Consider the following 57,184-nt stretch of genomic DNA (forward strand, 5'->3'; position numbering starts at 1 on the left):
AAAACACCGCCGGCTCCGGACCGTTTATGCTGAAGAGCTGGCAGAAAGGCCAGCAGCTGGTGCTGGTGCCAAACCCTCACTGGCAGGGTGAGAAGCCACACTTCAAGCGCGTCTCGGTTAAAATTATCGGTGAGAGCGCATCGCGTCGTCTGCAGCTTTCCCGCGGTGACCTGGACATTGCCGACTCACTTCCGGTCGATCAGCTTGCGGCCCTGAAGCAGGAAGGGAAAGTGGCCGTCGCCGAATATCCGTCTCTGCGCGTGACTTACCTCTATCTCAACAACAGCAAAGCGCCGCTCAATCAGGTCGATTTACGCCGCGCGGTCTCCTGGGCGACGGACTATCAGGGGATGGTGAAAGGCATTCTGAGCGGCAACGGCAAGCAGATGCGCGGCCCGATCCCGGAAGGCATGTGGGGCTTTGACGCCACGGCAATGCAGTACAGCTTTGACGAGGCCAAAGCCAAAGCGGCGCTGGAGAAGGTCAAAGATAAGCCCGCCAGCCTGACCTTCCTCTACTCGGACAACGATCCGAACTGGGAGCCTATCGCCCTCTCGACGCAGGCCAGCCTTGGCAAGATCGGCATTAACGTCAAGCTGGAAAAACTGGCCAACGCCACCATGCGCGACCGCGTCGGAAAAGGCGATTACGACATTGCCATCGGCAACTGGAGCCCGGACTTTGCCGACCCGTACATGTTCATGAACTACTGGTTCGAATCGGACAAGAAAGGGCTGCCGGGCAACCGCTCGTTCTATGAGAACAAAGAGGTCGATTCCCTGCTGCAGGCCGCGCTGAAAACCACCGACCAGGCTGAGCGCACCAAAGATTATCAGCAGGCGCAGAAGGTGGTTATCGACGAGGCGGCCTACGTTTATCTGTTCCAGAAGAACTACCAGCTGGCGATGAACAAAGAGGTCAAAGGCTTCACCTTTAATCCGATGCTCGAGCAGGTGTTTAACATCGCCACCATGAGCAAGTAACCGTTTCGCCGGGGGAAAGTGTATGACGTTCTGGAGCATCGTGCGCCAGCGCTGCTGGGGGTTACTCCTGGTGGTGGCCGGTGTCTGTATTATCACTTTTATTATTTCGCATCTGATCCCCGGCGATCCGGCCCGTCTGCTGGCCGGCGACCGCGCCAGCGACGACATCGTGCAGAACATTCGCCAGCAGCTGGGGCTGGATCAGCCACTGTACGTTCAGTTTGGCCGCTACGTGGACGCCCTGGCCCACGGTGATTTAGGCACCTCCATCCGGACCGGCCGTCCGGTTGCGGAAGACCTGAAGGCTTTTTTCCCCGCCACGCTGGAGCTGGCCTTTTGTTCCCTCCTGCTGGCGCTGGTCATCGGCGTGCCGCTGGGGATTTTGTCGGCGGTATACCGCAACCGCTGGCTGGATCACCTGGTGCGTTTAATGGCGATGACCGGGATCTCCACCCCGGCCTTCTGGCTTGGGCTGGGCGTCATTGTCCTGTTCTACGGGCACCTGCAGATCCTGCCGGGCGGCGGCAGGCTGGACGACTGGCTCGACCCACCTGCCCATGTCACCGGCTTTTATCTGCTGGATGCCCTGCTGGAAGGTAACGGAGAGGTCTTTTTCAATGCGCTGCAGCACCTGATTTTGCCCTCGCTGACGCTGGCGTTTGTGCATCTGGGCATCGTGGCGCGTCAGGTTCGTTCCGCGATGCTGGAGCAGCTTAGCGAAGACTACATTCGCACGGCCCGCGCCAGCGGCCTGCCCGGCTGGTATATCGTCCTGCGCTACGCCCTGCCGAATGCGATGATCCCGTCGATTACCGTGCTCGGGCTGGCGCTGGGCGACCTGCTGTACGGCGCCGTGCTGACCGAAACCGTCTTTGCCTGGCCGGGCATGGGGGCTTGGGTGGTAACGTCCATTCAGGCGCTCGATTTCCCTGCCGTGATGGGCTTTGCCGTCGTTGTTTCGCTGGCCTACGTGCTGGTTAATCTGGTGGTCGATCTGCTTTACCTGTGGATTGACCCGCGAATTGGGCGCGGAGGTGCCGAATGATGTTAACGCAGGAAACGCCCGTCCCGGTTAAACCCGTCAGACAACGCATCAACTGGCCAAAGCTGTTCTGGATGCTGCGTCAAAGCCCGCTCACGATCGTTGGCGGCGTCATTATGCTTGTGATGCTTTTCATTATGGTGGCCGCACCGTGGATCGTGCCGCACGACCCGAACGCGCTGGATCTGACCACGCGCCTGCAGGCGCCGTCTGCGCAGCACTGGTTTGGTACCGACGAGGTGGGCCGCGATCTGTTCAGCCGCGTGCTGACGGGCAGCCAGCAGTCGATTACCGCCGGGCTGGCGGTGGTGGTGATTGCGGGCGGCATTGGCTCGCTGCTGGGCTGTCTGTCCGGCGTGCTCGGCGGGCGCGGCGACGCCATCATCATGCGGGTGATGGACATTATGCTCTCGATACCTTCCCTGGTGCTGACCATGGCGCTGGCCGCCGCGCTCGGGCCGAGCCTGTTTAACGCCATGCTGGCGATTGCGATTGTCCGCATTCCGTTTTACGTCCGCCTGGCACGCGGCCAAACCCTGGTGGTGCGCCAGTTTACCTACGTGCAGGCCGCCCGCACCTTTGGCGCCTCCCGCTGGCATTTGATCCGCTGGCATATCCTGCGCAACGCCCTGCCGCCGCTGATTGTGCAGGCGTCTCTGGACATCGGCAGCGCCATCCTGATGGCCGCCACGCTGGGGTTTATTGGCCTGGGGGCGCAGCAGCCGACCGCCGAATGGGGCGCGATGGTGGCCGTCGGCCGTAACTACGTTCTGGACCAGTGGTGGTACTGCGCGTTTCCCGGTGCGGCGATTTTGATAACCGCCGTGGGCTTTAACCTGTTTGGCGACGGTATCCGCGATCTGCTGGATCCGAAATCGGGAGGGAAACAGTAATGACCGAACCGGTATTACGTATTGAAGACCTGCATCTGAGCTTCCCGATTTTTCGCGGCGAGGTCCACGCGCTGAACCACGTCTCGCTGGAGATCGGCAGGGGCGAAATTGTCGGCGTGGTGGGCGAGTCGGGATCGGGTAAGTCGGTGACCGCCATGCTTGCCATGCGTCTGCTGCCGGAGGGCAGCTACCGCATTCATCATGGTCAGGTTAAGTTACTCGGCGAAAACGTCCTGACGGCGTCCGAGAAGCAGCTTCGCCAGTGGCGCGGCGCAAAGGTCGCGATGATTTTTCAGGAGCCGATGACTGCCCTCAACCCGACGCGGCGAATTGGCAAACAGATGGTGGAGGTGATCCGCCAGCATCAGCCGCTTTCCCGGCATGAGGCACAGCAGAAGGCGATTACCCTGCTGGAAGAGATGCAAATCCCGGACGCGAAACAGGTCATGGCGCGCTATCCGTTTGAACTGTCCGGCGGGATGCGCCAGCGGGTGATGATCGCCCTTGCCTTCTCCTGCGAGCCGGAGCTGATTATCGCCGACGAACCGACCACCGCGCTGGACGTCACCGTCCAGCTGCAGGTGCTGCGCCTGCTGAAGCACAAGGCGCGGGCCAGCGGCACCTCGGTGCTGTTTATCAGCCACGATATGGCCGTGGTGTCCCAGCTCTGCGACAGAGTGTACGTGATGTATGCGGGCAGCGTGATCGAGAGCGGTGCCACGCAAACGCTGATCCATCAGCCTGTTCATCCCTATTCCATCGGCCTGCTGCAGTGCGCGCCGGAAAACGGCCAGCCGCGCGCCCCGCTTCCCGCCATCCCCGGCACGGTCCCCAACCTCAGCCAGCTTCCGCAGGGATGCGCGTTCCGCGAACGCTGCTTTGCCGCCGGGGCGAAATGCAGCGAAACGCCGCGCCTGCAGCCCCATGGCGCAGAAGGCCAACAGGCTGCCTGCTGGTATCCACAACGGGAGAAACACCATGTCTGATGTACTGCTGGAACTGGATAGCGTGCACGTGAACTTTGCGGCGCGCAAAAACTGGCTGGGTCGCGTGACGGAACAGGTCCATGCGCTCAACGGGCTCGACCTTGAAATCCGTCGGGGAGAGACGCTTGGCATTGTCGGGGAGTCCGGCTGCGGGAAAAGCACGCTGGCCCAGCTGCTGATGGGCATGCTTAAGCCCAGCACCGGTGCCTGCCAGCGGACGCACCACGCGGGCGGCATGCAGATGGTGTTTCAGGATCCGCTATCCTCGCTCGACCCGCGCCTGCCGGTCTGGCGCATCATCACCGAGCCGGTGTGGGTACAAAAGCGCAGCAGCGAGCGCGAGCGCCGTCAGCTGGCTGAAAACCTGGCGCTGCAGGTGGGCATTCGCCCGGAATATCTCGACCGGCTCCCGCACGCCTTCTCCGGCGGGCAGCGCCAGCGCATTGCCATCGCCCGGGCGCTCTCGTCCGATCCGGATATTATCGTGCTCGATGAACCCACCAGCGCGCTGGATATCTCCGTGCAGGCGCAGATCCTCAACCTGCTGGTGACCCTGCAACAGCAGCGTAATCTGACCTACGTGTTGATCTCACATAACGTCTCGGTGGTCAGGCACATGAGCGACCGCGTGGCGGTGATGTACCTTGGGCAGATTGTGGAGCTGGGTAGCGCCGCGCAGGTGCTTGGCGAGCCGCGCCATCCTTACACCCGTCTGCTGCTCGACTCTGTTCCCCGCACCGGTGAACCGCTGGATGAGACGCTGGCCTTACGCAAAACGGAGCTTCCCGGCAACCGCCGCCTGCCCGAAGGCTGTTTCTTCCGCGACCGTTGTCCGATGGCAACGCAGGGGTGTGAGCGTCCCCAGCCGTTACAGCCCTCTCACGAGGGCCGTGACGTCCGCTGCTGGCGCAGTGTGGGTTAAATTTGCGCCATCCCGCCGTCCACGAACAGCTCCGTGGCGTTAATAAAGCTGGCCGCGTCGGAGGCCAGAAACGCCACCGCTTTACCCACCTCATCCGGCGCGCCTAAACGGCCGAGCGGCACCTGAGCGGCCAGCGCGTCGTACAGCCCCTGACGATGTTCTTCCGGCACCAGATCGCCGAGACCAGGGGTTTTGATCGGACCCGGGCTCACCACGTTGACGCGGATCCCACGGCCCTGCAAATCCAGCGCCCAGGAGCGGGCAAAATTGCGCACGGCGGCTTTGCTGGCACTGTAGACGCTAAAGTTGGTCGTCCCCTTAATGGACACCGTCGAGCCGGTAAGAATAATCGAGGATCCGGCGGACAGCAGCGGCAGCGCCTTCTGTACCGTAAACAGCACCCCGCGGACGTTGGTGCCGAAAATCCGGTCAAACTGCTCTTCGGTTATCGCGCCCAGCGGCAGCATATCGCCGCCACCCGCATTGGCGAACAGAATATCGAGGCGGCCTTCTTCTTTGGCTATCCGGGCATAAACCTCGTCCAGGTCCGCCAGTTTTGACACATCAGCGCGAATGCCCACTGCCGTTGACGCGATTTCAGCCACCGCCGCGTCCAGCTCGGCCTGACGTCTTCCGGTGATGTACACCTTCGCGCCCTGGGCCGCCAGCTCCTGCGCCGTGGCAAGACCGATGCCGGTGCTGCCGCCGGTGACCAGTGCGATTTTTCCTGAGAGAGTCGTGTTCATGTCATTTACCTTTTGTTGGGTTTGCGTTGGACAAACTTTAGCCCTTGCGGGATTAGTGAAAAACCGGCAAGAATGAAAATGACTATTCACACACAGAAATAATCAGGGGAGCCTAATGGACCAGCTCATGGCGATGCGCGCTTTTACCCGGGTGGTGGAAACCGGCAGCTTTACCCGCGCGGCGGACTCTCTGAACATGCCCATCGCCACCCTAAGCAAGCTGGTCAAATCCCTTGAGGCGCATCTGGAGATACGTCTCCTGCACCGGACGACTCGCCGGGTGGTCGCGACGCCGGAAGGGATGGAATACTATGAAAAAGCGCTCAGGGTGCTGATTGATATCGAAGATATCGACACCTCGTTTCGCGTTTCCCGCGCGACGCCAAAAGGTCATTTGCGGGTTGACGTGGGCGGCTCCACCGCCCGGGACGTGCTCATCCCCCTGCTTCCGGAATTTATGCGGCGCTATCCGCATATCCGCATCGACCTTGGCGTGGCCGACCGGCCGGTCGATCTCATTAGCGGTAACGTAGACTGCGTCATCCGCGGCGGTCCGCTGGACGATTCGACCCTTATCGCACGCCATATTGGCAACGCTGAGATGGTGACCTGCGCGACGCCGGGCTACCTGAAAAATCATGGCGTCCCGGCCTATCCGCAGGAGCTGTGCAACGGCCACAAGCTTATCAGCTACCTTTCGCCCGTCACCGGGCGGGCATTTCCGTTTCGCTTCAGAAAAAACGGCGAGGCGCTGGAAATCAATATTCCGCATTATCTCGGCGTAAACGAAAGTAATGCTCACCTGGCGGCTGCCGCGGCGGGGCTGGGCATTGTGCAGACATTTGAGTATTCGGCAAACGCGTATTTACAGGCGGGTACACTGACGGCGATCCTGAGCGACTGGCGCCCCGCCGCCTATCCGTTTCATGTGGTTTACCCTCAGAACCGGCATCTGACGCACCGTCTTAAGGTGTTTATTGCGTGGCTGGCGGAGGTGTTTCCCGCCGCGCTGAAGGGGTAGCCGGGCGTAAACCCGGCTGTGGCTTAGTTAAGTTTATAGTCCAGCGTAATCTCAGCCTTCAGGAGCTGCGATACCGGACAGCCCGCTTTGGCTTTCTGAATAATACCGTCGAACTGCTGTGGGGCGATGCCCGGGACGGTCACCTTGCTTTTCAGGGCAACCTTCGTAATAGCAAAGCCGCCGTCAGTCTTATCCAGAGAGACGTCCGCAGTGGTATCAATAGCGTCAGCGGTATAGCCCGCTTCGCCGAGCATCAGCGACAGCGCCATCGAAAAACAGGCCGCATGTGCCGCGCCGATCAGCTCTTCCGGGTTGGTCCCCTTTTCACCCTCAAAGCGGGTATTGAAACCATAAGGCTGCTGATTGAGAACGCCGCTCTCGGTGGAAACCGTCCCTTTACCGCGCTTAATGTCGCCAGACCAGTGTGCCGAACCGTGCTTATGAATAGTCATTCTTGCTCTCCTTTTGGCTTACAAAGGGTTAAGTATAGAAGGCTGTCCGGATTCTGCGGGCAAGACAGACGAGTCTTAGTCACTGAGTAAATGGTGCGCCAGCGCGTCAAGGAACACCCGCAGCGCGGCAGGCTGGTATTCACGGGACTGATAAATGCCATGGATGGCAAGCGGTTTCGGCTCCAGGGCCGCCAGTACCGGCACCAGTAATCCCTGCTCCAGCGCGGCAGACGCTTCGCGCTCCGGCAGCATGGCGATGCCGCAGTGCTTAATCGCCGCGTCCATCAGCAGCGAAGAGATGCTGGCGCTCAGGTTACCGCTGACGGCCACGCTCAGGCTTTCGCCTTCCGGCGTCAGGAAGTGCCAGGACTGCCCGGCGAAAAAGCTGTAGTGCAGGCAGTTGTGCTGCGCTAATTCTTCGGGGCTGACGGGGGTACCGTGCTGCGCCAGATAGTCCGGCGAGGCGCAAAGCACCGAGCGACATTCCCCCAGCCGGCGGGCAATCATGCCGGGTTCAGGGTTATCCGTAATGCGCACGGCGACGTCGATGCGCTCTCCCACCAGGCTGACCGGGTGGTTATTCACGTCCAGCTCAATGCGCAGCTGTGGGTAGCGCGAGAGCAGACCGGGCAGTACCGGCGCAATCAGGTGCATGGCGGTAAAGTGCGCGCAGGCCACCCGCAGCGTGCCGGACGGGAGATCTTTCTCCGACTGGCCTTCAATTTCCTGCGAAATCTGCGAGAGCGTCCGCGTTTTTTGCAGCACCTTTTCCCCTGCCGCGGTCAGCGTCAGCTTGCGCGTGGAGCGGTTTACCAGCCGCGTTCCCGCCCACTTTTCCATTTGTTCAAGGTAGCGGCTCACCATCGGTCGGGAAATGCCCAGCGCGCGGGCCGCCGCGCTCAAGCTTCCCAGCTCGCATATCCGGTTGTAGACCTGAGCGGCGATAACGCGATCCATATAAGCTCCATTTGCTCGATTTATGAAACTAAGCATGTCCTGTTTCAGGAATTCTGGCAAATGCGAATATCCGTACAATAGAGACATTCCTGAACAACAGAGACAACAGCATGAAATTCACTCACCTTGCCCTGCTTTCCACGCTTTTCACTCCGGCTGTTTTTGCCGCGCCGTTGAGCATTGATACCTATAACCCGCAGGAGAAAGGCATTTTCGCGGTCTCCTCCACGCTGGTTTCCGGCCCGAAAGAGGCTGTGCTGTTTGACGCGCAGTTCAGCGTGAAGGATGGCGAAGCGCTGGTAGAGAAAATTCGTCAAAGCGGTAAGACCCTGAACAAGATTGTGATCACCTCCGGCGATCCGGATTTCTATTTTGGCCTGCAGCCGCTGGTCAAAGCCTTCCCGAACGCCAAAGTGGTGGCCACGCAGCACGTGGTTGACCACATCAAGGCCACCAAAGACGCCAAGCTCGCCTTCTGGGGTCCGCAGATGAAAGACGGCGCGCCAACGGAGCTGGTCGTCCCGCAGGTGCTCGCCTCCACCACGTTTATGGTGGACGGGGAAAAGATCGATATCGAAGAGCCTGACAGCTACGCGGCCTATGTGTGGATCCCGTCAGCGAAAACCATCCTCGGCGGCACCGGGGTAGCCTGGGGGATCCACGTCTGGACGGCTGACACCCAGACGGCGGCAAGCCGTAAGCAGTGGCAGGAAACGCTGGTAAATATGGCGGCGCACAAACCCGAGCGCGTAATCCCGGGTCACTATCTGGGTACCCCGCCAGCCGGAGCGGGTGCGATTGATTTTACCCGCGACTATCTGCAGCGCTTTGAAAAGGCCTTATCCGTTCATAAAGATTCTGCAGGCGTCATCAGCACCCTGAAAAAACAGTATCCGAATCTGGCCGAAGAGAGCTCGCTGGAATTAAGCGCTAAGGTGAATACCGGCGAAATGAAGTGGTAATGTAAACTCTGCTCCTGCTATATTTCGTGATAGCAGGAGCACCGTCATAATATCTTCTCAACGCCACTTCAATTTCCCCCCACATTTCAAAAGCACACAAAAGCATACACTTATGTCATTTTTATTTCTAAGATGAATCTGAGCCACAACCGGGAAAATATTTGCCATTCTGTTTATGAATTAAATTTTTTGCGAGCCGTACCATTAAACAGACAACGACACGGAGGCAGCATGTTTACTTATTACCCGGCTAATACCGCAGCAGCACAACCTGAACTCGTTAACGCGATTGCGCAGGGTCTTCACGCCGAGCATGGTGCTGTGACTGAAGATGACATTTTGATGGAACTGACCAGGTGGGTGGAATCCACAGATAATGACATCCTCAGTGACATCTACCAGCAGACCATTAACTACGTTGTCAGCGGGCAAAACGCACCTTTGTAAAAACCTGCTAAGCTGGATCAGCAACCTAAGGGGTTACATTTCGTTTGCGTAAGCAAACTAGTCCTTAAAACTATCAACAGGATTGAGGAGTTAACATGAAATCGAACCGTCAGGCACGCCATATTCTGGGACTGAACTACAAGCTTTCTAATCAGCGCAAAGTGGTGATTGAAGGCGACCATGAAACGCAGGTCACTCACGCCACCGGCAGAAAACGCCACGCGGGCAAGTAAGTTCCAGACTGAGATCCAGAACACCATCGGTAATCCCGATGGTGTTTTTGTTTATGTGTTGCGGTAATTAATATTTAGCTCCTTTATAATACCGCCTGACCGCATCCCATCGCACAGGCCAGAAAGATGACAAACAGCAGTGTCAGGGACGGATCTTCATAAAAAGAGTGAGTGACATGGACAACAAACTGAAAAAACATCGTTCCTTATACATCCCATACGCCGGACCGGTTTTACTTGAGTTTCCCCTGCTCAACAAAGGCAGCGCCTTCAGCATGGAAGAGCGCAGCAGCTTTAACCTGCTGGGCTTACTGCCCGAAGTGGTTGAAACCATTGAAGAACAGGCAGAGCGCGCGTGGATCCAGTACCAGGGTTTCAAAACCGAAATCGACAAACACATCTACCTGCGTAACATTCAGGACACCAACGAAACCCTCTTCTATCGCCTGGTGCAAAACCATCTCGAAGAGATGATGCCGGTGATCTACACCCCAACGGTAGGTGCGGCGTGCGAGCGTTTCTCAGAGATCTACCGACGCTCCCGCGGGGTATTCATCTCTTATCAGAACCGTCACAACATGGACGATATTCTGCAGAACGTGCCGAACCACAATATCAAAGTGATTGTGGTGACCGACGGCGAACGTATTCTCGGCCTCGGCGACCAGGGCATTGGCGGGATGGGGATCCCCATCGGTAAGCTCTCTCTTTACACCGCCTGTGGCGGCATCAGCCCGGCGTATACCCTGCCGGTGGTGCTGGACGTTGGCACCAACAACCAACAGTTGCTCAACGATCCGCTCTATATGGGCTGGCGCCACCCGCGCATTACCGACGATGAGTACTATCAGTTTGTCGACGATTTCATTCAGGCCGTGAAGCACCGCTGGCCGGACGTTCTGCTGCAGTTTGAAGACTTCGCGCAGAAAAACGCGATGCCGCTGCTGAACCGCTATCGCGATGAGATCTGCTCCTTTAACGATGACATCCAGGGCACCGCATCCGTGACCGTGGGTACACTTATCGCCGCCAGCCGCGCAGCCGGCAGCCAGCTGAGCTACCAGAAAATCGTCTTCCTGGGCGCAGGCTCTGCGGGCTGCGGTATTGCCGAGCAGATTATCGCCCAGACGCAGCGTGAAGGGTTAAGCGAAGAGCTGGCCCGCTCCCGCGTCTTTATGGTTGACCGTTTCGGCCTGCTGACCGACGGTATGCCAAACCTGCTGCCGTTCCAGACCAAGCTGGTGCAGAAGCGCGAAAACCTGAAAAACTGGGATACCGACAACGAAGTCCTTTCCCTGCTGGACGTAGTGCGCAACGTGAAGCCGGATATTCTGATCGGCGTTTCCGGGCAAACCGGTCTCTTTACCGAAGAGATCATTCGCGAGATGCACAAGCACTGTGAGCGCCCTATCGTGATGCCGCTGTCTAACCCGACTTCCCGCGTGGAAGCGACGCCGCAGGACATCATCGCCTGGACCGAAGGTAACGCGCTGGTCGCGACTGGCAGTCCGTTCGATCCGGTGGTGTGGAAGGATAAAACCTATCCGATTGCCCAGTGCAACAACTCGTACATCTTCCCGGGCATTGGTCTGGGGGTGATCGCATCCGGCGCGTCCCGCATTACCGACGAAATGCTGATGTCGGCGAGCGAAACCCTTGCGGGTTACTCTCCGCTGGTCAATGACGGAGAAGGGCTGGTGCTGCCGGAACTGAAAGACATTCACAAGGTGTCCCGCGCCATCGCGTTTGCGGTAGGTAAAATGGCGCAGCAGCAGGGCGTGGCGGTGAAAACCTCTGCCGACGCGCTGCAGCAGGCCATCGACGACAACTTCTGGAAGCCTGAATACCGTAGCTATCGCCGTACGTCGATTTAATCCGCACCACCCTAACCCTCTCCCCACCGGAGAGGGTCAGGGTGAGGGCACCAGACCGCACCATCGAATACCCACTAGCCAAACCCCTTTTCCCCCGCTACACTCCCTTCATCCATCAACCCACTGAATATATAAGGAGGCCAATTATGCTGTACTGTGAAATTTTCAATGTTTCACATACATTTGGTGATCGCACCAGCTCAAGCGTTATCGGTATCGTGCTGCGATAACTTCTGCTTGAGCGAAGACACCAACCCCTGAAATCCCTTCTCTCGGGCTTACTGAGTTATCGTCAGCGATGTTTGACGAGGCATAAACATGCCTGTAACTCTTGGGTAAGCAACAATGAGCACTTTACTCACTGCACAATCTTTACGCGTTGATACGGCGTTTGGCACGCTCTTCGACTCACTCTCCTTTACGCTGAAAAAAGGCGACCGCATTGGCCTGCTGGGCGACAACGGCTGCGGCAAAAGTACGCTGCTGAAGGTGCTGGACGGCACGGATTCCCCTGCCGCCGGAACGGTAGCACTGGCCGGGCACTGCCTGATGGCGCGCGTGGAGCAACATCTCCCGGACGCTATTTTTCCGCTGACCATGCTGGATGCCGTCCTGGCCCAGTTGCCCTCAACTGAACGGGAGAGTCTGCGCTGGAAAGCCGAAACGCTGCTGGCAAGCATGGGCTTCACGCCGCAGGATATGATGCTGCATTCCGCCACGCTGAGCGGCGGGCAACACACCCGCCTGCTGCTGGCGCGGGCGCTGATTCACGAGCCGGATCTACTCCTGCTGGATGAACCCAGCAACCACCTGGACCTGCCGACCATGCTCTGGCTGGAACACTTCCTACAGAACTGGTCGGGCAGCTTTGTGCTGGTCTCGCATGACAGACAGCTGCTGGATGCCGTCACCAACGGCAGCTGGATCCTGCGCGATAAAACGCTGCACTACTTCGCCCTTCCCTGCACGGCCGCCCGCAAGGCGCTTGAAGCAAAGGATGAAAGCGATGCCCATCGCCACAAGGCCGAGCAAAAGGAGATCGATCGCGTGACCGCCAGCGCGAAGCGGCTGGCGACCTGGGGCAAGGTTTACGACAACGAAGACCTGGCCCGCAAAGCCAAGCAGATGGAAAAACAGGTCGAACGGCTGAAGGAGAGCCAGACGGCGCTCACGGCAGGCAGCCCGTGGACGTTAACCCTTCGCGGCGACGCGCTGCGGGCTGACCGTCTGCTGGAGATGGAAAATCTCAGCGTCCCGCCTGCGCCCGGGCTACCGCCGCTGTTTAACATCGACATGGCGCGGCTGAAAAGCGGCGATCGCGTGGCGATTGTCGGGCGTAACGGCTGCGGCAAATCGTCGCTGATGAGGCTTATCTGGCAACAATTTGCTGATGAGTCCGCAGACAGCGGGTTGAAAATCCATCCGCGCGTGTCGCCAGGCTATTACGACCAGACGCTTCATCAGCTGCCGGATGACGCCACGCTGCTCGACGCGCTGGAACCTTTCGCGCCGGATCCGCAGAACCGCAAAATGGCACTGATAAGCGCGGGTTTCCCGTGGGCGCGTCACGGGCAAACGGTCAGCACGCTCAGCGGTGGCGAGCGCTCGCGCCTGCTGTTCGTTGGCCTGACGCTCGCCCGCTATAGCCTGCTGATGCTGGATGAGCCGACCAACCACCTCGACATGGAAGGCAAAGAGGCGCTGGCGCACACTCTTCAGCAGTTCGAAGGCGGCGTCCTGCTGGTCAGCCACGATCGTCAGTTAATTAGCCAAAGCTGCAACCGTTTCTGGCTGATTGAAGAGGGAAAGCTGAGCGAGTGGCACGATGCAGAAGCGGTGTTTGAGCGTCTGCGTGAAAGCGCGGGGCTTATGACATCCGCTGCGCCCGCTGTCGCCGCGACGATTCAATCCTCGCCGTATGACGATCTGCTGGAGCGGCTGGTCGCGCTGGAAACGCTGCTGGAAGACGATCTGGCGCGTAAGCCGAAGCATCAAAAGCCGCAGCTACAGGCGCAATGGCGTAAAGAGATAGAGGAGATAGAAGCACAGCTGTAAGTCTGCGCCCGGCGAGCATTTCGCCGGGCCAGAATTTTCCCCCTTAATTATTAGAGGAACGCCGTATTCTTAATCTGAAATCGAATCAAATGATGACATTATGTTGCCGCAGCCTTGCATTACCAGGCTAATGTATTAATCCTTAAGAGGTACTATACCTGCTATGCAGATTCTTATCATGAACAAGGAGATACACATGAAGGCTGCTGTTGTCACTCAGGATCACCAGGTCAACGTTACCGAAAAAACCTTACGCCCGCTAAAGCATGGGGAAGCCCTGCTGAAGATGGAGTGCTGTGGCGTATGCCATACCGACCTCCACGTGAAGAACGGTGATTTCGGCGATAAAACCGGGGTTATCCTGGGCCATGAAGGGATTGGTATCGTAAAAGAAGTCGGCCCTGGCGTGAAGTCGCTGAAAGTCGGCGACCGCGCAAGCGTGGCCTGGTTCTTTGAAGGCTGTGGCCACTGCGAATACTGTAATACCGGCAACGAAACCCTGTGCCGTGACGTGAAAAACGCCGGTTACTCCGTCGACGGCGGGATGGCGGAAGAGTGCATCGTCACCGCAGATTACGCGGTAAAAGTGCCGGACGGTCTGGATTCGGCGGCGGCCAGCAGCATCACCTGCGCTGGCGTCACCACCTATAAAGCAGTGAAGGTGTCGGGTATTAAACCGGGCCAGTGGATTGCGATTTACGGTCTGGGCGGGCTGGGCAACCTCGCGCTGCAGTACGCCAAAAACGTCTTTAACGCCAAAGTCATCGCCCTTGACGTTAACGACGAACAGCTGAAGCTGGCGGCCAGCATGGGTGCGGATCTCACCATCAACTCCCGCAGCGAAGATGCCGCTAAAATTGTGCAGGAGAAAACCGGAGGCGCGCATGCCGCAGTCGTCACTGCCGTCGCAAAAGCCGCCTTCAACTCAGCCGTTGATGCCGTGCGTGCCGGTGGCCGCGTGGTCGCCGTTGGTCTGCCGCCGGAAGCCATGAGCCTCGACATTCCGCGCCTGGTGCTGGACGGCATTCAGGTGGTGGGTTCGCTCGTCGGTACCCGTCAGGATCTGCAGGAAGCCTTCCAGTTCGCCGCTGAAGGCAAGGTCGTGCCGAAAGTCACGATGCGCCCGATCGAGGACATCAACGCCATCTTTAAAGAGATGGAACAGGGCCAGATCCGCGGCCGTATGGTGATTGACCTGCGTTCATAATCACCCACCGTTCAATTACCGCTCCTGACAGGGGCGGTTTTTTTATAGCCATTTTCCGGCAATCCTTATCTTAATTCCTTTGTTCCCTTGTTTTCCCCCGCGCCCGATGATGAATCCGACGCTAACAAGAAGATAACAAAGGAATTCACCATGCAAACCCCATTTCGTCTGCCGCTGCTGACGGCGCTGATTCTGACGACAACCGCAGCCTGGTCCGCGGATGCGCCCGTCAAAGGCGGCACGCTGATTTATCTGGAGCAACAGGCGCACACCAACCTCTATCCGCCTGCCGGTGGCTTTTACCCGAACGGCGGCATTCTGAACCAGATCACCGACAAACTGACGTGGCAGAACCCAAAGACGCTGCAGGTGGAACCGTGGGTAGCCGAAAGCTGGACCACCAACGCCGATAAAACCGAATACACCTTTAAAATTCGCCCCGGCATCACCTTCTCCGACGGCACGCCGCTGGACGCCAACGCCGTAGCAAAAAACTTTGATACCTACGGCTTAGGTAACAAGGCGCAGCGACTGCCGGTGTCAGAAGTGATCAATAACTACGATCGTAGCGAAGTCATCGACCCGCTGACCGTGAAGTTCTACTTCAAAAAACCGTCGCCTGGGTTCCTGCAGGGCACCGCCACAATCGGGTCGGGCCTGGTCTCGCTCAGCACGCTGAAGCGCAACTTTGAAGAGCTGGGTGACGCCCGGCATATCATTGGCTCTGGCCCGTTTGTGGTGAAGGACGAGAAGCTGGGTCGCGAAGTGACGCTGGAAGCGCGTAAGGACTACCAGTGGGGGCCCAAAAATCTGGCGCAGCAGGGGCCAGCCAATCTTGACGGCATCAAGTTTATCGTGACTCAGGAAGACAGCGTGCGCGTCGGCGCCCTGCTGGCCGGTCAGGCGCATTTTATTCGTCAGGTGCAGGCGTATGACGAAAAGCAGGCGACAGACCAGGGCTATAAAATCTACGCCGCCCCGACGCGCGGGGTGAATGACAGCATCAGCTTCCGCCCGGATAACCCGCTGGTCTCTGATATTCGCGTACGCCAGGCGCTGCTGCATGCCACCAATGCAAAGCAGGTGGTCGAGACCCTCTTCTCGGCCAACTATCCGCAGGCGAAGTCGGTGATTGCCGATTCCGCCGCTGGCTTTGTCGATCTCAGCGATAAATTGACCTTTGACCCGGCAAAAGCCAACCAGCTGCTGGACGAGGCGGGCTGGAAAGCGGGTGGCGACGGGATCCGCGCCAAAGACGGCCAGCGGCTGGCGCTGACGGTGTATGAATCCCTGCCGCAGCCACAAAATAAAGAGGTGCTGCAGCTGGTTGCCCAGCAGTGGCGACAGGTGGGCGTGGCGCTGAGCGTTAAAGCCGGTGACGCAGGCAGCCGCACGCTGGATAACCTTGATCCGCTGAAAACCCCGTTAACCGTCTCCGAAGTTGGCCGCGCCGATCCGGACGTGGTGAAAAGCATGTTCTACCCCGCTAACCGCGACGCGCTGCTGCAAAAAGGCGGCTCCAGCGACAAGGTCAAAAGCTTCCGTGACGACAAGCTGAATGAACTGCTGGTGAACATTTCTGCTGAAGTCGATCCGAAAAAACGCCTGCAGCTGACCGGCGATGCCCAGCGCTACCTGCTGGATAACGCCTACGTCATTCCAATTTTCGAAGAGCCGCAGGTCTTTGCCGGTGCGCCGTGGCTGAAAGGCGTCAATTTTGAAGCGGTCGGCCGCCCGTCGTTCTACGGCGCGTGGATTGAGAAACACTGAGGAGCTGACGATGCGCCACGCACTTCTTCAACGCTTTGGGCACGGGCTGCTGGTACTGTGGGCCGCCTTTACCCTCTCGTTCGTGTTGCTCCAGGTGCTACCGGGCGACGCGGTGCTGATTAAATTTCAGAACCCGGACCTGGGCTTGAGCCCGGCGCAAATCGAGGAGATGCGCGTGGCCTATGGCGCGGACAGCCCGCTGTGGCAGCAATACGGCCATACGCTGCTGGCGATGCTGCGCGGGGATTTCGGCTATTCGTTACAGGCAGGGGTGCCGGTCAGCGAGCTGATTGCCAGCAATCTGCCGGAAACCCTGAGCCTCGCCCTGCCCGCGTTTGTACTCGCAGTCCTGCTGGCGTTTGCGCTGGCCTTTGCGTCGCGCCTGCCGGGTCTGCGCTGGCTGAGTAATACCCTGCAGTCGCTGCCGGTCCTGTTTATCTCTTTACCGACGTTCTGGCTGGGGATTGCCCTCATCCAGCTCTTTTCTTTCCAGCTGCGGCTGATTCCGGTGATTAACCCGACGCCACTGCAGGGGCTGATCCTGCCGATTGTGACCGTCGCGATCCCGATTTCCGCCCCGCTGGCGCAAATTCTGATGCGCAGCCTGGACCAGGTGGCGACGCAGCCGTTTGTCGCCGTCGCCCGGGCCAAAGGGCTGAGTGAAACCGCCGTCCTGTGGCGTCACGTTACCGGCAACGCCCTGCTGCCGGTCCTGAATATTGCCGGATTGCTGCTGGGCGAGCTGATTGCCGGGGCGCTGATCACGGAAACCGTTTTTGGCCGCAGCGGGCTCGGGCAGCTGACCCAGCAGGCGGTGAATAACCAGGATATCGCCGTGCTTCAGGCGGTCGTGATGATTTCCGCCCTCGGTTTTGTCCTGATCAATCTGCTGGTGGATCTGCTGATGCCTCTGTTGGATCCCCGCCTGCAAACCGTTACCGGAGGTGCATCATGAGTCTGGTCGATTACGCTGCCGCCGCGCGAAAACGCGTTCCAGCGTGGCAGGGAGTGGAATGGCAGCCCGGACTGTGGCTGGCATGGGCGGTGATTATTCTCGCCGTTTTTGCCGCCGTGGCGCCCGGCCTGTTAACCCACTACAGCCCGATTGAGGGCATCGCCGGCGCACAGCGCCTGGCGCCTCAGGCGGGCCACTGGCTCGGCACCGATCAGCTTGGCCGCGATGTTTACACCCGTATTGTCTACGGTGCGTCCCACTCCCTGAGCGCGGCGCTCGCTGCCGTCACGATGGGGCTGGTGGTGGGCACCGGTCTGGGGGTCATCGCCGGGGCGTTCGCCGGACGCGTCGAGTCTCTGCTGATGCGTTTTGTCGACGTGCTGTTGTCCATCCCGTCTCTGCTGCTCTCGCTGACGGTCATTATTCTGCTCGGGTTTGGCACCGTTAACGCCGCGATTGCCGTGGGCGTTGCCTCCATTGCCAGCTTCGCCCGCCTCGCGCGCGGTGAAGTCGTGCGCATCCGCCACACGGATTATGTCGAGGCGGCGTTTGGCAGCGGCGGGACGTTTTTCGCCGTGCTGTGGCGACACATCCTGCCCAACGCGTTAACCGCCGTCCTCGCCTTTGCCACGCTGCAGTTTGGTCAGGCCATCCTGGCGCTCTCCACGCTGAGTTTTCTCGGTTACGGCACCCCACCGCCCGTGCCGGAATGGGGCTTATTGATTGCCGAAGGCCGTAACTATCTCTCTACCGCCTGGTGGTTAACCACCTTCCCCGGCGTCGTCGTCATCGCCGTGGTGCTGGCCACCAATCGTATCAGCCAACAGTTCAGCGGAGGTCGCTAATGACCGTTCTCTCAGTGGAAAATTTGACGATCAGCTACCGCACCGCACGCCAGTGGAGAGAGGTGGTGCATAACGTCAGCTTCACGCTCGGGCGAGGGGAAATGCTGGCGTTTGTCGGTGAATCCGGATCCGGCAAAACGACCACGGCACAGGCAATCATTGGCCTGCTGGCGGATAACGCCCGGCGCGATGCGGGAAAAATCGTGCTCAACGGCGAGGAGATTAGCCGGTGGTCAGCGAAGCGTCTCGATACCCTTCGCGGGGCGCGAATCAGCCTGGTTCCGCAGGATCCGGGTAATTCACTCAACCCGGTGAAGACGATCGGCGCGCAGGTCGGGGAAATTATTCAGCTACACCAGAAAGTGACCCGCGCCGAGCGCGACGAGCAGGTGCTCACCCTGCTGACAAAGGTCGGCCTGAGCCACCCCGAACAGCGCATGACGCAGTATCCCCATCAGCTCTCCGGCGGGATGAAACAGCGCGTGTTGATTGCCATCGCCATTGCCCTGCGCCCGGACGTGATCGTTGCTGATGAGCCCACCAGCGCGCTGGATGTGACGGTGCAAAAACGCATTCTCGATCTGCTGGATATCCTGCGGCGGGAATCGGGCACTGCCGTTCTGTTTGTCACCCACGATCTGGCCCTGGCCGCCCAGCGCGCGGACAGGCTGCTGGTTTTTCGCGATGGCGAAATTCAGGAGCAAGGCAGCACCGTCGATATTGTCCGTACGCCGCAGCACGCCTACACCCGTCAGCTGCTGAGCGATCTCCAGGGCCAGCGCCTGACCATTGCCCCGGTATCAGGTCTTCCGCTCGCGTCACCGGCCATTCGCGCCCGCGCCATCAGCAAACGATTCTCGTTGGGCAAAGGTCATCAGCTTCAGGCGCTGGATCGGGTGACGTTTGACGTCAGGCGCGGCAGTACGCATGCGCTGGTCGGTGAATCCGGCTCCGGGAAGACCACCCTCGCCCGTATTTTGCTGGGTTTTGAACAGGCCGACAGCGGACAGGTCATTATTGATGATATTGATGCCACCACGCTCAGCCGCGAGGCCCGTCGTCAGCTGCGCCAGAAGATCCAGTTTGTCTACCAGAACCCGTTTGCCTCTCTCGACCCGCGTCAGACGCTGTTTGACATCATCGAAGAGCCCCTGAAGAACTTTTCTCGCCTCGGTAAGGCGGAGCGAAAGGTTCGGGTGGAGACCGTGGCCCAGCGGGTTGCCCTGCCCGTCGAACTCCTGGGCCGCACCGCCAGGGAACTTTCAGGCGGACAGCGTCAGCGCGTGGCCATCGCCCGGGCGCTGATCCTCGAGCCGACCATTCTGGTGCTGGACGAAGCCACCTCGGCGCTGGACGTCACCGTGCAGGCGCAGATTCTGGCTCTGCTTCAGCAGTTGCAGCAGCAGCTGGGATTAACCTACCTGTTCATCACGCACGATCTGTCTACCGTCCGCCGGATCGCCCACAGCGTCACGGTGCTGCGCAGCGGTCAGGTGGTCGAACAGGGCGACGTCGGAACCTTATTCGCATCTCCGCAGAACGATTATACCCGCGAGCTGATTGACGCCATTCCCCATTTTTCACCCGCTACGGAGGAGTTCGCATGACGCGAAAACGCCTGGGATTTTTCACCCGCCTGCTTGACGACGCCACGCCGAAGGAGCGCTATCGTCTGGCAACTGAACAGATCCGCCACGCCGAACGCCACGGTTTCGACAGCGCCTGGATTGCCCAGCACCACTTTCACGAAACTGAAGGCGGACTGCCTTCGCCGCTGCTGTTTCTGGCACACGTAGCCGCACATACCGAAACCATCCGCCTGGGTACGGCCATCATTACCCTGCCGATGGAAAACCCGCTGCGCGTGGCGGAAGACGCCGCGGTTCTGGATTTACTCGCCGATGGACGTCTCGAAGTCGGTTTTGGTTCGGGCGGCACGCCGACCTCTTTCCTGCCGTTCGGACTGACGTTTGAACAGCGCGGCGCGGCCTTTGCCGACCATCTGCATGTGATCCAGAGCGCCTGGCGCGGGGATTCGCTCACCCATCCGGATAACCACCTTTACCCGCCTGCGCCACAGCTTGCCGACCGTATCTGGATTGCCACCTTTTCGGTCGACGGTGCCGTTCGCGCCGCGCGGGCCGGACACGGTTTAATGCTCTCCCGCACGCAGCCGCGCCCGGCAGACCAGTTGGATTTAACGCTCGACGCGATCCAGAACCCTATTGTGGATGCCTACCTTGAGGCGCTGCCCGCGGGCATCGCACCGCGCATTCTGGCTTCCCGTACGGCATTCGTCGCCGACAGCGACGACTATGCGCTCAAGGTCGCCACACCGGGTCTGACGAAACAAGCCCAGCAGCATCGCGCCGCCGGGCACGCGGTTAAAGGTGACACCGTCACCGATTTTCGTCACCAGTTCGACGCCCATATCGGTTCGCCCGAGACGGTGCTGCGCTCGCTGCAGGCCGATTCCGTTCTCCGGCGCGCCACGGACATCTCATTCCAGGTCCATTCGGTCGAGCCCACCCATCGAGACACCCTGCGCTCCATCGAACTGATCGCTGAACATATTGCCCCCCATATACGTTGAGGAGATACCTATGTCATTAAGTCACGACATTCTCGCCGAGCTGGCGGAAATTAAACCCGGTTCCCCTCTGGCAGAGGCGCGCGCCACGCGGGACGCCGCCACGCGCCACGCACAGGGCAGCTACGAAATCTTATTTACCCAGCAGGATAGCGATTTTGCGCTGGACGAGCGCTTCGCCGTCGCGGCAAAAGTCGCCAGGTGGCACAACGCGGAGGCGCTGGCCGCGCACTATGCGGGGTTTGGTCTGGCCGACCCCACCTCTGAACGCCTGACCCCGGCGCTCAATTTCGCGCGCCTGCTGACCTTCTCCCCCGTCGAAGCCACGCCGACATCGTTAAGGGCGCTGACCCAGGCGGGATGGAGCAAGGAAGGCATCGTGACCCTGGCGCAGCTTATCGCGTTTGTCAGCTTCCAGAGCCGACTGATTGCCGGGCTGCGGCTGCTGAACGACAAACCCGTCGCCAAAAGCGAAGCGCCGGTGGCGGCAGGCGTCTGGCACACGACCGCAACCACGGCCACCGGGAAGGCGGCTCCCGTCGCGTTTACCCAGCAGGAGCTGGGATGGGAGCCATGGATAGCAGCAAAACCGCTGGCGGATTTTCGTGACGATGAGGTTGCCATCCTTGCAAAATTTGGCCATACCGATTCCGACTATTTCCGCCTGCTGGGGCGCAACCTGCCGGTGCTTGAACAGCGTACGCTAACGGATAAAGGGATTTTTTATACGCCGGGGGGATTGCCGCGCGCCGAGCGCGAGCTGGCGGCAACGGTCACCAGTAAAATTAACGGCTGCATCTACTGCGCATCTGTCCATGCGCGGAAAGCCAGCCAGCTGTCAAAGGATGACCCGGCGGTAGAGGCCCTGCTGGCCGTGCGTCCGGGACAATCCCTGAGCGAGGGGCAATCTGCGCGCTGGCAGGCGGAAATCGATTTTGCAGCGGCGCTGTCGGTTACCCCGCCTGCCGCCACGCCGCTGCACCTTGCCGCGCTGGAAAAAGAGGGGCTGGACACCTTAGCCCAGCTTGATCTGGTGCAGTCCGCCGCATTCTTCGCCTGGGCCAACCGCCTGATGCTGACCCTGGGTGAGCCCTGGCTTGCCTGAATTCAATCAGGCTAGCGCACGCGCGTTAGCCTGAGCCCGTCTGGCCCGCAGGTAACCGTAGATCAACAGCGCGCTCATGGCCGAGAACGAGAGTATCGCCGCAGGCAGCGTGACGTAGCGCCAGCTAAAGCCGAGGGTAATCATCATCCCGCCAAAGTACGCCCCGATCGCGCTGCCGAGATTAAACGCCATCTGCCCCCCTGCCGCCCCCAGCATTTCGCCACCCTTCGCATTTTGCAGAAGCAGGATCTGCAGCGGCGCAGAGAGCGCGAACAGCCCGGCACAGCAGATAAAGCCCATGATCAGCGAGGCCGTTTTGAGTTCACCACAGGCGAAAAGCAGCAGCAGCGAGGCGACAATCACCATGTCGGTGGTCGCCGCAATGCGCAGCGGGCTAAAACGCCCCGAGAGTTTGCCGCTCAACAGGTTGCCCAGCACCATGCCAAGCCCCATCAGCATCATGATGATCGTCATCACGCCTTCGGTGAAGCCTGAAACGTTGACCATAAACGGTTTAACGAAGCTGAACCACGCGAACACCCCGGCGTTGCCAAACATGGTGGCGGCAAAAATCAACCAGGGTTCTGGTTTTTTCAGAAAGTGGAACTGCTCGGTCAATTTGATTTCTGATGTGTCGTGGATGTCCGGCACCCAGAGCAGAACCGAGAGGATCACCAGCGCGTCGAACACCGCAATCAGGAAAAAGGTATAACGCCAGCTGAACTGGTGCCCCAGCCAGGTGCCGAGCGGGACGCCTACCAGGTTGGCCACGGTCATCCCGGCGATCATTCCCGCCACTGCGACCGTCACCTTCCCCGGCGGCGCAATTTTAGAGAGGATAATCGCCCCGACGCCGAAAATCGCGCCGTGCGGAAAACCGGAAATTAAGCGTCCCGTCGCCAGCCAGAAATATGATGTTGAAAAGGTAAACAGGGCGTTCCCAACCGCGCACAGGGCAACCAGAAACAGCAGCGTCGTTTTTAACGAGAACTTGCCTGAGAACATCGCCATAATCGGGGCGCCAATCACCACGCCGAAGGCATAAAACGAGATCATATTCCCGCCGGAGGGAATCGAAATACCGGTGTCATGCGCCAGCTCGGTTAACACGCCCATAATGCCAAATTCGGCCATGCCCAGGCCAAATGTGCCAAGCGCCAACGATAATATTGTCTTTTTCATACCTCAACCACGGGTTAATCACTCGCAGCGTGCATTATTGAATAATCTTGTATGGTGAGCCAGTTCAAACTGGCAGACTGACACGTTAATCCATTTATACAGCGCAGACTGTGAATATTGTCAGCCGATAATCGCGATGCCAAGGCGTTCCATAATTTGCGACACCTGATAACTGTCCAGCTTAACACCCTGTAGATCAGTGCCACGCACGTCCAGTTCACCCAGTTCCGAATTGGTTAAATCGCAGTGTGTGAAATTTGCTGCACGCCAGTCAAATGAAGAAAACTCGCCGCCTGACATATCCGAACCACTGAAAGTTGCCCCCAGGATCTGCGCGCCGTTCCAGCGGTTTTCCCACAACTCGCATTTTTCCAGAACCACCTTCGAAAAATTGGCATAGCTCAGGTTGCTTTTTGTTATATAAGCACTGCAAAACCAGGTACGCGTGGTGATCATGTTCATAAAACTGGCACCGCGAAAATCAGCCCCTTGCGCCCTGCATTCACGGATTTCGATGCCTAAGGCATTCGAATGCCTGAAATCTGCCATCGATAAATCGCAGCTTTTGAAAATAGCATCTTTAAGCTGCGCCCGAGTAAACTTAGCGCCCTGCTGGCTTTCCCGGTCATAGAACTGACAGCCGATAAACTCCGTGCTGGTTAAATCCGTGCCTGAAAAGTCGCAGTTACGAAAGATCGCATTCTCTATTTTCTCGCCGGTAAAACGAGTACGACCGATTTTTTCGCCCTCAAAAATCAATGCCATCACACCACCTGTTTATTCATACAGTACCATTCACCATTCTACCTCGTTGCCTGATGAAGAGAAACACGCTTATCAGACACACATATCAAAAATTCCCGCGAAGGTTGCAGGTCAGCATTACACTTCAAAGTGTTAGTTCCTTCTAAGCACATCACACGTTCCGGAGATGAGGATTATCATGGGAAACGCAAAACAGAATAAAACCAAAGCAGTGACCGTGACCAAAGCGAGTGTAGATAGCGTGGTTAAACCCGTGCTGAAGACGAAAGAGTACGAAAAAGAGCTTCGTCGCCTGCATGTGGAACTGGTTAAGCTCCAGCAGTGGGTCGTCGCCAAAGGACTCAAGGTGTGTATTGTTTTTGAAGGACGCGACGGTGCCGGTAAAGGCGGTACCATTAAAGCCATCACCGAGCGAGTCAGCCCTCGCGTGTTTCGCGTTGTTGCGCTCCCTGCCCCAACTGAAAAAGAAAAAAGCCAGCTCTACTTCCAGCGCTATGTACCGCACCTGCCTTCGGCAGGCGAGATCGTGATATTCGATCGCAGCTGGTATAACCGCGCGGGCGTTGAGCGGGTTATGGGGTTCTGCACGGAGGAACAGGTGGAGAAATTTTTGGATGGCGCACCGGTGATGGAAAAAGCGATGGTCGATGCCGGGATTATCCTGCTGAAGTACTGGCTGGAGGTGACGCCTAAAGAGCAAGAGCGTCGCCTGCGCGACCGTATTAACGATGGTCGTAAGATCTGGAAGCTATCGCCGATGGATATTAAATCCTTTAACCTGTGGGACGAGTATACCCTCGCGCGCGACGCTATGTTTGAAGCCACCGATACCGCCTGGGCGCCGTGGTTTGTGGCACGTTCAGAAGATAAAAAACGCGTGCGACTGAATATTATTTCGCACCTGCTTTCGCAGATCCCGTATAAAGAAATACACGTAGACAAGGTGGATTTACCGAAACGCAAAATCGGCAAAGTCAAACCCACAAAATACCCGTTCCGGTATGTGGAGGAGCGGTTTTGATTTGAAGAGTAGGCCCGCGCAAGCGCAGCGCCGCCGGGCAGAGCCGACGGCGCAGGGTTTACTTCAATCCTTCCGTACTTTCCTGTTTCGCTTCCAGACGCTCCACATCACGATACCAGCGCGGATGATGCTTCTGCGCCCAGCGGCGGCTCACCTTCCCTTCAATCATCCCCTTAATCGAGCCTTTCACCCAGAAGGCCATATACATATGGATCAGGATGGCGTGGATCAGGATGATGGCCGACGTGGCGTGGATAAGCAGCGCGTAACGCACCACCTGAATCGGGAAGTAGTGGGCAAAGTACGGACGCCAGATAATGACTCCGGTCACCAGCAGCACAAAAATCATGCTCATGATGGTCCAGAACATCATCTTCTGGCCGGCGTTGTATTTCCCCACCTTCGCCACTTTATGCTCGTTACCTTTCAGGACTTCAACAATCCCTTTCACCCACGGGATATCCTGCTTGTCCGGGATGTTGTGATGAACAAAACGCACGAACATAAACATCAGCACCACAAAGATCAGCACGCCGAAGAATGGGTGCAGAATGCGCCCCATTTGCGGCGTACCGAAGGTTTCGGTCAGCCACTGCAGCGTCGGAAAGAAGAACGAAATCCCCGACACCGCCACCAGGAAGAAGCAGATCACCACCGTCCAGTGACAGGCGCGATCGACAAACTTCGTGCGCACTATCATTTTCGACTTACTCATGATGCTCCTCCTCGTCGTCATCCACCTCTTTGTTTGGCCCAATACCGATGTAGTGATAAATCAGCCCCGCAAAGGTCGCGATAAAGCCCGCCGCTGAGAGCGGTTTAAGCGCCCCTTTCCACAGGTTAATGGAGGTGTCGATCGCCGGATCCTTCGGCAGATTGTGGTACAGCTCCGGCTGGTCGCTATGGTGCAGCACGTACATCACGTGGGTACCGCCCACGCCCTGCGGGTTGTAAATGCCCGCTTTGTCGTAGCCCCGCGCTTTGAGCTTATCGACGCGCTGCTGCGCCACGTCCAGCATCTCTTTTTTGGTGCCGAAGTGGATCGCCCCGGTGGGACATGTCTTCACGCACGCAGGCTCCTGCCCGACGCTGACGCGGTCCACGCACAGGGTGCATTTGTATACCCGGTTATCCTCTTTATTGAGGCGCGGGATATTGAACGGACAGCCCGCGATGCAGTACCCACAGCCGATGCAGTTGTCCTGCTGGAAGTCGACGATCCCGTTGGCGTACTGAATAATCGCGCCCGCTGAAGGGCACGCCTTCAGACAGCCCGGATCTTCACAGTGCATGCAGCCGTCTTTGCGGATCAGCCACTCCAGCCTGCCGTTCTGGTCGGTTTCGCTAAAACGCATCACCGTCCAGGATTTGGCGCTCAGATCCGCCGGATTGTCGTAGACACCCACGCAGTGCCCCACCTCATCGCGGATATCGTTCCACTCCGAGCAGGCCACCTGGCAGGCCTTGCAGCCCACGCAGGAGGAGACGTCGATAAGCTTGGCGACTTCTGCCTTGTAGTCCCGCGCGCGAGGCGCGGGCGTTATCGGGTTAGTCGCGGAGCGTTTGATAATGTCTTGTGTTTCCATCGCCATTGAATCGCTCCTTACGCTTTCTCGATGTTGACCAGAAACGCTTTGTATTCCGGCGTTTGCGAATTGGAATCGCCGACGTTTGGCGTCAGGGTATTGGCGATGTAGCCTTTCTGCGCCACGCCTTCAAAGCCCCAGTGCAGCGGGACACCGACGGTTTCCACCTGCTGACCATGCACGTTCAGACTTTGCAAACGACGGGTCACCACCGCCACCGCGCGAATAAAGCCGCGCTTGCTGCTGACCTTCACGCGGTCGCCGTTGGCAATACCTTTCGCCTTCGCCAGCGTCTCGCTGATCTCCACAAACTGCTCCGGCTGCGCGATGGCGTTCAGCCGCGCGTGCTTGGTCCAGGTGTGGAAATGCTCGGTCAGGCGATAGGTCGTCCCCACGTACGGGAATTTGTCCTTTTTGCCCAGACGCAGCGCGTCGTCTTCGTAGATACGCACCACCGGGCTGGAGACCACGTTCGGGTGCAGCGGGTTGGTGCCCAGCGGCGTCTCCATCGGCTCGTAGTGCTCCGGGAACGGCCCTTCCGCCAGCTTGTTGAGCGCAAACAGGCGTCCCAGCCCTTCCGGCTGCATGATAAACGGCCCGGTGTTGCTGCCCGGCGCGGCGGTGTTGTAGTCCGGGATATCGTTCCCCGTCCATTTCTCCCCGTTCCACTGGATCAGCATGCGCTTCGGATCCCACGGCTTGCCGTTTACGTCTGCAGACGCGCGGTTGTACAGCACGCGACGGTTCAGCGGCCACGCCCATGCCCAGCCCAGCGTATTGCCCAACCCGGAAGGGTCAGCGTTGTCACGGTTGGCCATCTGGTTACCCTGCTCCGTCCAGCTGCCGGTGTAGATCCAGCAGGACGACGCCGTCGTGCCGTCGTCGCGCAGCAGCGCGAAGCTGTTCAGCAGCTGGCCTTTCTTCGCCACCAGATTGCCGTTAGCATCATAGAGATCCGCCAGCGCCATGCCGTTGTTCTCTTTCGCGACTTCTTCAGACTCGGGACGATCCGGCTGCTTGTAGCTCCAGCTCATCTTCAGCAGCGGCTCAGCGCCTTTACCGCCTTCGGTGCGGTACATCTCGCGCAGGCGATGGTAAATCCCGGCAAGGATTTCGCCGTCGTTACGCGCTTCGCCCGGGGCGTCCTGGCCTTTCCAGTGCCACTGCAGCCAACGGCCGGAGTTGGCTATCGAGCCGTCCTCTTCCGCAAAACAGGTGGACGGCAGGCGGAACACTTCGGTCTGAATCGATGCCGGGTCGACATCGTTCGATTCCCCGTGGTTCTGCCAGAAGGTGGAGGTCTCGGTCACCAGCGGATCGATCACCACCATGTACTTCAGCTTGCTGAGGCTACGCACAACCTTGTTTTTGTCCGGGAAGGAGGCCACCGGGTTAAAGCCCTGGCAGATGTAGCCCGTGACGTTGCCCTTATCCATCATGTTGAAATACTTGATGACATCGTAAGCCTGGTCCCACTTCGGCAGCCACTCAAAGCCCCAGTCGTTCTCTTTCTGCGCCGCGTCGCCGTAGAAGGATTTCATCAGGCTGACGTAGAACTTCGGATAGTTGCTCCAGTAGTTCACCTGGTCCGGCAGCGTCGCTTTTGGCGTATTCGCCGCCAGATAACTTTGCAGATCCGTCTGCTTTTCAGACGGCAGCGTCAGGTAGCCCGGCAGGCTGGTCGAGAGCAGACCGAGGTCGGTCAGCCCCTGGATGTTGGAGTGACCGCGCAGCGCGTTCACGCCGCCACCCGCCATGCCCATGTTGCCGAGCAGCAGCTGGATCATCGCCATGGTGCGGATGTTCTGCGCGCCAACGGTATGCTGCGTCCAGCCCAGCGCGTACAGGAACGTGGTGGTTCTGTCGGCGGCGCTGGTTGAGGCCAGCACTTCACACACCTTCAGGAAATCCGCTTTCGGCGTGCCGCAGATGTTTTCCACCACGTCCGGCGTATAGCGGGAAACGTGCTTCTTCAACAGGTTCCACACGCAGCGCGGATGCGTCAGGGTTTCATCCCGCATCGCATAGCCGTTATCATCGAACTGATAGTTCCAGGACGCTTTGTCGTACTGCCGTTTTTCGGCGTCATAGCCGCTAAACAGTCCGTCATCGAAGGCAAAGTCATCCCGCACCAACAGGTTCGCGTTGGTGTAGTGCTTAACGTATTCCGCGTTAATGTTGTTGTTTTCGATCAGGTACAGCAGCACGCCGGACAGGAACGTAATGTCCGTACCGGAGCGAATTGGCGCATAGATATCGGCCACCGATGCCGTGCGCGTAAAGCGCGGATCGACGACGATAAGCGTCGCATCGTTGTTGTTTTTCGCCTCCATCGCCCAGCGGAACCCCACCGGATGGGCTTCAGCGGCGTTACCGCCCATCACCACCACGACGTTCGCGTTTTTGATATCAACCCAGTGGTTGGTCATCGCACCGCGACCAAATGTTGGAGCAAGACTTGCTACCGTTGGTCCGTGTCAGACGCGCGCCTGGTTGTCTACCGCCAGCATGCCGAGAGAGCGCACAAATTTTTGCGTCAGCATGCCGGTTTCATTACTTGCCGCAGACGCGCACAGCATCCCGGTGGAAAGCCAGCGGTTAACCGTTACGCCCTGCGCGTTCTTTTCTATAAAGTTGGCGTCGCGGTCGGCTTTCATTAATTTGGCAATACGGGAGAAGGCCTCATCCCAGGAGATACGCTGCCATTTATCAGAACCCGGCGCGCGGTATTCCGGGTAACGCAGGCGATTTTCGCTGTGAACATAGTCCAGCAGCCCCGCCCCTTTCGGGCAAAGCGCCCCGCGGCTCACCGGATGATCCGGATCCCCTTCAATATGGTAAATCGCTTCTCTGGCGTTCTTTGCGCCATCGCCCAGGCTATACATCAAAAGCCCACAACCTACGGAGCAGTATGTGCAGGTGTTACGGATCTCTTTCGCGCGCAGCAGCTTATAGTTGCGTGCCTGAGCCAGCGCCATTTTGGGAGCAAATCCCAGCATGGCTGCCGTTGTTCCGGCCATACCGCCCGCGCAGATTTTAAAAAATTGTCTGCGGCTGACGTCCATTGTTGTCCTCGTTATCTGAAAACATTTCGCGCCGCAAACTAACAGCAAAGCCCCTGATTTTTTTGCGTCAAATCAAGGTCATCTGTCTTCCCCCCCTTAATAGTCACCCCCGGTACATTTCATTACCCCTTTTTGATTAACGGCTTAAGAGAATAATTCACGACAGCGACAGGCGTAATGCGATACATTTTTCCTTTGATTTTTATTGCAATGGCGAAGTAATGGACAGAAAAAAGGCAACGCTTATTGGGCTGGCGGCAATACTGTTATGGAGCACCATGGTCGGCCTTATTCGCAGCGTGAGTGAGGGACTGGGGCCGGTAGGCGGTGCGGCGATGATCTACACCCTCAGCGGATTACTGTGTCTGGTGACGGTAGGATTTCCTGATATCAGACGGTTTTCACCGCGATATCTTATTGCGGGCAGCGTTTTATTTGTCAGCTACGAAATATGCCTGGCGCTGTCGCTGGGCTATGCCGCAACGCGATCGCAGGCGATTGAAGTCGGTATGGTGAATTACCTTTGGCCAAGCCTGACCATTGTGTTTGCCATTTTGTTCAACGGACAGAAATCTACCCTGTGGGTGATCCCCGGCCTGGTCATTTCGCTGCTGGGCGTCTGCTGGGTATTGGGCGGTGAACAGGGTTTACATCTTGATGAAATAACCCGCAATATCGTTTCCAGCCCGCTGAGCTACGCGCTGGCGTTTGCCGGGGCCTTTATCTGGGCCGCCTACTGCACGGTCACCAGCAAATTTGCGAAAGGACAAAACGGCATCACCCTGTTTGTTTTACTGACCGCGCTGAGTCTGTGGGTGAAATATACCCTGAGCGATCAGCCAGAGATGGTGTTCACGCTTCCGGTGGTGGTGAAACTCGTCATGTGCGGCATTGCCCTTGGGTTTGGGTACGCCACATGGAATATTGGCATCCTGCACGGTAACGTCACGGTTCTGGCTGCCGTATCCTATTTTACCCCGGTCCTTTCAGCCGCGCTTGCCGCCGCAGTGCTGAGTTCCCCCCTCTCATTCTCGTTCTGGCAAGGCGCCCTGATGGTCTGCGCCGGGTCGTTACTCTGCTGGTACGCAACAAGAAAATAATGCTTTCTCGCACGGCCGGGTAAATTTCAACCCGGCAACATAATTAACATAAATTTAAAGTGTGATCGCACCTCAGAATATTTATCCTAATAATAGGATGTCTGTTTAATTTCGGTTTATATTTGGCACCTTCTGTAAACGCTCAACAAGATAATTGACACAAACTGACAACGACATGAAACTAGTCAACCATGAATATTAACACTATGGATAGCGTTGAATGTAATAATTCAATTCTGACACATCCATGCAAATATTCGCAATATACGTTTAAACCCTCCCCTAACTCACTGTTATTAAGCCCAAAAACTAATGCCCCCCCCTCAACACATCGGGAATGCCGAAATCTAACTTAATATACTAAAACTCACAGAAATTATAGCGATGGCAATAGTCCCGCAGATAACATAATTAATAATCGTATAAAATTCGGGCGCTTTGTTTGAATAATCGCCTTTTCACATGATCGAGATCACACTAATTGAAATTACCTTTAATAATTTGAAACTTATTATTGAAATAAGACTACGAGATTTTTAAAAATAGCATGCCATTGACGAGCAGCCTCGTTTAGAAATCGTTCACAGTGGTTCAGGAAATACTGAAAAAAAATTATAAGGAACATTTAAGATGAAACTTAAATTAGTTGCAGTGGCAGTCACTTCCATGCTGGCAGCAGGCGTTGTTAACGCTGCCGAAATTTACAACAAAGACGGTAACAAGCTGGATCTGTACGGTAAAGTAACAGGTCTGCACTATTTCTCTGATGACGCAGGCGCAGATGGCGATAAAACCTACATGCGTATCGGCTTCAAGGGTGAAACCCAGGTTAACGATCAGCTGTCCGGCTACGGCCAGTGGGAATACCAGATTCAGGGCAACCAGGAAGAAGGCGACAACAAGTCCTGGACCCGTGTTGCGTTTGCAGGTCTGAAGTTTGCTGAAGCAGGCTCCTTTGATTACGGTCGTAACTACGGCGTAATCTACGACGTAACTTCCTGGACTGACGTTCTGCCAGAATTTGGCGGCGATACCTACGGCGCTGACAACTTCCTGCAGCAACGTGCTAACGGCGTCGCGACCTACCGTAACCAGGACTTCTTTGGTCTGGTGGACGGCCTGAACTTTGCTCTGCAGTACCAGGGCAAAAACGGCAGCGTAGAGGGTGAAAACACCAGCGGTCGCAGCCTGCTGAACCAGAACGGCGACGGCTATGGCGCATCCCTGACTTACGATCTGGGTGAAGGCTTCAGCGTGGGTGGCGCAATGTCCTCTTCACGTCGTACCGCTGACCAGAATGCGGCTGGCGTATACGGTGAAGGCGACCGCGCTGAAGTATACAGCGGTGGTGTGAAATACGACGCGAACAACATTTACCTTGCTGCGCAGTACTCTCAGACCTATAACGCAACCCGCTTCGGTACTTCTAACAACAAGCGTACCGACATCTACGGCTTTGCCAACAAGGCGCAAAACTTCGAAGTTGTGGCTCAGTATCAGTTCGACTTTGGCCTGCGTCCATCCATCGCTTACCTGCAGTCTAAAGGCAAAGACATCGAAAACTTCGGCGACCAGGATCTGGTTAAATACATCGATGTTGGCACGACCTACTATTTTAACAAAAACATGTCCACCTACGTGGATTACAAAATCAACCTGCTCGACGACAACAAGTTCACTCGCCAGGCAGGCATCGGTACAGACAACATCGTGGCGCTGGGTCTGACCTACCAGTTCTAAATGTTGTCACTACAAAAGCCAGCTGAACAAGCTGGCTTTTTTTATCTTCCTATCCGGCTGACGACTCTCCGTTCGCAGCCCAACGAAGCCAGTTTTGCAGCAGCTTGCCGTCCTCGGTCATCTCTGAGTCTGTACGCACGCAGAGGTAATAATCGCGCCCGTCATCAATCGGTAAGTCAAATATCTTCACCAGCTCGCCGCTCTCAAGATACGGCGCAATCAGCGGCTCACGCATTAGCGCACAGCCCAGACCAGCCTGTACGCCCGCCAGCGTCAACAGTCCGTCTTCAAACAGCGGGCCGCTGCGCCGGAGCGGACGTTTTACCCCCTGCAACAAAAACCACTGCGTCCAGCTCGTACGCTCTTCATCATGCAACAGCGGCATTTGCAGCAGCTGTTCAGGCGTGTCGATGTGGCCATGAACGCGCAAAAACGCACGGCTGCACACCGGTACCATCTGACCGGAAATCAGCTTTTCGCTTTGATAGCCCGCCCACTGCCCGTTACCAAAACGAATCGACATATCCGACGCGTCGCTCAGGTAGTTACGATGGTTGGCATACACCACGTTGATCTCGGTTTGGGGATTGGCGCGCATGAACGCAGGTAAACGTGGGATGAACCACCCCATGCCAAATAGCGGGATCAGGCTGATGGTGACCTGACGCGTTTGCGCCTGCTCCGCCAGGTGCTCCGTTGCCTGGCGCAGCACGTTAAACGCCGCGCGGATCGAGCGGTAATATTCACGTCCGTGCTGGCTCAGCACCAGCCTGCGCCCCTGACGTTCCGTCAGCGGCATTTGCAGGTATCCTTCGAGCACCTTGAGCTGATGGCTTACCGCCGACGGAGAGATATCCAGCTCCTGCGCGGCCAGCGTGACGCTGCCCAGCCGGGCGATGGCCTCAAAGGCACGGACAGCCCGAAGCGGCGGATCGTTTGCCAGGCGACTGTCTGCATACGCGGACAAATCTGCCGATTGTTCTGTTTTATTCATATGTTGATTTCTTTAGGCTTTTTAGCCGGAAACGCGATTACATTATCTTTATACAAATCATTAAGATAAAGCAATGCCGGTTTATCATAAGAAATAATATATGTGTATTTTACAATTTAATTCATTTATTGGATGGTAGCCGCTGAAACAGCACTTTGCGGGTACAGACGTTGGATACACTCATACAACAACTGATCAACGGTGTGATGCTGGGAAGCATCTACGCGCTGATCGCGCTGGGCTATACCATGGTGTATGGCATCTTGCGCATTATTAACTTTGCTCACGGCGATATTCTGATGGTCGGTGCGCTCACCACGCTTTCCGCCATTAACGCCCTGAACACCACCTTCCCGCATATGCCGCTGCTGTTGCAGCTTGGCGTTGCCCTGATGATTGCCATGGCCGTTTGCGCCCTGCTGGCGATGGCCGTGGAACGCTTTGCCTACCGTAGACTGCGCAATGCCCCCCGGCTCGCGCCGCTGATCTCGGGTATCGGTGTCTCGGTCCTGCTGCAAACCGTGGCGATGATTATCTGGACGCGCAACCCGCTGATGTTCCCGCAGATCCTGCCCATGGATCCGATCGCCGTGACGTCAGGAAGTGAACAGCATCCCCCTGCCATTGTGACCGTCACCGGCATTGTTACCGTGGCGCTGGCGCTTGCGGTAATGACCGGGCTATGGCTGCTGGTGGAATACACCCGCCTGGGCCGCGGCATGCGTGCCGTGGCGGAAAACCCGCGCGTGGCCACGCTGATGGGGGTTAACCCCAATGCCATTATTACCCTGACGTTCGCCATTGGCGGCGTATTTGCCGCGCTGGCAGGCGTCATGATGGCCAGCAACTACGGCAACGCCAGCTTCTCAATGGGCTTTTTGCCCGGAATCAAAGCCTTTACCGCCGCCGTGCTGGGAGGCATTGGTAACATTCGTGGCGCAATGATTGGCGGGATCCTGCTCGGCATTATCGAAGCGCTGGGCGCAGGTTATCTGGGGGAACTCACCCACGGCGTCTTTGGCAGCAACTATCAGGATGTCTTTGCCTTTATGGTCCTGATTCTGGTGCTGGTCTTCCGTCCGGCAGGCCTGCTGGGCGAGCGCGTGGCGCACAGGGCGTAAGGAATACCATGACAACACTTCAACTTCAGGCCCCGACGACGACGCGCAAATTCTGGTCAGGCATGGTCCTGTTCTGCCTCGCGCTGCTGATTGCTCCCGTAATGGCCACGCAGCTTGGCGGCAACTACTGGGTACGTGTGATCGACTTCGCCCTGCTCTACATCATGCTGGCACTCGGGCTCAATATTGTGGTGGGCTATACCGGCCTGCTGGACATGGGCTTTATCGCCTTTTACGCGGTCGGCGCCTACCTTGCGGCACTAATGGCCTCCCCACACCTTCTGGCGGTATTTCCTGTCCTCAGCGTCTGGTTCCCTGACGGGCTGCACACCTCATATCTGCTGATTATACCGCTGGCGGCGCTCGTCGCGGCGGTCTGCGGCATTTTACTCGGTGCTCCTACGCTGAAGCTGCGCGGGGACTACCTGGCGATAGTAACCCTCGGCTTTGGCGAAATTATCCGCATTCTGATGCGCAACCTCGACCGACCGGTGAACATCACCAACGGTGCGAAGGGTATTACCGGGGTGGATACGCTCAACCTGTTCGGCCTGAAGTTCAGCGGCGTATACCACTGGTTTGGTTTCAAAGTGCCCGCGCTGTGGCTGTGGTACTACCTGCTGATGCTGGTGATTGTGGCGATTATTTTTGTCTGCCTGCGCCTGCAGCATTCCCGTATTGGTCGCGCCTGGCACGCCATCCGTGAAGATGAGGATGTGGCGCGCGCGATGGGCATCAACGTGCGTAACTATAAGCTGCTGGCCTTTGCGATGGGTGCCTCTTTTGGCGGCGTGGCGGGTGCCCTGTTCGGCGCGTTTCAGGGCTTTGTCTCCCCGGAATCCTTCACGTTACAGGAGTCCATTGCCGTGCTGGCGATGGTGGTGCTGGGCGGTATGGGACACATTCCTGGCGTGATCCTGGGCGCGATACTGCTTACCGCCCTGCCGGAACTGCTGCGCAGTCAGGCAGCGCCGGTTCAGCAGGCGCTGTTCGGTACGGTACTGATTGACCCGGAAGTGCTGCGTCAGCTGTTCTACGGCCTGGCGCTGGTACTGGTCATGCTGGTGCGTCCTTCAGGCATCTGGCCGGTGCGCCACAAGGAGGTGAAGGCATGAGCCTGTTAACCGTACGCAACATGTCAAAACGCTTCGGCGGGCTGACTGCCGTAGATGACGTTTCGATTACCGTGAACAAGGGTGAGATCTATGGCCTGATTGGTCCCAACGGGGCGGGAAAAACCACCTGCTTTAACCTGATCACCGGGCTTTATCCGGCGGACAGTGGTGAATTTTCGATTGCCGACAAGCCCTATTTCCCAAAGCACATTGAGAAAGTCACCGCCGCCGGGATTGCCCGCACGTTTCAGAACGTGCGCCTCTTTAATGACATGTCGGTGCTGGAAAACGTGATGGTGGGTCGCCACGTGCGCACCCGTAACGGCCTGTGGGCCGCGCTGAGCCGTCACAAACGCGCCCGTGAAGAGGAGAGGCAGACCCGGGAACTGGCCTGGCACTGGCTGGAGTACACCGGCATTGCCAGGTTCGCCCACTACCGCGCCTGCGATCTGGCCTATGGTCATCAACGCCGTCTGGAGATTGCCCGCGCGCTGGCAACGGATCCGCTGCTGCTGGCGCTGGACGAACCCGCCGCCGGGATGAACGCAGCGGAAAAAGTGTCGCTCGGCGAACTGCTAATCCGCCTGCGCGATGACGGCAAAACCCTGCTGATGATTGAGCATGACGTCAAGCTGGTGATGGGCATCTGCGATCGCCTGACGGTGCTGGATTACGGCAAAACGCTTGCCAGCGGCACGCCGGAGAACGTACGTCGAGACCCGGCAGTGATCGCCGCCTGGCTTGGAGGAAACGCCCATGTCTGAGTTACTGAAGGTGGAACGTGTGGACGTGCATTACGGCGGTATTCAGGCCGTCCGCGATGTCTCTTTTACCCTGCACGAGGGTGAACAGGCGACGCTGATCGGCGCTAACGGCGCGGGGAAAAGTTCCACCGTGCGCGCCATTACCGGACTGGAAAGCTTTAGCGGCATTATTGAATTCCGCGGTAAAGACGTCCGCAGACACAGGCCCGAGGCGCTACTGCGCGACGGGCTGGTGATGGTCCCGGAGGGCCGCGGGATCTTCTCCCGCATGACGGTGCTGGAAAACCTGCAGATGGGCGCCTGGCTAAGACGTGACACTGTCACCGTTAATCGCGAAATGAACGAGATTTTCGAGCGCTTCCCGCGCCTGGGCGAACGCCAGCATCAGCTTGCCGGCCTGCTGTCCGGCGGTGAGCAACAGCTGTTGGCCCTTAACCGCGCCCTGCTCAGCCGCCCGCGCCTGCTGATCCTCGACGAGCCGTCGATGGGCCTCGCGCCGAAGATGGTTGAAAACATTTTTGCCGTCATTGCCGGCCTGCGCGAGCGCGGCGTTGCCCTGCTGCTCATCGAACAAAACGCCCGTCTCGCGCTGGAAGTCACCGACAGCGCGTGGGTGATGGACAGCGGCAGCATTGTTCATCATGGCGAATCGAAAGCGCTGCTCAATGACGACCAGATTGCACAGATTTATTTGGGCGAAATGCCCGTTTAACCACACCAGCCAACATCAGGGAAATACAATGAAAACAGTAAAAATCAGTGCGCTCAGCGCCGCTATCCTCCTCGGCAGCTTTGCCTCGACGGCGACGTGGGCCGCTGACAGTGAAACCGTGATTATCGGTCTCGCGGGCCCGCTCACCGGCCCGTCTGCCCGTATCGGTAAAGATCTGGAGAACGGCGCGCAGCTGGCCATTGACGACATTAACAAGCAGCACCCGACCATCGGCGGCAAAGCGGTGACCTTCAAACTGCAGTCCGAAGACGATCAGTCCGACCCGCGCACCGCCGTGGCCGTCGCGCAGCGTCTGGTGGATAGCGGCGTGGCGGGCGTCGTCGGTCACTGGAACACCGGTACCAGCATTCCTGCCGCACGTGTCTATCACGATGCGGGCATCGCCCAGGTCGCACCGGTCGCGACCGGTCACGCCTATACGCAACAAGGTTTTGATACCAGCTTCCGCGTGATGGGACACGACGATGACGGCGGCCAGCTCGCCGGTCAGTACGCGGTGAATACCCTGAAAGCCAAACGCATTGCGGTGATCGACGACCGTACCGCATTTGGTCAGGGGCTTGCAGACCAATTTATTAAATCGCTTGAAGCCCAGGGCGTGAAAATTGTCGATCGTCAGTACGTGGATGACAAAACGGTGGACTTCAGCGCCGTACTGACCGCCATCCGCAGTAAAAACGCCGATCTGATCTTCTTCGGCGGCGTCGACAGCCAGGCCGCACCGCTGGCGCGTCGCATCAAACAGCTGGGCATGAATGCCACGCTGATGGGCGCAGGCGGATTCGTCAGCCAGACGTTCCTCAAGCTGGCGCAGAAAGAAGGCGAAGGCGTTGTGGCGCTGGAGCCGGGTCTGCCCGTTGACCAGATGCCGGGTGGAAAGGCATTCGAACAGGCGTACCAGTCCCGCTACCACACCCATATCGAACTGCACGCCCCGTTCGCCTATGACGCCACCCGCGTGCTGGTTGCGGCAATGGAAAAAGCAGACTCCGTTGAGCCTTCCGCGTATCTGCCTGCCCTGCGCGCCATCAGCTATTCCGGCGTCACCGGACAGATCGCGTTTGATAAAGAGGGCAACCTGAAATCGCCGTCGTTCACGGTCTACAAGGTGGTCGACGGCAAATGGCAGCCGCAGACCGTGCTGGGCGGCGCAAAAGCGAAGTAACGCAGCGAGGCAATGTGATGAGTGATAATAACGAGCTGGGCATTCTCGCCCGCCGCAAAATTGAAGCAGAAATTATTAAGCCAATTTATGAAATCCTGGTGCGCGAGATAGGGAAAGCCCGCGCCCAGGCGGTGATTGGCGAGGCCATTGAGCAGGCCGCGATTGACGCTGGTAAAGCATTTGCCAGCAAAGAACCCAACGGCGCGAACATCAAGAGCTTTATCGCCCTGCAGTATCTGTGGGAGAAAGATAACGCGCTGGAGGTGAAGGTGATCGACGCCGACGACCAGCAGTACAACTACAACGTGACCCGCTGTCGCTACGCGGAGATGTATCATGAAATGGGGCTGGGCGAGATTGGTCATCTGCTCTCCTGCGCGCGGGATGAAAAATTCATCGTTGGCTATGCGCCGGACGTTGAGCTAACCCGCACCACCACCATTATGCAGGGCGGTGCGTGCTGTGATTTCCGCTACCGCAGCAGCAAGGACAAGACATGATCCGCGTCAACGCCGAACGGCTGTGGTCAACGCTTGAGATGATGGCGCAGATCGGCGGCACGCCCGCCGGTGGCGTGACCCGTCTGGCATTGAGCGAGGAAGATCGTGTTGCGCGTAACCTGCTGCGCGACTGGGCGCTGGACGCCGGTTTTACCTGCGATGTCGACAGCATGGGCAACATGTTTATCCGCCGCGCGGGGAAAAACCCGCAGCTTCCCCCGGTCCTGACCGGTTCGCACGTGGATACCCAGCCGCTGGGCGGGAACTACGACGGGGTTTACGGCGTGCTGGCCGGGCTTGAGCTGCTGCGTACCCTCAATGACCATCACGTTGAGACGGAGCGTGACATCGTGCTGGTTAACTGGACCAACGAAGAAGGCGCGCGCTTCGCGCCAGCCATGCTCGCTTCAGGGGTCTGGACGGGGCAGTTTAGCAAAGCGTACGCCCATGCCCGCGCGGATAACGATGGCATCACCGTGGGTGAAGCGCTGGATAACATTGGCTACCGGGGTGAAACCCCTGCCCGCGAGTTTCCTGTTCACGCCTGCTACGAACTGCACATCGAACAGGGCCCGATCCTGGAAGATGAGGCCATCGATATCGGCTCAGTCCGCGCGGCAATGGGCCAGCGCTGGTTTACCCTGGCGCTGGACGGGTTTGCCGCCCATGCCGGCACCACGCCGATGCACAGCCGCCGTGACGCGCTGACCGCCTTCGCTGAGCTTGCATTGAAAGTGGAAGAGATTGGCTATCGGCATGCGCCGGACGGACGCGCGACGATCGGTATGGCGAAGGTTACGCCAAACTCGCGCAACGTCGTGCCGTCTCGTGTGGAATGCAGCGTGGAGTTTCGCCATCCGGCGCAGCAGGCTCTGGAAGCCATGGAAGCGGCGCTGCATAAGGTGGCTGAAAGCCTGAGCCTGCGCGGCGTGTCGGCTCTCGTTGAGCGCATTTTTGACTACGCGCCCATCGCGTTTGATGCCGAATGCCTCGCTCGTACGGAGAAGGCCGTGGCGGAACTGGGCTATTCGTCGAAACCGATGGTCTCCGGTGCGGGACACGACGCCTGCTATGTGAGCAAAATTGCGCCCGCCAGCATGATCTTTATCCCCTGCGTGAAGGGCGTCAGCCATAACGAAGCGGAAAGGATCCTGCCGGAGTGGTCGGAGAAAGGGGCGAACGTGCTGTTGCACAGCGTCCTGTCCGCGGCCCAGGAGAGCTAGAACGGCGCGAAAGCAGCCCCCTGCTTTCGCGCGACGCTAGACGGCAACGCGCCGGCTGATTTCAACCACCCGATCGCTGGGAAGGTGGTAGTGGTTGATGACGTGCGTGCAGTTGCGCTTCATGAAGGCAAAAATGTGCCGTTGCCAGGCCGCCATACCGGCCCCGCCTTCGCCTGCCACAATGGTTTCATGCCCGACATACCAGGTGGCATCATCCGTGGCAAAAAGCGCGTTAATCTCGCTGACCCCCTGCAACAAACGCGGAATGTCCGGGTGTTCCATAAAGCCATATTGCGCCACGCCGTGCCAGTAGCCCGGCGCGCGCTGTTCCACCCTGATACGCTGCTCTTCCCCCACATAGGGCACATTGAGTATATCAATGGTCAGCGACAACACATCCTGCTGTAGCGCCCGGTTTCGCGCGACATGCCAGCGCATGACCGGTGGGATATTGTTCTGTGTACGGGTCAAAAACACGGCAGAGCCTACCACTCTGGGCACCGTCTTTTGCTGAAGCTGGGCAAAGAACGCATCCACGCTGACGCCCTTCTCGCCCACCGATGCGGAGACCGCCTTAACGCCGCGGTGCCAGATTAGCATCACCGTACAAATGGCTGCGGCCATCAGCAGCGGGATATAGCCGCCCTCCAGGACTTTAATTAGATTGGCAAACAAGAAGGTGGCATCAATCACCAGGAAACAGAGGGCAATAAGCGCGCTGCTGACCCGGCTCCAGCACCACACTTCCCGCATCGCCACAAACAACAGCCCCGTGGTCATCAGCATGGTTAACGACACGGCGATGCCGTACGCCGCGGCAAGCTTATCGGAGGATTTAAAGAACACCACCAGCCCGATGGTCACCACCATCAGCAGCCAGTTTATTATCCCGATATAAATCTGACCGTAGCTTTCTGCCGCCGTCTGTTTGATGCGTAACCGGGGTAACCAGCCAAGCTGAATGGCCTGGCGCGTCATGGAAAACGCGCCGGTAATAATCGCCTGACTGGCAATGATCGTCGCCAGCGCGGCAAGTATGATGAGCGGAACCTGGAGAACAGGCGGACAGAGCGTGTAGAAAAGGTTTTGCTTGCTGTCGGCACCGGCCAGAATCAGCGCTGACTGGCCAGCATAGTTGAGCAGCAGCGAAGGAAAGACGATACCGTACCAGGCAAGCCAGATCGGCTTTTTACCAAAATGCCCCATGTCTGCATACAGGGCCTCGGCCCCCGTCACGCAGAGAAAAACGCCCCCCAGGACCAGGAAACTGGTATACCCGTTCGAAAACAAAAACGCGATGCCGTAAGCAGGATTAAGGGCCAACAGTACCGAGGGGTGCTGAACGATCCCCCGCACGCCCAGGGCCGCAATCGCCAGGAACCACAGTGCCATCACCGGGCCAAATATCTTCCCTATGCGGGCGGTACCAAAAGGCTGGATCAGGAAGAGCGCCAGCAACACCGCAACCGTGAGGGGTAAGATGTACGGCTGGGACTCAGGGATCACCATCTCCAGTCCTTCAAGGGCGGAAAGCACGGAGATGGCCGGGGTGATCGCGCCGTCACCGTAAATCAACGCTGCGCCAATCAGGGCGGCAAAAATGACCCAGCGCCCGCCTTTGCCTTTCTCCACCAGAAGCGACATTAATGCCATGATGCCCCCCTCGCCATGATTATCAATTCGCATGGCGAAGGCGGCATATTTTATGGATGTCACCAGGATGAGTGTCCAGGTAATCAGCGAGAGCAGGCCCAGTATGACGCCGGGCGTAGGGTCATGCTCAGAGAGCGAAAGTACCGTCCGAAAGGTATAAAGCGGGCTGGTGCCGATATCACCAAAAACGACGCCCAGCGCCCCCCCTGCAAGCAGGGTTAACCGGGAGAGCGGTTGGGACGGTTCACTGCTGTGGTGAAGGCTCATATTTTCCAGCAAGAGTCAGATAATCCTGTAAAAAACATAGCCCATCTGCCCCGCCCGCGCCAACCGCGCGCCCTGTATTACTTCGCAATTTACTGCGGTTTGACCTTCGCCAGGCTGAACCAGATCCCCACTGCCAACAGCAGCAGCATTCCGCCCGCGCTGCCCAGCGCCACGCTGTGCGAGGTGATAAACGCGCTTTTCGCCGCCTCAATCACCGATTCCGCCAGCGTCGGGGTCAGATCCTGCGCCACCTTCATCGCCTCACCAATGGATGACGAGGCTTTATCGACGAGCGAGGCATTCAGCCCTTGCGGCAGGTCAATCGACGCCGAGAAGCTGCGGGTCAACAGCAGACCAAAAATGGCGATCCCCAGCCCGGCGCCCAGTTCATAGGACATGGTTTCAATTGCTCCCGCGGCGGCGGCTTTCTCCTTCGGCGCGGCCGCCATAATTGCCGAGGTCGAGGCCAGCAGCGCGCTGGCGGCACTGAAGCCGAGCAGCACCATCAGCCCCCACGCCTGCCACTGCTGCGTGCTGAAGTCGAGCATCGACAGCCCGATAAAGCTGACGGCGCTGAGCCCCATTCCGCCGGCCGCGACAATGCGTAGCCCCAAACGCCCGACCAGCACGCCCGCGATCGGCCCGCTGAACCCGCTGGCGACCATCACCGGCAGCATGAACATGCCCGCTTCAAACGGCGTAAAGCCATGAACAAACTGCAGCTCCTGGGCCATCAGCAGCTCAAACCCGACCAGGGCAATCATGGCGGTCATCGCCATCACCACGCCGCTCAAAATGATGCGATGGCAGAACAGACGCATGTCGATCATCGGTACGCGAGCGCGGAGCTGAATACGCACGAAGATAAACAGCAGTACCGAGCCGGTAATCAGCGCGGACGCGACTATCCACGGTGACAGCGCGCCTTTCAGGGCGGTTTTCGCACTGTAGACCAGCAGTAAAATCGCCACAATCAGCATAATTGCATGGCTAATATTCAGCGGCTGCTCCGGGCGGCCGTGCTGAGGAGGCACAAAACGCGCGGCCAGCGAAACCACCACCAGCACAATCGGCACGTTAATTAAAAACACCGATCCCCAGTAAAAATGCTCAAGCAGCATACCGCCAATCAACGGGCCAAACGCCGCCCCACCGGAACCGACCGCCGCCCAGACGCCGAGCGCAATATTACGATCCCGCGCGTCGATAAACAGCGTACGGATCCCAGCCAGCGTAGCCGGAATAATCATCGCCGCACCAATTGCCAGCGAGGCGCGCGCCGCAATCAGCCACCCTGCTGACGGGGCAAACGCTGCCGCCAGCGATGACAGGCCAAACAGCGTACTGCCAATCATCAACAGCCGTTTAAAACCGATACGGTCACCCAGGGCGCCCATAGGCAACACCATACCCGCCATCACCAGCGAGTAAATATCGATGATCCACAGCAATTCATTGCCGCTGGCACCCAGCGTCATGCTCAATGTCGGCGCCGCCACGTGCAGCACCGTCGCGTCGATCGCCACCGGGATATACACCAGCACGATAATCACTAACGCTAACCACTGACGAAACATAAATTTCCTTTTCTTTTAAAACATGGACACATGTCCAGGATGAGATCCTACGTAAAGTTGAACGCATGTCCAGCTTTTTGTTACACTCGTTTCGTTCCCATTGAGAGTGAGTAAACATGCGATATCTGAGCAAGGATGAACGGCGGGAAGCCATCTTACAGGCCGCCATGCGCGTGGCGCTGGCAGAAGGACTGGCGGCAATGACGGTCCGCCGCGTTGCGGCTGAAGCCGGAGTCGCCACCGGACAGGTTCACCATCATTTTACCTCCGGCGGGGAGTTAAAATCGCTGGCCTTCGTACGGTTGATTCGCGAGCTGCTGGATGCGGATGTCGCGGGTAAACAGGCCGGTTGGCGGGAGCAGCTTCATGCCATGCTCGGCAGCGATGACGGGAGGTTTGAGCCCTATATTCGCCTGTGGCGTGAAGCCCAGATCCTTGCCAGCCGTGATGCCGACATCAAGGGCGCCTATGTGATGACCATGGAGATGTGGCATCAGGAAACGGTGGCGCTAATCAAAGCAGGAACGGAGGCCGGGGCATTGCGTCCGGGCGATCGGGCAGAAAATATTGCCTGGCGCTTGATTGGGTTGGTGTGTGGTCTTGACGGAATGTATATCTTAAACATGCCCGAAATGGATGAGGTCGCGTTCAACAATCATCTGGATAAGTTAATCACGCTCGAGTTGTTTACTACCCCGTCTCAGCCGTGATGTTGCCGGGTGGCGGCTTCGCCTTACCCGGCCTACAGCCCACCTCTTTGCGCATTATTTCCCGGCCTGAGGATGTGTATCAAAGCCCGCCATCACCGCCGTCAATTCTGCGAGTGAAAAACCGTGCTTAGGGTCGTCAACGCCCAGGCCAAACCGCTCCTGCATCAGCTTATACAGCGCCTCCGCATCCGACAAATGGATCTGCTCCTCCACATGACCGTTCTGCCAGTGGGTAAAGTTAAAGTTGGTCAGCGTCAGCTTGCCGCCGTCCGGCAGATGGCGGCACATCAGCAGATGATGGCGGAAGTGCGACTGCGGCCAGTGCGCTGACCAGAAATTCCCCATCACGTAATCACTGAAATACTGTGTCGTCAGGTCAAAATGGTACATCGACTGCCAGTGCTCGTGGTGACGGAACTGCAGCACCCAGTCGTTACCCTCGCTCAGCAGACGATACAGGCCGTGCGGCGTTTCCTGTTCCTCACTGGCGAGCAGACGAATTGGCGCCGTCAGCGTCTGGCCGCCAAATCCCACGTCCGCAATCCAGCGCTCGCCGTTAAGCTCAACCAGCAGCAGGCGGTGAGTGCGCGGCGGCATTTGCGGCGGGTTCGCTAATACCACCCGTCCCAGCAGGCTGCGCACCGTGAACCCGACCTCACGCAATACCCGCTCAAACAGGCCGTTTTGCTCAAAGCAATATCCTCCGCGACGGGCGGTGACCAGCTTGTCGACCAGACACCGATCGTCAAGCTGGATTTCGCGCGGCAGCACGACGTCAATATTCTCAAAAGGGATCGCACAGTTATGGTGTAAATGCAGCGCGCGCAGGGTATCGATATCCACCCGTGTCGGTTGCGTCCAGACGATGCGAGCGAAGTAGGCGGTCAGGAATGGGGACATACATCAGTTTCCTTTGATTGTGATGTTCTGTTTATAAACTAATTTTACGCACTCACTTTGATTTACGTGCTTTTTCGTCATACTCATCGTTACAGATGAGGAGATCCTATGAGCCACTTTCACCCTGTTGAATTACGTCATGCCAGCCGTCTGCTGAACCACGGCCCTACCGTGCTGATCACCAGCCGCGATGAAAGCCTGGACAGACGTAACGTTATGGCCGCCGCATGGTCAATGCCCGTTGAGTTTGAACCGCCACGCATCGCGATAGTCGTGGATAAAAGTACCTGGTCACGCGAGCTGATCGAACGCAGCGGGAAATTTGGCATCGTTATCCCCGGCGTGGCGGCGGCCAACTGGACTTACGCGGTCGGCAGCGTCAGCGGGCGCGATGAGGACAAATTCAACTGCTATGGGATCCCGGTGGTGAATGGCCCGGAGCTCGGCCTGCCGGTCATTGAAGAGAAATGCCTGGCGTGGATGGAATGCCGGTTATTACCCGTGACCTCCGCGGCAGAGAAATACGACACCCTGTTTGGCGAAGTAGTTTCAGCGGCAGCGGATGAACGGGCGTTTATCGCCGGACGCTGGCAGTTTGATGGGGATAAGCTCAATACCCTGCATCATCTTGGGGCCGGGACGTTTGTGGCGAGCGGGAAGATGGTGAAGGCGCTGGATTGATTGTTTAAATCATATATGGCTGAATTATATTAAATTTCTATGGCATTTTATGTTTACTCTTGCGTTGTAAAACGGAGGATATTTCCGGAGTTGCTGCATTAGCACTCTCCCGTTAAGGAAATATCAATGTCATGGAATAAAGATGGCGCAATCTCCTATGCCAAATCACACGCCCAACCGAAGAGCACCGGTTATTGTGCTCGCTACGTCACCGAAGCGATCAGAACGGGGGGAAAATTAAAAATTCCCAATACGCGTCTGGCAAAAGATATGGGGCGTACATTGGTCAACGCTGGATTCCGCCTGGTATACGATCAACCTCATGCCGGTGACGTAGCCGTTATCCAAAATATTGTGGGTCACGATAGCGGGCACGTTTGCATATACGATGGTCAGCAATGGATAAGTGATTTTGTACAACGCACTCTGTATCCAGGACAGGCTTACCGAAACATACAGCCCCATTACGAACTGTTCAGGCATGACTAATGAAAACACTCTGCTTTTTTCTTTTAGCCCTGTCTCCCTTCGCGGTCGCAGATAGCATCTCTTCACCAGACCAGGCAGCACTTAAATTCAATCAATGGTATATCGCTCAGCTGAATCAGGACAAACCGCCGGTGCTGAAACCAGACATCATGAATGAATATGTTGCCTCAGGGACCATTGCAGCGATTAAAGAAATGTACTCTGGCGACAGTAACGAAAAAGACATGCCCGATGCTGATATGTTCATCAAATCGCAGGACTGGGATGAAGACTGGAATCAGATAACCGTCTTACACTCTGATTTTGATGCCGTTTGCACAAACGTCTATCTCGCATTTGGTAAGAAACAAGATCACGTTGTAGCAGATTGTCTCGTTCAGGAAGAAGGGAAATGGAAAGTTCGATCGGCCACGCTGATCAAGTAATAATCGGATATGAAAGCCCTCTGCTACAGCGGCAAAAGCACACGGTAACCCAGCGGCTACCGTGTGCAATTCATTAACTACTTCGCACGTCGTGAAATAATCTCATCCGCAACATTCCGCGGGGCTTCCGCAAAATGATGGAACTCCATCGTATACGTCGCGCGTCCCTGGGACATCGAACGCAATGTGGTGGCATAGCCAAACATCTCTGCCAGCGGCACGTCAGCACGAATAATCTGGCTGCCGTACTGCTCCGCCATCCCCTGCACCATGCCGCGTCGGGAAGAGAGATCGCCCATAATGTTACCCGCGTACTCTTCCGGCGTTTCCACCTCCACGTGCATGATCGGCTCAAGGATCACCGGATCCGCCCTGCGGGCGCCCTCTTTGAAACCGAGGATCGCCGCCATGCGGAAGGCCATCTCCGAGGAGTCGACATCGTGATACGAGCCAAACGTCAGCGTCGCTTTGACATCGACGACCGGATAGCCCGCCAGCACCCCGCTGTTCATTGCTTCCCGCAGCCCTTTCTCAACGGACGGGATATACTCGCGCGGCACCACGCCGCCCTTAGTGGCATCTTCAAATTTAAAACCACTTCCGGGCTCCAGCGGCTCCAGGCTCAGCACCACATGACCGTACTGGCCTTTACCGCCGGACTGACGGACAAATTTGCCTTCGATATCCTTCACCGTTTTACGCAGGGTTTCACGGTAGGTCACCTGCGGACGACCGATATTTGCCTCGACGCCAAACTCACGTTTCATGCGATCGACGATAATCTCGAGGTGTAGCTCACCCATCCCGGAGATGATGGTCTGGCCGGACTCTTCGTCAGTATGCAGGCGGAAAGACGGGTCTTCCGCTGCCAGACGCTGCAGCGCGATCCCCATTTTCTCCTGATCGCCTTTGGTTTTCGGCTCAATCGCCAGCGAGATCACCGGATCCGGGAACTCCATGCGCTCAAGCGTAATGACGGCGTTCGGATCGGTGAGCGTGTCGCCGGTGGTCACGTCTTTCAGCCCGACACAGGCCGCGATATCCCCGGCGCGCAGTTCGTCCACCTCGTGGCGATCGTTGGCATGCATCAGCACAATACGTCCGATACGCTCTTTCTTCCCTTTCACCGGGTTGTACACCGCGTCGCCTTTGCGCAGCACGCCAGAGTACACGCGGATAAAGGTCAGCTGCCCGACATACGGGTCGCTCATCAGCTTGAACGCCAGGGCCGAAAACGGCTCATCATCGCTCGGATGACGCTCCGCATGCTGCCCTTTTTCATCCACGCCATCAATGGCCGGCACGTCCAGCGGCGACGGCATGAGCTCAATAACCGCATCGAGCATGCGCTGTACGCCTTTATTCTTGAACGCGCTGCCGCACAGCATCGGCTGGATTTCGCCCGAGATGGTGCGAATACGCAGCCCTTTGATGATTTCCGCTTCCGTCAGGTCGCCCGTCTCCAGGTACTTATCCATCAGTTCATCGCTGGCTTCCGCCGCCGCAGAGACCATTTTTTCCCGCCATTCCTGGGCGGTGCTGACTAAATCATCCGGCACGGGCGCATAGGTAAACACCATGCCCTGCGTCGCATCGTCCCACAGAATGGTGCGCATCTTGATGAGATCCACCACGCCGGTGAAGTGATCTTCAGCACCCACCGGGATGACAATCGGCACCGGATTGGCCTTCAGGCGTTCCTGCATCATCCGCACGACGCGGAAGAAATCGGCACCCGGACGGTCCATTTTGTTGACGAAGGCCAGTCGCGGAACGTGATATTTATTGGCCTGACGCCAGACGGTTTCTGACTGCGGCTGCACGCCGCCCACGGAGTCATACACCATCACGGCACCGTCGAGTACGCGCATGGAACGTTCCACTTCAATGGTGAAATCCACGTGCCCCGGGGTGTCGATGATGTTAATCCGGTGCGGCTCATATCCTCTGTCCATACCCGGCCAGAAGCAGCTGACCGCCGCGGAGGTAATCGTGATCCCGCGCTCTTGCTCCTGCGCCATCCAGTCAGTGGTTGCCGCGCCATCGTGTACTTCACCCAGCTTGTGGCTCATCCCGGTATAAAACAGGATGCGCTCAGTGGTGGTGGTTTTACCGGCATCGATATGCGCGGAGATACCGATGTTGCGATAACGTTCGAGAGGGATGGGTCGGGGCATGATATTTCCTTAAGTCTTATGACTTGTCTGTGACGACCAGGATGGTCGTGCATTCGTTCGTTTGCTATAATAGTCCTATTGTACGAGTATTATCGAACTATTTTTTAACGGTTGACCTATTGTTGATATAGCTCAATCTGACGCCATACGCAGGAAAACGATGATCCCAAACCACCCTGAAACTGAACAAATACTGCTGGAAAATGTGCTGTTTGCCCTCGGCAACCCGCTCCGGCTGTCGATAATTCGCCGGCTGGCCGATGGCAGCGAACTCAGCTGTAACGCGCTGCGCCCGGAAGATGTGGTGAAGTCTACGATGACCCATCACTGGCGCGTATTGCGCGACAGCGGCGTGATCTGGCAGCGTCCGCAGGGACGAGAAAACATGATTTCATTGCGCAGAGAGGATCTGGATGCCCGCTTTCCGGGGCTGATGGCGATACTTTTACAGGCTAAATCATAAGAGCATATCGGGTTAAAGCCCCTTAATGATGTAAGGGGCATATCGTCAGCAAAGGGATTTACCTTACCTGCATACGATATTCAATCATTCCACTTTTTTTCGCAATCCAGTCATACAATCGTTGCCCGCGATAGTTGGCTTCATGCGTATGCCAGTAAAGATGACTGGCATGATGTTTTCTGGCTTCTCTCTGAACATATTCTATTAACTGTTTGCCAATATGTTTGCCCCTGACAGCTTCGCAGACATATAAATCTTCGAGGTAGCAGTAATCGCTCTCAGCCCAGGTCGAACGGTGAAAGAGATAATGCGCAAAACCCACTATTTCTCCATTACATCGTGCCACCACGCAGAATAGCGGCTCAACGGGGCTGAAAAATCGTTGCCAGGTTCGTTCTGTAATCGCCCCGGACAGATCGACGTTGTAAAACGCCTGATATTTTCCCCATAGTGGCATCCAGCTTTCAAAATCACGTTCTTTAACTGCCTTAATTGTCACGATCGTATTGTTCATATTGCCTCTTCTCTCACCCGTTTATTCGTTTCAGGAAGAGTGTATTCGCTGAATGGCACGTTTTGCCCCGCCAATTCTTGCCATCAAAGCAGACCAATTTTTCATCCTGCTGCATGCAGTATTGCTTTAGAATCAAGAGGCACAGAGGAAAAGTGGACAACGTCATGTTTAAGCACACGCAGCTTGAAACGGTTAAGGCATGGATTATCGACCCCGCTAACGGATCGCTACCGCTTCATGAAAGGATCCAGAGAGCAATACGGACGCTGATACTGGAAGGGGTATTATCTCACGGTAAGGCCCTTCCTGCTTCACGCGCTCTGGCGGCTTCTCTCAGCGTTTCCCGGGATACCATAGAAGCGGCCTACTCCAGCCTGCATGCCGAAGGGTTTATTGAGAGACAAACAGGCAGAGGGAGCTTCGTCTCTTCCAGCGCGCGCTTTTTAAAACCCCGCCCTCGACAGCATCAGCCAACCGCTGAGATACGAAAAGCAAAACTCAGCGTCCGAGGTAAGATCGTTTATGAAAGCGGCGGGATCCGCGAATTTTCCTCCCCTCGTCCCCTTGCGCCCGGCATTCCTGAAACCCGCATGTTTCCCATTTCAACCTGGGAGCGTCTTCAGCGACAGGTCCTGAAGGAGTTTCAGCATCAGGCATTAGAGCAAAGTCCACCACAGGGTATAGAGCACCTGCGACGGGCCATTGCGGAATATGTCAACCTGGAGCGCGGAACGCGTGCGAGGGCAGAACAGATCATTGTTCTGACAAGTTCTCAACAGGCGCTTGCGCTCTGTTCCCACGTGCTGATGGATGCCGGAGACGGCATTGTCATTGAAGACCCCTCCTATCAAGGGGCACACAAAGCGTTCAACGCCGCAGGACTTCGCTGCATTCCGGTTCCTCTTGATGAAAAAGGCATCTCGGTTGACGGTCTTAATTCTCTGACCGAGCCAGCCAGGGCGATCTACCTTACGCCTTCTCATCAGTACCCTACCGGGGTGACGCTCTCTCTTGACCGACGACTGGCAGTTGTCAAATGGGCAAACCGTTACGGGGCCTGGATCATTGAGGATGACTATGACAGTGAGTTTCACTACGAAGGTAAGCCTATGGCCAGTCTTCAGGGGCTTGATACGTACAACCGGACAATTTATATCGGCACGTTCACCAAGTCTCTGTTCCCCGGGCTGCGTATTGCCTACATGATCGTTCCCTCAGAATTGACAGAGCCCTTTACCATGGCGAGGACATTGATGGATGGTCACACCGCCTCAATAACCCAGCTGACGCTGGCTAAATTTCTGGAGGGAGGCCATTTTGGTGCCTATGTTCGTAAGATGAGGAGTATTTACGTTGCTCGTCGCGATGCGCTGGCAAGCCTGATGGATGCGTATCTTTCTGAGTATGTTGCCTGTGAAACGCCTGCGGGGGGAATGCAAATGCCTTGTCATCTGAAACACGGAATATCCGAGAAAGAGATAGCCACCGCCGCCCGCCGTGCGGGTGTTGATATACTTGGGCTTACCGATTTATATGCAGGTCCCCCCGCGTCCACCGGTTTTTTGATGGGATTTGCTGCTTACACGGAAAGGGAAATAGAAGACGCTGTAAAAAAACTGGCCGCCATTTTCCGTCATGTTTGATGCGTCGACTGCTCAGCGGCGAATACTCATTCCGGGCGAGCAAGGCTATATACGGGGATCCGTCGGCTGGTCTTTGTCAGCGTATCAAAGACTTCGGTCTCCGACGTCACAATTCTCACGCCCATTTTCCTTAACCTCTGTACATCAGCCGCGATGCGCTGAATGCCAAACCAGAAAAGCCCGTCGAGTGCCGTCACAGACAGGCCGTTTTCCAGCGCCAGCTTGAGACGTTCCTTTGGGGCTTTGACCTGCTGGGCAATTTGCCTGTAAGGCACTTCATTACATCCTGTCGCGTCACTGCGCTGGATCCGCGTTTTCAGTTGATAGGTAAACTCGTCAGGTATTCCATCGAGATCCCTTTTCAGGCTATAGACGCAGCCAAAGCGCTTGCCGTTAAACAGAACATTTTTCTGACTGAGCTGAAGCTCTTTTCTGACAACGTCTATTAACTGGGGCGCACGGGTGAGAAGTAGCCTGAAGGGCAGCTCGAAGCTGGTGACGTAATCCACATTAAGCAACGCGAGACGCAACCGCTCCTCTGCCCCGGACTTTTGCTCACGACACTCTTCCATCACCTCCGCCCACTGGCGCGTCAGGCGCTCCGGCTCGGCGGCTTCGGTAAGGAGATATTTTTCAATCTGATAATCAACTCTTCCGGTCATCATGTGGTATCCCGTCGCTGTGGATGCGGTAATTCTATACAGTACGGTGATATTTATAAAGGACTGAACCGCAGCGACATCCTGAAAATGTCGTTGCGATTCAGTATCCTGACGTTTCGAATCAGTGCGCCATAATCCAGCCCATCAGCAGCGTGGCGAAAATCACCGTCGACGCACCGCCGATGCGGGTGGCGATCTGCGCGAACGGCATGAGCGACATCCGGTTAGACGCGGACAAAATGGCCACGTCCCCCGTTCCGCCCAGCCCGCTGTGGCAGCAGGTCACAATGGCCGCTTCCACAGGATACATATTCAGACGCGACGCGATAAAGTAGCCGCTCAGCGCCATCGCAATCACAACCGAACCGCATACCACCACGTATCCCACCGAGAAGACCGACACCACGCTCTCAAGCGGTACGTATAACATCCCGAGGCCGATCATCAGCGGCCAGACCAGAGCAGCCGAGACGAATTTATAGCAACTGTGCGCGCCCTGCTCCATTGAGGCCGGGATCACCCTGAAGTATTTACACAGAACAGCAATCAGGATCATCAGCACCGGGCCGGGAATGTGGACCAGTTTTTCAAACAATCCGCCGACGATGAAAAACGCGCACACCATCAGTAACCCGCCGCCCATCAGATGAAAATCCGTCTGCTGTGTGCTTTGCGCCCCGGCAAACAGGCTGGCGTCGTCTTTACTCCGCGTGAGCATGCCATTTCCCGAAAGCGCAGGACGTTTCGCGCCAAGACGCGCCAGCGAGCCCGCACAAATAATGGCGAAGATATTCCCGACGACCGCAGCGGGTGCCAGCTGTGCAACGTAGACGTCCGGCGTCTGCCCCAGTATTGCCGAATAGGCCAGGGACAGCGGCAAAATGCCCTCGCCAATTCCACCGCCAATGATGGGCACAATGATGAAGAAGAAGGTATGGTAAGGCGTATAACCAAACAGTGAACCCACAATGAGGCCGCTCAGCACGGCCATGCATGTTCCCGCCACCAGCGGAACAAACATGCGCATCATCCCCTGGATCAGCAGCACCCGGTTCATCCCCAGAATACTGCCGACCACCAGGCAGGCAATCACGAAATAGAGAAGGTTCGCCTCTTTCATCAGCAGATGCACGGTATCAAGGGTATGTTTCCCGAATACACCAAAATAGACCAGCACGGAGGGCACCATCAGGCACAGGATCGCCGGGCCGCCGATATCTTTCAACACCGGGATTTGACGCCCTACTTTCGCAAACGCGAAACCGAGGGTCATGATCACCGCGAGGCCACCTATCATATTTTTTGGCAGCAGCCCTGCCCAGGCGGATGTCGCCACAATCGCGGCAATCCCGACGAACAGCATCAGCGGGACCGTGCCCACCTCGGTATTGTTGAGCCCAAAGGCAAAACGCGAGGTAGACAGCTCAGAAGTCGGTACAGGATTATCTTTCATATAATCACCTGAAAATTGTGTTCGGATATACAGAGAAAGGAATAACTGAAACTATTCCTGATACGAAAAAATGTTCTTAAATATAAATAATGATTTAGATGGCCTTTTCTAAAAACAGGCTCAGGGTGAAATTATCACGGGCCTGCAGGGAGAAATGTGAACAATTCGGCTCTTTGCCTTTAAATAACTTAATTCAGCGTTAAGTAACTAAAGTTATTTATGGCAACTCATGTCGCATTCTTGCGTCTTATCAATTTTTAACGCAAGCATTACTTATCCAACTAATGCAATCTTTTTGAAATTAATAAAACCAGAGAGAGTGTGACACTTGTCACTCCTGCCCTGCTATCTAAGCGCTAGATTAGCGCTGCAATAAAACACATAAAATACCCTACAGGAAATACTATGCCTTCATTACTATTACAGTCACTGTTTCCGCTCGTCTTTATTATGTTACTTGGATGGCTAAGTGGAAAGCTGGGATATTCCCGGCGTGAAGATGCAAACGTCATGGCAACCGTGGTGATTCGTTTCGCCCTTCCTTTTCATCTTTTCATTGGTGCATTGCATACCGATCCCAATAAAATTAAAAACCTGACCTTTATGGCCGTCCTGGTTGTCGGTTTAATGGGGTCGTATTTACTGACGCTGTTTATTTCACGCTATGTTTTTCGCCACGATATCAAAACCAGCGCCATTCAGTCTCTGGTTTGCGCCTTTCCTGATATGGCCTACTTTGGCGCGCCGGTCCTGGCGGTATTGATTGGGCCGGAAGGATTTATCGGTGTGCTGATAGGTAACATTATCACCAGCGTTATCATGATCCCTCTGACTATCGTCCTGATTCGTATGGGTGATAAAAATGGTCATGATGGCCTGGAGGCGCTGCACCCGGGGGCGATGATCGTGCAAAACCTCATCAAAGCGGCTCGAAACCCTATCGTCTGGATCCCGGTCTCCGGCGTCTTGCTCAGTCTCGCCGGTGTGCAAATCCCTTCCATTCTCAGCATGCCTATTGAGATGGTTGGCAAGGTTTCAGGCGGACTCTCCCTGTTTGCCCTCGGCCTGCTGTTTTACGGTGAACGTCCAAAACTGAACGTGCAGACATTTACCAATATCAGTATTAAAAACCTGATTCAGCCGGCAATGATGGCCGCCGCAGGGATCGCCTTTGGCCTGAGTCATACCTTACTGCAGCAGGTCGTAATTATTGGCGCAACGCCTTCCGCTATTGCCGCGGGGATGTTTGCTTTACGCAGCGACACCTATATTGATACCGCATCCTCTTCCATATTAATTGGTACTGCCGTCGGGGTCGTGACCGAAGGCATTATGATCTATTTCATCTCTTAATCTGTTTTATATAAAAAATTCAGGAGTTAACCATGTCCCGGAAAGAAGTTCTGTACACCCCTTACAATGGGGCCGTATTGCTGGAGAATCCGCTATTAAATAAAGGACTCGCTTTTATTAAAGAAGAGCGTGATAATTTTAATCTGCATGGGTTATTGCCGCACAACGTTGAAACCATTGAAGAACAAACCGAGCGCGCTTGGGTACAGTTCTGTCATTTTAAAAGCGATATCTCGCGTCATGTTTATCTGCGAAATATTCAGGACACCAATGAAACTCTCTTTTACAATCTCTTGCGTTCGCATCTGAAAGAGACGTTACCGATTATCTATACCCCGACGGTCGGTGAAGCCTGCGAGCATTTCTCTACGATTTATCGCCGCGCGCGCGGCTTGTTTATTTCATGGCCTAACCGTCATCGTATTGATGAGATGCTGCAAAGTTTTTCACGCAACGACGTTCGCGTGATTGTGGTGACGGACGGGGAACGTATTTTAGGGCTTGGCGATCAGGGTATCGGCGGTATGGGCATCCCGATTGGTAAGCTGTCGCTGTATACCGCCTGCGGGGGGATCCATCCGGCCTCTACCCTCCCGATTATGCTGGATGTCGGCACCAATAATCAGCAACACCTCGACGACCCGATGTACATGGGCTGGCGTCATCCGCGCATCAGCGACGACCAATACGCTGAGTTTATGGATATGTTTGTCAGCACCGTGAAAGCACGCTGGCCCAATGTTCTCCTGCAGTTTGAAGACTTTGCGCAGAAAAACGCAACTCGCCTGCTCCAGCGCTACCGCGACCAGCTGTGCTGCTTCAATGATGATATCCAGGGCACGGCAGCGGTCACCGCAGGTACGCTGATGGCGGCGGCCCATGCGGCAGGCACCCGCATTCGCGATCAGCGCGTTGTCTTCCTGGGCAGTGGTTCTGCCGGATGCGGGATCGCTGAAAAAATTGTGGCGCTGATGGTGGATGACGGCCTGAGCGAGTCCGAAGCGCGCAGCCGGATCTTCATGGTCGATCGCTTCGGCCTGCTGACCGACGACATGACCAACCTGCTCGATTTCCAGAAAAACCTGCTTACCGCGCGCGACGCCGTAAGCCGCTGGCAGGTAGACGCGAAGAATATTTCCCTGCTGGACGTGGTGAAGAACGCGCATCCTACGGTGATGATCGGCGTTTCAGGCCAGCCCGGGCTGTTCAGTGAAGAGATTGTCAAAGAGATGCATCGCCACTGCCCGCGTCCGATTATCATGCCGCTCTCAAACCCGACGTCGCGGGCGGAGGCCCAGCCTCAGGATCTTATCGCCTGGACCCAGGGAGCCGCGCTGGTGGCCACCGGCAGCCCGTTCGCGCCGGTATTCTGGGAGAATGCACACTACGAGATTGCCCAGTGTAACAACGCCTATATCTTCCCTGGTCTGGGGCTGGGCGTTCTGGCCTGTAACGCGCGCCGGGTCACGGAAGAGATGCTGATGGCAGCTAGCCGCAGCCTGGCCGCGCAGTCTCCTCTGGTCACCACGGAAAAAGGTGGATTGCTGCCGCCGGTAGATCAGATTGAAACGGTCTCACGCCAGATTGCCGTCGCCGTCGCCCGGGCTGCGATTGAACAGGGCGTGGCACCGGCGATAGATGATGAGACGTTGATGGCGCGTATCGAGAAGACGTGGTGGCAGGCGGACTATGCGCCGTACCGCCGATCCGCGCTGTAGCGACGGTCATGCCCTCACCGCAGGGTGAGGGCATCGCTGAGGCTTTAGTGCTGTATGCCTGATCGGTCAGAAAAATCGCTGGCGGAGAGAATATCACCCCGTGGGGCCACGCTCTTGCGGCGGTCATACCGATCAGGTACACCTTCGGGACGCGTTTTGAAGCGCCGGTGCAGCCACATATACTGTTCTGGCGCCATCCGTACAGCGTGTTCAATCGCCCTGTTCATCTGCGTCGCCACGGCTTCTTTATCGCCGCCCTGCAACGCCTCGCTGATATCTTCCAGAATGATCAGCTCGTAACCGGTGCCATCCGCCTTACGGCGCGGCACAAAGGGAATGACGGCAGGCTTAGCGCTTTTGACCAGCATATAGCTTCCAGC

Annotated in this window: 53 protein-coding genes (2 of these 53 only partly in view); 36 read left to right on the top strand and 17 right to left on the bottom strand. The window is 57.0% G+C overall.

Annotated elements, in window-relative coordinates; translation table 11 throughout:
* The 5 genes in view from ACMGG5_RS18140 to ACMGG5_RS18160 are tightly spaced (at most 22 nt apart) and all read left to right on the top strand, a layout consistent with a single transcriptional unit that may run on beyond the window.
* On the top strand, positions 1-983 hold the 3' portion of the coding sequence (locus ACMGG5_RS18140; RefSeq protein WP_024909541.1) for an ABC transporter substrate-binding protein. The gene continues 550 nt to the left of window position 1, outside the view; 983 of the gene's 1,533 nt are visible here — the last part of the coding sequence; the start codon falls outside the window, past its left edge; it ends in the stop codon at positions 981-983.
* A 22-nt stretch (positions 984-1,005) separates the two neighbouring features.
* Positions 1,006-2,028, top strand: coding sequence for an ABC transporter permease (locus ACMGG5_RS18145; RefSeq protein WP_023327529.1), 1,023 nt, complete (start codon positions 1,006-1,008; stop codon positions 2,026-2,028).
* Entirely contained in the window at positions 2,025-2,918 is an 894-nt protein-coding gene (gene ddpC, locus ACMGG5_RS18150; protein WP_420278308.1) for a D,D-dipeptide ABC transporter permease, read from the top strand. Before ACMGG5_RS18145 ends, ddpC begins: the two co-directional genes overlap by 4 nt.
* A complete protein-coding gene (locus ACMGG5_RS18155) occupies positions 2,918-3,904 on the top strand; it encodes an ABC transporter ATP-binding protein (RefSeq protein ID WP_420278309.1) in 987 nt (328 codons plus the stop codon). The genes ddpC and ACMGG5_RS18155 overlap by 1 nt, the downstream gene beginning before the upstream one ends.
* Positions 3,897-4,826 carry an oligopeptide/dipeptide ABC transporter ATP-binding protein gene (locus ACMGG5_RS18160; RefSeq protein ID WP_420278310.1) on the top strand — a complete coding sequence of 310 codons (930 nt, stop codon included), beginning with the start codon at positions 3,897-3,899 and terminating at the stop codon, positions 4,824-4,826. Before ACMGG5_RS18155 ends, ACMGG5_RS18160 begins: the two co-directional genes overlap by 8 nt.
* Here ACMGG5_RS18160 and ACMGG5_RS18165 read toward each other — a convergent pair.
* A complete protein-coding gene (locus ACMGG5_RS18165) occupies positions 4,823-5,572 on the bottom strand; it encodes an SDR family NAD(P)-dependent oxidoreductase (RefSeq protein ID WP_420278311.1) in 750 nt (249 codons plus the stop codon). The two genes, ACMGG5_RS18160 and ACMGG5_RS18165, sit on opposite strands and share 4 nt — an antisense overlap.
* Before the next feature lie 115 nt (positions 5,573-5,687).
* Here ACMGG5_RS18165 and ACMGG5_RS18170 point away from each other — a divergent pair, with 115 nt between their 5' ends.
* On the top strand, positions 5,688-6,593 hold the full coding sequence (locus tag ACMGG5_RS18170) for a LysR substrate-binding domain-containing protein (RefSeq protein WP_420278312.1): 906 nt from the start codon (positions 5,688-5,690) through the stop codon (positions 6,591-6,593).
* Between the two features lie 23 nt (positions 6,594-6,616).
* On the opposite strand, the gene ACMGG5_RS18175 is transcribed toward ACMGG5_RS18170, so the two are convergent.
* Positions 6,617-7,045 (bottom strand): OsmC family protein, encoded by a 429-nt coding sequence (locus ACMGG5_RS18175; protein WP_302235515.1) that lies wholly within the window; start codon positions 7,043-7,045, stop codon positions 6,617-6,619.
* 75 nt (positions 7,046-7,120) lie between these two features.
* The gene (locus ACMGG5_RS18180) at positions 7,121-8,002 is read right to left on the bottom strand and encodes a LysR family transcriptional regulator (RefSeq protein ID WP_061715076.1); all 882 of its coding nucleotides are present in this window, start codon (positions 8,000-8,002) and stop codon (positions 7,121-7,123) included.
* Between the two features lie 110 nt (positions 8,003-8,112).
* Between ACMGG5_RS18180 and ACMGG5_RS18185 the strand changes: the two genes are divergently transcribed.
* From ACMGG5_RS18185 to ACMGG5_RS18240, 12 genes are all read left to right on the top strand, one after another.
* Positions 8,113-8,964, top strand: a complete 852-nt coding sequence (locus ACMGG5_RS18185; protein ID WP_148768744.1) for a Vmh family MBL fold metallo-hydrolase — start codon at positions 8,113-8,115, stop codon at positions 8,962-8,964.
* A 231-nt stretch (positions 8,965-9,195) separates the two neighbouring features.
* Positions 9,196-9,411, top strand: a complete 216-nt coding sequence (gene bdm / locus ACMGG5_RS18190) for a biofilm-dependent modulation protein (RefSeq protein ID WP_008501713.1) — start codon at positions 9,196-9,198, stop codon at positions 9,409-9,411.
* 95 nt (positions 9,412-9,506) lie between these two features.
* On the top strand, positions 9,507-9,644 hold the full coding sequence (gene sra / locus ACMGG5_RS18195) for a stationary-phase-induced ribosome-associated protein (protein WP_008501714.1): 138 nt from the start codon (positions 9,507-9,509) through the stop codon (positions 9,642-9,644).
* A gap of 176 nt (positions 9,645-9,820) precedes the next feature.
* Positions 9,821-11,518, top strand: coding sequence for an NAD-dependent malic enzyme (locus ACMGG5_RS18200; protein ID WP_024909550.1), 1,698 nt, complete (start codon positions 9,821-9,823; stop codon positions 11,516-11,518).
* A gap of 345 nt (positions 11,519-11,863) precedes the next feature.
* Positions 11,864-13,573 carry an ABC-F family ATP-binding cassette domain-containing protein gene (locus ACMGG5_RS18205; protein ID WP_420278313.1) on the top strand — a complete coding sequence of 570 codons (1,710 nt, stop codon included), beginning with the start codon at positions 11,864-11,866 and terminating at the stop codon, positions 13,571-13,573.
* 196 nt (positions 13,574-13,769) lie between these two features.
* Positions 13,770-14,780, top strand: a complete 1,011-nt coding sequence (gene adhP, locus ACMGG5_RS18210; protein WP_032647362.1) for an alcohol dehydrogenase AdhP — start codon at positions 13,770-13,772, stop codon at positions 14,778-14,780.
* Positions 14,781-14,930: 150 nt separating this feature from the next.
* Positions 14,931-16,550, top strand: a complete 1,620-nt coding sequence (locus tag ACMGG5_RS18215) for a TIGR04028 family ABC transporter substrate-binding protein (protein ID WP_420278314.1) — start codon at positions 14,931-14,933, stop codon at positions 16,548-16,550.
* 10 nt (positions 16,551-16,560) lie between these two features.
* Positions 16,561-17,505 (top strand): ABC transporter permease, encoded by a 945-nt coding sequence (locus ACMGG5_RS18220; protein WP_208762903.1) that lies wholly within the window; start codon positions 16,561-16,563, stop codon positions 17,503-17,505.
* A complete protein-coding gene (locus tag ACMGG5_RS18225; RefSeq protein WP_248271974.1) occupies positions 17,502-18,350 on the top strand; it encodes an ABC transporter permease in 849 nt (282 codons plus the stop codon). The genes ACMGG5_RS18220 and ACMGG5_RS18225 overlap by 4 nt, the downstream gene beginning before the upstream one ends.
* The gene (locus ACMGG5_RS18230; protein ID WP_370883622.1) at positions 18,350-19,957 is read left to right on the top strand and encodes a dipeptide ABC transporter ATP-binding protein; all 1,608 of its coding nucleotides are present in this window, start codon (positions 18,350-18,352) and stop codon (positions 19,955-19,957) included. The genes ACMGG5_RS18225 and ACMGG5_RS18230 overlap by 1 nt, the downstream gene beginning before the upstream one ends.
* A complete protein-coding gene (locus tag ACMGG5_RS18235) occupies positions 19,954-20,943 on the top strand; it encodes a putative FMN-dependent luciferase-like monooxygenase (protein ID WP_048992319.1) in 990 nt (329 codons plus the stop codon). Before ACMGG5_RS18230 ends, ACMGG5_RS18235 begins: the two co-directional genes overlap by 4 nt.
* Positions 20,944-20,953: 10 nt before the next feature.
* Positions 20,954-22,045 (top strand): alkylhydroperoxidase domain protein, encoded by a 1,092-nt coding sequence (locus ACMGG5_RS18240; RefSeq protein ID WP_267216412.1) that lies wholly within the window; start codon positions 20,954-20,956, stop codon positions 22,043-22,045.
* 6 nt (positions 22,046-22,051) lie between these two features.
* Here the strand turns inward: ACMGG5_RS18240 and araJ are convergent, their stop codons facing one another.
* Complete coding sequence (gene araJ / locus ACMGG5_RS18245) at positions 22,052-23,227, bottom strand: MFS transporter AraJ (protein WP_420278315.1); 1,176 nt, start codon at positions 23,225-23,227, stop codon at positions 22,052-22,054.
* A gap of 120 nt (positions 23,228-23,347) precedes the next feature.
* Positions 23,348-23,992: a QnrE family quinolone resistance pentapeptide repeat protein gene (locus tag ACMGG5_RS18250; RefSeq protein WP_032647374.1), complete on the bottom strand. Its 645-nt coding sequence runs from the start codon at positions 23,990-23,992 to the stop codon at positions 23,348-23,350.
* A 178-nt stretch (positions 23,993-24,170) separates the two neighbouring features.
* Between ACMGG5_RS18250 and ppk2 the strand changes: the two genes are divergently transcribed.
* The gene (gene ppk2, locus ACMGG5_RS18255; RefSeq protein WP_032647376.1) at positions 24,171-25,013 is read left to right on the top strand and encodes a polyphosphate kinase 2; all 843 of its coding nucleotides are present in this window, start codon (positions 24,171-24,173) and stop codon (positions 25,011-25,013) included.
* Positions 25,014-25,071: 58 nt separating this feature from the next.
* Here ppk2 and fdnI read toward each other — a convergent pair whose 3' ends face one another.
* From fdnI to fdnG, 3 genes are read right to left on the bottom strand one after another with little or no spacing between them, the layout of a single operon-like run.
* Positions 25,072-25,728, bottom strand: coding sequence for a formate dehydrogenase-N subunit gamma (gene fdnI / locus ACMGG5_RS18260; protein WP_032647378.1), 657 nt, complete (start codon positions 25,726-25,728; stop codon positions 25,072-25,074).
* Complete coding sequence (fdxH, locus tag ACMGG5_RS18265) at positions 25,721-26,605, bottom strand: formate dehydrogenase subunit beta (RefSeq protein ID WP_090416827.1); 885 nt, start codon at positions 26,603-26,605, stop codon at positions 25,721-25,723. The genes fdnI and fdxH overlap by 8 nt, the downstream gene beginning before the upstream one ends.
* Before the next feature lie 11 nt (positions 26,606-26,616).
* Positions 26,617-29,664 (bottom strand): formate dehydrogenase-N subunit alpha, encoded by a 3,048-nt coding sequence (gene fdnG / locus ACMGG5_RS18270; RefSeq protein WP_420278316.1) that lies wholly within the window; start codon positions 29,662-29,664, stop codon positions 26,617-26,619.
* Between the two features lie 221 nt (positions 29,665-29,885).
* On the opposite strand from fdnG, the gene yddG reads away from it, so the two are divergent.
* Complete coding sequence (gene yddG / locus ACMGG5_RS18275) at positions 29,886-30,764, top strand: aromatic amino acid DMT transporter YddG (protein WP_157189237.1); 879 nt, start codon at positions 29,886-29,888, stop codon at positions 30,762-30,764.
* A gap of 630 nt (positions 30,765-31,394) precedes the next feature.
* Positions 31,395-32,504, top strand: a complete 1,110-nt coding sequence (locus ACMGG5_RS18280; RefSeq protein ID WP_157189238.1) for a porin OmpC — start codon at positions 31,395-31,397, stop codon at positions 32,502-32,504.
* Positions 32,505-32,553: 49 nt separating this feature from the next.
* Here the strand turns inward: ACMGG5_RS18280 and ACMGG5_RS18285 are convergent, their stop codons facing one another.
* Positions 32,554-33,498: a LysR substrate-binding domain-containing protein gene (locus ACMGG5_RS18285; protein WP_048992042.1), complete on the bottom strand. Its 945-nt coding sequence runs from the start codon at positions 33,496-33,498 to the stop codon at positions 32,554-32,556.
* A 170-nt stretch (positions 33,499-33,668) separates the two neighbouring features.
* Between ACMGG5_RS18285 and ACMGG5_RS18290 the strand changes: the two genes are divergently transcribed.
* From ACMGG5_RS18290 to ACMGG5_RS18320, 7 genes are read left to right on the top strand one after another with little or no spacing between them, the layout of a single operon-like run.
* Complete coding sequence (locus ACMGG5_RS18290) at positions 33,669-34,619, top strand: branched-chain amino acid ABC transporter permease (RefSeq protein WP_420278317.1); 951 nt, start codon at positions 33,669-33,671, stop codon at positions 34,617-34,619.
* Between the two features lie 8 nt (positions 34,620-34,627).
* Positions 34,628-35,734, top strand: coding sequence for a branched-chain amino acid ABC transporter permease (locus ACMGG5_RS18295; RefSeq protein WP_208762914.1), 1,107 nt, complete (start codon positions 34,628-34,630; stop codon positions 35,732-35,734).
* Positions 35,731-36,498, top strand: coding sequence for an ABC transporter ATP-binding protein (locus ACMGG5_RS18300; RefSeq protein ID WP_061715065.1), 768 nt, complete (start codon positions 35,731-35,733; stop codon positions 36,496-36,498). Before ACMGG5_RS18295 ends, ACMGG5_RS18300 begins: the two co-directional genes overlap by 4 nt.
* The gene (locus ACMGG5_RS18305) at positions 36,491-37,210 is read left to right on the top strand and encodes an ABC transporter ATP-binding protein (RefSeq protein ID WP_090416819.1); all 720 of its coding nucleotides are present in this window, start codon (positions 36,491-36,493) and stop codon (positions 37,208-37,210) included. Before ACMGG5_RS18300 ends, ACMGG5_RS18305 begins: the two co-directional genes overlap by 8 nt.
* Positions 37,211-37,238: 28 nt before the next feature.
* Positions 37,239-38,396 carry a branched-chain amino acid ABC transporter substrate-binding protein gene (locus tag ACMGG5_RS18310; RefSeq protein ID WP_090416817.1) on the top strand — a complete coding sequence of 386 codons (1,158 nt, stop codon included), beginning with the start codon at positions 37,239-37,241 and terminating at the stop codon, positions 38,394-38,396.
* A gap of 17 nt (positions 38,397-38,413) precedes the next feature.
* On the top strand, positions 38,414-38,896 hold the full coding sequence (locus ACMGG5_RS18315; RefSeq protein ID WP_090416815.1) for an L-2-amino-thiazoline-4-carboxylic acid hydrolase: 483 nt from the start codon (positions 38,414-38,416) through the stop codon (positions 38,894-38,896).
* Positions 38,893-40,119 carry a Zn-dependent hydrolase gene (locus tag ACMGG5_RS18320; protein ID WP_420278318.1) on the top strand — a complete coding sequence of 409 codons (1,227 nt, stop codon included), beginning with the start codon at positions 38,893-38,895 and terminating at the stop codon, positions 40,117-40,119. Before ACMGG5_RS18315 ends, ACMGG5_RS18320 begins: the two co-directional genes overlap by 4 nt.
* 36 nt (positions 40,120-40,155) lie before the next feature.
* On the opposite strand, the gene ACMGG5_RS18325 is transcribed toward ACMGG5_RS18320, so the two are convergent.
* Positions 40,156-42,039 (bottom strand): potassium transporter Kup, encoded by a 1,884-nt coding sequence (locus ACMGG5_RS18325; RefSeq protein ID WP_090418165.1) that lies wholly within the window; start codon positions 42,037-42,039, stop codon positions 40,156-40,158.
* A gap of 89 nt (positions 42,040-42,128) precedes the next feature.
* Positions 42,129-43,616: an MFS transporter gene (locus ACMGG5_RS18330; RefSeq protein ID WP_090416811.1), complete on the bottom strand. Its 1,488-nt coding sequence runs from the start codon at positions 43,614-43,616 to the stop codon at positions 42,129-42,131.
* Between the two features lie 116 nt (positions 43,617-43,732).
* Here ACMGG5_RS18330 and ACMGG5_RS18335 point away from each other — a divergent pair, with 116 nt between their 5' ends.
* On the top strand, positions 43,733-44,326 hold the full coding sequence (locus ACMGG5_RS18335) for a TetR family transcriptional regulator (RefSeq protein WP_048992025.1): 594 nt from the start codon (positions 43,733-43,735) through the stop codon (positions 44,324-44,326).
* Positions 44,327-44,380: 54 nt separating this feature from the next.
* Here the strand turns inward: ACMGG5_RS18335 and nhoA are convergent, their stop codons facing one another.
* Positions 44,381-45,226 (bottom strand): N-hydroxyarylamine O-acetyltransferase, encoded by an 846-nt coding sequence (gene nhoA / locus ACMGG5_RS18340; protein ID WP_420278319.1) that lies wholly within the window; start codon positions 45,224-45,226, stop codon positions 44,381-44,383.
* Positions 45,227-45,334: 108 nt separating this feature from the next.
* On the opposite strand from nhoA, the gene ACMGG5_RS18345 reads away from it, so the two are divergent.
* The 3 genes from ACMGG5_RS18345 (at position 45,335) to ACMGG5_RS18355 (ending at position 46,821) form a co-directional block, all read left to right on the top strand.
* Positions 45,335-45,907 carry a flavin reductase family protein gene (locus ACMGG5_RS18345; protein WP_024909587.1) on the top strand — a complete coding sequence of 191 codons (573 nt, stop codon included), beginning with the start codon at positions 45,335-45,337 and terminating at the stop codon, positions 45,905-45,907.
* Between the two features lie 126 nt (positions 45,908-46,033).
* Positions 46,034-46,396, top strand: a complete 363-nt coding sequence (locus ACMGG5_RS18350; protein WP_024909588.1) for a hypothetical protein — start codon at positions 46,034-46,036, stop codon at positions 46,394-46,396.
* A complete protein-coding gene (locus tag ACMGG5_RS18355) occupies positions 46,396-46,821 on the top strand; it encodes a DUF3828 domain-containing protein (RefSeq protein ID WP_061715058.1) in 426 nt (141 codons plus the stop codon). The genes ACMGG5_RS18350 and ACMGG5_RS18355 overlap by 1 nt, the downstream gene beginning before the upstream one ends.
* Positions 46,822-46,898: 77 nt before the next feature.
* On the opposite strand, the gene fusA is transcribed toward ACMGG5_RS18355, so the two are convergent.
* Positions 46,899-48,998: an elongation factor G gene (fusA, locus tag ACMGG5_RS18360; protein ID WP_039262847.1), complete on the bottom strand. Its 2,100-nt coding sequence runs from the start codon at positions 48,996-48,998 to the stop codon at positions 46,899-46,901.
* A 160-nt stretch (positions 48,999-49,158) separates the two neighbouring features.
* Between fusA and ACMGG5_RS18365 the strand changes: the two genes are divergently transcribed.
* Positions 49,159-49,461 (top strand): ArsR/SmtB family transcription factor, encoded by a 303-nt coding sequence (locus tag ACMGG5_RS18365; RefSeq protein ID WP_024909591.1) that lies wholly within the window; start codon positions 49,159-49,161, stop codon positions 49,459-49,461.
* Between the two features lie 58 nt (positions 49,462-49,519).
* Here ACMGG5_RS18365 and ACMGG5_RS18370 read toward each other — a convergent pair whose 3' ends face one another.
* Entirely contained in the window at positions 49,520-49,975 is a 456-nt protein-coding gene (locus tag ACMGG5_RS18370; RefSeq protein WP_420278320.1) for a GNAT family N-acetyltransferase, read from the bottom strand.
* A gap of 164 nt (positions 49,976-50,139) precedes the next feature.
* On the opposite strand from ACMGG5_RS18370, the gene ACMGG5_RS18375 reads away from it, so the two are divergent.
* A complete protein-coding gene (locus tag ACMGG5_RS18375; RefSeq protein ID WP_420278321.1) occupies positions 50,140-51,618 on the top strand; it encodes a PLP-dependent aminotransferase family protein in 1,479 nt (492 codons plus the stop codon).
* 26 nt (positions 51,619-51,644) lie between these two features.
* Here the strand turns inward: ACMGG5_RS18375 and ACMGG5_RS18380 are convergent, their stop codons facing one another.
* Positions 51,645-52,280, bottom strand: a complete 636-nt coding sequence (locus tag ACMGG5_RS18380; RefSeq protein WP_024909594.1) for a helix-turn-helix domain-containing protein — start codon at positions 52,278-52,280, stop codon at positions 51,645-51,647.
* 121 nt (positions 52,281-52,401) lie between these two features.
* Positions 52,402-53,733: a 2-hydroxycarboxylate transporter family protein gene (locus tag ACMGG5_RS18385; RefSeq protein WP_033145663.1), complete on the bottom strand. Its 1,332-nt coding sequence runs from the start codon at positions 53,731-53,733 to the stop codon at positions 52,402-52,404.
* Between the two features lie 405 nt (positions 53,734-54,138).
* Here ACMGG5_RS18385 and ACMGG5_RS18390 point away from each other — a divergent pair, with 405 nt between their 5' ends.
* Both ACMGG5_RS18390 and ACMGG5_RS18395 read left to right on the top strand, forming a co-directional pair.
* Positions 54,139-55,086, top strand: a complete 948-nt coding sequence (locus ACMGG5_RS18390; RefSeq protein ID WP_024909596.1) for an AEC family transporter — start codon at positions 54,139-54,141, stop codon at positions 55,084-55,086.
* 32 nt (positions 55,087-55,118) lie between these two features.
* Positions 55,119-56,804: an NAD-dependent malic enzyme gene (locus ACMGG5_RS18395; protein ID WP_420278322.1), complete on the top strand. Its 1,686-nt coding sequence runs from the start codon at positions 55,119-55,121 to the stop codon at positions 56,802-56,804.
* A 44-nt stretch (positions 56,805-56,848) separates the two neighbouring features.
* On the opposite strand, the gene ACMGG5_RS18400 is transcribed toward ACMGG5_RS18395, so the two are convergent.
* Positions 56,849-57,184, bottom strand: the end of a protein-coding gene (locus ACMGG5_RS18400) for a Kdo(2)-lipid IV(A) acyltransferase (RefSeq protein ID WP_407820422.1). It continues 666 nt past the right edge of the window; only the last 336 of its 1,002 coding nucleotides appear in the window; its start codon lies off the right edge, out of view — the gene reads right to left on this strand; its stop codon occupies positions 56,849-56,851.

This window comes from Enterobacter sp. BNK-34 (genome assembly GCF_048684445.1).
Lineage (GTDB): Bacteria > Pseudomonadota > Gammaproteobacteria > Enterobacterales > Enterobacteriaceae > Enterobacter > Enterobacter pseudoroggenkampii.

Bases quoted from the DNA above. Each gene is read 5' to 3' on its own strand.
- ACMGG5_RS18145 (WP_023327529.1), top strand. From the start codon at position 1,006: ATGACGTTCTGGAGCATCGTGCGCCAGCGCTGCTGGGGGTTACTCCTG.
- ddpC (WP_420278308.1), top strand. From the start codon at position 2,025: ATGATGTTAACGCAGGAAACGCCCGTCCCGGTTAAACCCGTCAGACAA.
- ACMGG5_RS18155 (WP_420278309.1), top strand. From the start codon at position 2,918: ATGACCGAACCGGTATTACGTATTGAAGACCTGCATCTGAGCTTCCCG.
- ACMGG5_RS18160 (WP_420278310.1), top strand. From the start codon at position 3,897: ATGTCTGATGTACTGCTGGAACTGGATAGCGTGCACGTGAACTTTGCG.
- ACMGG5_RS18165 (WP_420278311.1), bottom strand. From the start codon at position 5,572: ATGAACACGACTCTCTCAGGAAAAATCGCACTGGTCACCGGCGGCAGC.
- ACMGG5_RS18170 (WP_420278312.1), top strand. From the start codon at position 5,688: ATGGACCAGCTCATGGCGATGCGCGCTTTTACCCGGGTGGTGGAAACC.
- ACMGG5_RS18175 (WP_302235515.1), bottom strand. From the start codon at position 7,045: ATGACTATTCATAAGCACGGTTCGGCACACTGGTCTGGCGACATTAAG.
- ACMGG5_RS18180 (WP_061715076.1), bottom strand. From the start codon at position 8,002: ATGGATCGCGTTATCGCCGCTCAGGTCTACAACCGGATATGCGAGCTG.
- ACMGG5_RS18185 (WP_148768744.1), top strand. From the start codon at position 8,113: ATGAAATTCACTCACCTTGCCCTGCTTTCCACGCTTTTCACTCCGGCT.
- bdm (WP_008501713.1), top strand. From the start codon at position 9,196: ATGTTTACTTATTACCCGGCTAATACCGCAGCAGCACAACCTGAACTC.
- sra (WP_008501714.1), top strand. From the start codon at position 9,507: ATGAAATCGAACCGTCAGGCACGCCATATTCTGGGACTGAACTACAAG.
- ACMGG5_RS18200 (WP_024909550.1), top strand. From the start codon at position 9,821: ATGGACAACAAACTGAAAAAACATCGTTCCTTATACATCCCATACGCC.
- ACMGG5_RS18205 (WP_420278313.1), top strand. From the start codon at position 11,864: ATGAGCACTTTACTCACTGCACAATCTTTACGCGTTGATACGGCGTTT.
- adhP (WP_032647362.1), top strand. From the start codon at position 13,770: ATGAAGGCTGCTGTTGTCACTCAGGATCACCAGGTCAACGTTACCGAA.
- ACMGG5_RS18215 (WP_420278314.1), top strand. From the start codon at position 14,931: ATGCAAACCCCATTTCGTCTGCCGCTGCTGACGGCGCTGATTCTGACG.
- ACMGG5_RS18220 (WP_208762903.1), top strand. From the start codon at position 16,561: ATGCGCCACGCACTTCTTCAACGCTTTGGGCACGGGCTGCTGGTACTG.
- ACMGG5_RS18225 (WP_248271974.1), top strand. From the start codon at position 17,502: ATGAGTCTGGTCGATTACGCTGCCGCCGCGCGAAAACGCGTTCCAGCG.
- ACMGG5_RS18230 (WP_370883622.1), top strand. From the start codon at position 18,350: ATGACCGTTCTCTCAGTGGAAAATTTGACGATCAGCTACCGCACCGCA.
- ACMGG5_RS18235 (WP_048992319.1), top strand. From the start codon at position 19,954: ATGACGCGAAAACGCCTGGGATTTTTCACCCGCCTGCTTGACGACGCC.
- ACMGG5_RS18240 (WP_267216412.1), top strand. From the start codon at position 20,954: ATGTCATTAAGTCACGACATTCTCGCCGAGCTGGCGGAAATTAAACCC.
- araJ (WP_420278315.1), bottom strand. From the start codon at position 23,227: ATGAAAAAGACAATATTATCGTTGGCGCTTGGCACATTTGGCCTGGGC.
- ACMGG5_RS18250 (WP_032647374.1), bottom strand. From the start codon at position 23,992: ATGGCATTGATTTTTGAGGGCGAAAAAATCGGTCGTACTCGTTTTACC.
- ppk2 (WP_032647376.1), top strand. From the start codon at position 24,171: ATGGGAAACGCAAAACAGAATAAAACCAAAGCAGTGACCGTGACCAAA.
- fdnI (WP_032647378.1), bottom strand. From the start codon at position 25,728: ATGAGTAAGTCGAAAATGATAGTGCGCACGAAGTTTGTCGATCGCGCC.
- fdxH (WP_090416827.1), bottom strand. From the start codon at position 26,605: ATGGCGATGGAAACACAAGACATTATCAAACGCTCCGCGACTAACCCG.
- yddG (WP_157189237.1), top strand. From the start codon at position 29,886: ATGGACAGAAAAAAGGCAACGCTTATTGGGCTGGCGGCAATACTGTTA.
- ACMGG5_RS18280 (WP_157189238.1), top strand. From the start codon at position 31,395: ATGAAACTTAAATTAGTTGCAGTGGCAGTCACTTCCATGCTGGCAGCA.
- ACMGG5_RS18285 (WP_048992042.1), bottom strand. From the start codon at position 33,498: ATGAATAAAACAGAACAATCGGCAGATTTGTCCGCGTATGCAGACAGT.
- ACMGG5_RS18295 (WP_208762914.1), top strand. From the start codon at position 34,628: ATGACAACACTTCAACTTCAGGCCCCGACGACGACGCGCAAATTCTGG.
- ACMGG5_RS18300 (WP_061715065.1), top strand. From the start codon at position 35,731: ATGAGCCTGTTAACCGTACGCAACATGTCAAAACGCTTCGGCGGGCTG.
- ACMGG5_RS18305 (WP_090416819.1), top strand. From the start codon at position 36,491: ATGTCTGAGTTACTGAAGGTGGAACGTGTGGACGTGCATTACGGCGGT.
- ACMGG5_RS18310 (WP_090416817.1), top strand. From the start codon at position 37,239: ATGAAAACAGTAAAAATCAGTGCGCTCAGCGCCGCTATCCTCCTCGGC.
- ACMGG5_RS18315 (WP_090416815.1), top strand. From the start codon at position 38,414: ATGAGTGATAATAACGAGCTGGGCATTCTCGCCCGCCGCAAAATTGAA.
- ACMGG5_RS18320 (WP_420278318.1), top strand. From the start codon at position 38,893: ATGATCCGCGTCAACGCCGAACGGCTGTGGTCAACGCTTGAGATGATG.
- ACMGG5_RS18325 (WP_090418165.1), bottom strand. From the start codon at position 42,039: ATGAGCCTTCACCACAGCAGTGAACCGTCCCAACCGCTCTCCCGGTTA.
- ACMGG5_RS18330 (WP_090416811.1), bottom strand. From the start codon at position 43,616: ATGTTTCGTCAGTGGTTAGCGTTAGTGATTATCGTGCTGGTGTATATC.
- ACMGG5_RS18335 (WP_048992025.1), top strand. From the start codon at position 43,733: ATGCGATATCTGAGCAAGGATGAACGGCGGGAAGCCATCTTACAGGCC.
- nhoA (WP_420278319.1), bottom strand. From the start codon at position 45,226: ATGTCCCCATTCCTGACCGCCTACTTCGCTCGCATCGTCTGGACGCAA.
- ACMGG5_RS18345 (WP_024909587.1), top strand. From the start codon at position 45,335: ATGAGCCACTTTCACCCTGTTGAATTACGTCATGCCAGCCGTCTGCTG.
- ACMGG5_RS18350 (WP_024909588.1), top strand. From the start codon at position 46,034: ATGTCATGGAATAAAGATGGCGCAATCTCCTATGCCAAATCACACGCC.
- ACMGG5_RS18355 (WP_061715058.1), top strand. From the start codon at position 46,396: ATGAAAACACTCTGCTTTTTTCTTTTAGCCCTGTCTCCCTTCGCGGTC.
- fusA (WP_039262847.1), bottom strand. From the start codon at position 48,998: ATGCCCCGACCCATCCCTCTCGAACGTTATCGCAACATCGGTATCTCC.
- ACMGG5_RS18365 (WP_024909591.1), top strand. From the start codon at position 49,159: ATGATCCCAAACCACCCTGAAACTGAACAAATACTGCTGGAAAATGTG.
- ACMGG5_RS18370 (WP_420278320.1), bottom strand. From the start codon at position 49,975: ATGAACAATACGATCGTGACAATTAAGGCAGTTAAAGAACGTGATTTT.
- ACMGG5_RS18375 (WP_420278321.1), top strand. From the start codon at position 50,140: ATGTTTAAGCACACGCAGCTTGAAACGGTTAAGGCATGGATTATCGAC.
- ACMGG5_RS18380 (WP_024909594.1), bottom strand. From the start codon at position 52,280: ATGACCGGAAGAGTTGATTATCAGATTGAAAAATATCTCCTTACCGAA.
- ACMGG5_RS18385 (WP_033145663.1), bottom strand. From the start codon at position 53,733: ATGAAAGATAATCCTGTACCGACTTCTGAGCTGTCTACCTCGCGTTTT.
- ACMGG5_RS18390 (WP_024909596.1), top strand. From the start codon at position 54,139: ATGCCTTCATTACTATTACAGTCACTGTTTCCGCTCGTCTTTATTATG.
- ACMGG5_RS18395 (WP_420278322.1), top strand. From the start codon at position 55,119: ATGTCCCGGAAAGAAGTTCTGTACACCCCTTACAATGGGGCCGTATTG.